The organism is Caulobacter sp. BP25, assembly GCF_002737755.1.
Lineage (GTDB): Bacteria > Pseudomonadota > Alphaproteobacteria > Caulobacterales > Caulobacteraceae > Caulobacter.
The window spans coordinates 56,266-111,222 of sequence record NZ_PEGH01000004.1 but is presented as its reverse complement, the minus strand read 5'-3'; the positions used below and the strand labels follow the sequence as shown (position 1 = coordinate 111,222).

At 66.3% G+C, this 54,957-nt stretch carries 59 protein-coding genes and 5 pseudogenes (2 of these 64 cut by a window edge); 51 read left to right on the top strand and 13 right to left on the bottom strand.

The features are described 5' to 3' along the window. Positions 1–1,965, bottom strand: the 5' portion of a protein-coding gene (locus tag CSW59_RS01760; RefSeq protein ID WP_099442411.1) for a TonB-dependent receptor domain-containing protein. Its footprint begins 915 nt before the window's first position; only the first 1,965 of its 2,880 coding nucleotides appear in the window; the start codon lies at positions 1,963–1,965; its stop codon lies off the left edge, out of view. Positions 1,966–2,370: 405 nt separating this feature from the next. Here CSW59_RS01760 and fdhD point away from each other — a divergent pair, with 405 nt between their 5' ends. The 3 genes and pseudogenes from fdhD to CSW59_RS01745 all read left to right on the top strand — a co-directional run bounded on the left by fdhD (position 2,371) and on the right by CSW59_RS01745 (position 6,412). Beyond that, positions 2,371–3,186, top strand: coding sequence for a formate dehydrogenase accessory sulfurtransferase FdhD (gene fdhD / locus CSW59_RS01755; RefSeq protein WP_099442410.1), 816 nt, complete (start codon positions 2,371–2,373; stop codon positions 3,184–3,186). Beyond that, positions 3,186–5,492: an FdhF/YdeP family oxidoreductase gene (locus CSW59_RS01750; RefSeq protein ID WP_099442409.1), complete on the top strand. Its 2,307-nt coding sequence runs from the start codon at positions 3,186–3,188 to the stop codon at positions 5,490–5,492. The genes fdhD and CSW59_RS01750 overlap by 1 nt, the downstream gene beginning before the upstream one ends. 81 nt (positions 5,493–5,573) lie before the next feature. Beyond that, positions 5,574–6,412, top strand: a pseudogene (locus tag CSW59_RS01745) (GIN domain-containing protein). 90 nt (positions 6,413–6,502) lie between these two features. Here CSW59_RS01745 and CSW59_RS01740 read toward each other — a convergent pair. Further along, on the bottom strand, positions 6,503–7,261 hold the full coding sequence (locus tag CSW59_RS01740) for a hypothetical protein (RefSeq protein ID WP_099442408.1): 759 nt from the start codon (positions 7,259–7,261) through the stop codon (positions 6,503–6,505). A gap of 402 nt (positions 7,262–7,663) precedes the next feature. On the opposite strand from CSW59_RS01740, the gene CSW59_RS01735 reads away from it, so the two are divergent. The 28 genes from CSW59_RS01735 (at position 7,664) to rplQ (ending at position 22,493) form a co-directional block, all read left to right on the top strand. Continuing rightward, complete coding sequence (locus CSW59_RS01735; RefSeq protein ID WP_099442407.1) at positions 7,664–7,864, top strand: hypothetical protein; 201 nt, start codon at positions 7,664–7,666, stop codon at positions 7,862–7,864. A gap of 13 nt (positions 7,865–7,877) precedes the next feature. Next, a complete protein-coding gene (gene rpsJ, locus CSW59_RS01730) occupies positions 7,878–8,186 on the top strand; it encodes a 30S ribosomal protein S10 (RefSeq protein WP_004616952.1) in 309 nt (102 codons plus the stop codon). Positions 8,187–8,199: 13 nt separating this feature from the next. Beyond that, positions 8,200–8,964: a 50S ribosomal protein L3 gene (gene rplC, locus CSW59_RS01725; protein ID WP_013078646.1), complete on the top strand. Its 765-nt coding sequence runs from the start codon at positions 8,200–8,202 to the stop codon at positions 8,962–8,964. Further along, positions 8,964–9,602 (top strand): 50S ribosomal protein L4, encoded by a 639-nt coding sequence (gene rplD / locus CSW59_RS01720; protein ID WP_013078647.1) that lies wholly within the window; start codon positions 8,964–8,966, stop codon positions 9,600–9,602. Before rplC ends, rplD begins: the two co-directional genes overlap by 1 nt. Next, a complete protein-coding gene (locus tag CSW59_RS01715; RefSeq protein ID WP_010919129.1) occupies positions 9,602–9,898 on the top strand; it encodes a 50S ribosomal protein L23 in 297 nt (98 codons plus the stop codon). Before rplD ends, CSW59_RS01715 begins: the two co-directional genes overlap by 1 nt. A 4-nt stretch (positions 9,899–9,902) precedes the next feature. Further along, positions 9,903–10,742 carry a 50S ribosomal protein L2 gene (rplB, locus tag CSW59_RS01710; RefSeq protein WP_099442406.1) on the top strand — a complete coding sequence of 280 codons (840 nt, stop codon included), beginning with the start codon at positions 9,903–9,905 and terminating at the stop codon, positions 10,740–10,742. 3 nt (positions 10,743–10,745) lie between these two features. Continuing rightward, positions 10,746–11,024 (top strand): 30S ribosomal protein S19, encoded by a 279-nt coding sequence (gene rpsS / locus CSW59_RS01705; protein ID WP_099442405.1) that lies wholly within the window; start codon positions 10,746–10,748, stop codon positions 11,022–11,024. A 2-nt stretch (positions 11,025–11,026) separates the two neighbouring features. Continuing rightward, positions 11,027–11,407, top strand: coding sequence for a 50S ribosomal protein L22 (rplV, locus tag CSW59_RS01700; RefSeq protein ID WP_013078649.1), 381 nt, complete (start codon positions 11,027–11,029; stop codon positions 11,405–11,407). Further along, positions 11,407–12,159, top strand: coding sequence for a 30S ribosomal protein S3 (rpsC, locus tag CSW59_RS01695; protein WP_099442404.1), 753 nt, complete (start codon positions 11,407–11,409; stop codon positions 12,157–12,159). Before rplV ends, rpsC begins: the two co-directional genes overlap by 1 nt. 13 nt (positions 12,160–12,172) lie before the next feature. Continuing rightward, the gene (gene rplP / locus CSW59_RS01690) at positions 12,173–12,604 is read left to right on the top strand and encodes a 50S ribosomal protein L16 (protein ID WP_013078651.1); all 432 of its coding nucleotides are present in this window, start codon (positions 12,173–12,175) and stop codon (positions 12,602–12,604) included. A 5-nt stretch (positions 12,605–12,609) separates the two neighbouring features. Further along, complete coding sequence (gene rpmC / locus CSW59_RS01685) at positions 12,610–12,801, top strand: 50S ribosomal protein L29 (protein ID WP_099442403.1); 192 nt, start codon at positions 12,610–12,612, stop codon at positions 12,799–12,801. Positions 12,802–12,811: 10 nt separating this feature from the next. Further along, positions 12,812–13,051: a 30S ribosomal protein S17 gene (rpsQ, locus tag CSW59_RS01680; protein WP_013078652.1), complete on the top strand. Its 240-nt coding sequence runs from the start codon at positions 12,812–12,814 to the stop codon at positions 13,049–13,051. 17 nt (positions 13,052–13,068) lie between these two features. Beyond that, positions 13,069–13,437 (top strand): 50S ribosomal protein L14, encoded by a 369-nt coding sequence (gene rplN, locus CSW59_RS01675; protein ID WP_010919137.1) that lies wholly within the window; start codon positions 13,069–13,071, stop codon positions 13,435–13,437. After that, positions 13,437–13,751, top strand: a complete 315-nt coding sequence (gene rplX, locus CSW59_RS01670; RefSeq protein WP_099442402.1) for a 50S ribosomal protein L24 — start codon at positions 13,437–13,439, stop codon at positions 13,749–13,751. The genes rplN and rplX overlap by 1 nt, the downstream gene beginning before the upstream one ends. Beyond that, on the top strand, positions 13,744–14,301 hold the full coding sequence (gene rplE / locus CSW59_RS01665; RefSeq protein WP_099442401.1) for a 50S ribosomal protein L5: 558 nt from the start codon (positions 13,744–13,746) through the stop codon (positions 14,299–14,301). The genes rplX and rplE overlap by 8 nt, the downstream gene beginning before the upstream one ends. A 24-nt stretch (positions 14,302–14,325) precedes the next feature. Further along, positions 14,326–14,631 (top strand): 30S ribosomal protein S14, encoded by a 306-nt coding sequence (gene rpsN / locus CSW59_RS01660; RefSeq protein WP_099442400.1) that lies wholly within the window; start codon positions 14,326–14,328, stop codon positions 14,629–14,631. A gap of 10 nt (positions 14,632–14,641) precedes the next feature. Further along, positions 14,642–15,040 carry a 30S ribosomal protein S8 gene (rpsH, locus tag CSW59_RS01655; RefSeq protein WP_013078656.1) on the top strand — a complete coding sequence of 133 codons (399 nt, stop codon included), beginning with the start codon at positions 14,642–14,644 and terminating at the stop codon, positions 15,038–15,040. 18 nt (positions 15,041–15,058) lie between these two features. Next, positions 15,059–15,592, top strand: coding sequence for a 50S ribosomal protein L6 (gene rplF, locus CSW59_RS01650; protein WP_099442399.1), 534 nt, complete (start codon positions 15,059–15,061; stop codon positions 15,590–15,592). A 3-nt stretch (positions 15,593–15,595) separates the two neighbouring features. Then, positions 15,596–15,946 (top strand): 50S ribosomal protein L18, encoded by a 351-nt coding sequence (rplR, locus tag CSW59_RS01645; protein ID WP_099442398.1) that lies wholly within the window; start codon positions 15,596–15,598, stop codon positions 15,944–15,946. Between the two features lie 10 nt (positions 15,947–15,956). Next, a complete protein-coding gene (gene rpsE / locus CSW59_RS01640) occupies positions 15,957–16,562 on the top strand; it encodes a 30S ribosomal protein S5 (protein WP_010919144.1) in 606 nt (201 codons plus the stop codon). A gap of 3 nt (positions 16,563–16,565) precedes the next feature. Next, complete coding sequence (gene rpmD / locus CSW59_RS01635; RefSeq protein ID WP_058348448.1) at positions 16,566–16,751, top strand: 50S ribosomal protein L30; 186 nt, start codon at positions 16,566–16,568, stop codon at positions 16,749–16,751. A 163-nt stretch (positions 16,752–16,914) separates the two neighbouring features. Continuing rightward, the gene (rplO, locus tag CSW59_RS01630; protein ID WP_062094838.1) at positions 16,915–17,400 is read left to right on the top strand and encodes a 50S ribosomal protein L15; all 486 of its coding nucleotides are present in this window, start codon (positions 16,915–16,917) and stop codon (positions 17,398–17,400) included. Between the two features lie 266 nt (positions 17,401–17,666). Continuing rightward, a complete protein-coding gene (gene secY, locus CSW59_RS01625; protein ID WP_099442397.1) occupies positions 17,667–19,022 on the top strand; it encodes a preprotein translocase subunit SecY in 1,356 nt (451 codons plus the stop codon). Between the two features lie 134 nt (positions 19,023–19,156). Next, complete coding sequence (locus CSW59_RS01620; RefSeq protein ID WP_099442396.1) at positions 19,157–19,726, top strand: adenylate kinase; 570 nt, start codon at positions 19,157–19,159, stop codon at positions 19,724–19,726. 288 nt (positions 19,727–20,014) lie between these two features. After that, entirely contained in the window at positions 20,015–20,383 is a 369-nt protein-coding gene (gene rpsM / locus CSW59_RS01615; protein ID WP_047413133.1) for a 30S ribosomal protein S13, read from the top strand. A 13-nt stretch (positions 20,384–20,396) separates the two neighbouring features. Beyond that, positions 20,397–20,786 carry a 30S ribosomal protein S11 gene (rpsK, locus tag CSW59_RS01610; RefSeq protein ID WP_004616890.1) on the top strand — a complete coding sequence of 130 codons (390 nt, stop codon included), beginning with the start codon at positions 20,397–20,399 and terminating at the stop codon, positions 20,784–20,786. Between the two features lie 76 nt (positions 20,787–20,862). After that, a complete protein-coding gene (locus CSW59_RS01605) occupies positions 20,863–21,879 on the top strand; it encodes a DNA-directed RNA polymerase subunit alpha (protein ID WP_099442395.1) in 1,017 nt (338 codons plus the stop codon). Positions 21,880–22,079: 200 nt separating this feature from the next. Beyond that, entirely contained in the window at positions 22,080–22,493 is a 414-nt protein-coding gene (gene rplQ, locus CSW59_RS01600) for a 50S ribosomal protein L17 (RefSeq protein ID WP_066684384.1), read from the top strand. Between the two features lie 114 nt (positions 22,494–22,607). On the opposite strand, the pseudogene CSW59_RS21710 reads toward rplQ, so the two are convergent. From CSW59_RS21710 to CSW59_RS01590, 4 genes and pseudogenes are all read right to left on the bottom strand, one after another. Next, positions 22,608–22,735: pseudogene (locus tag CSW59_RS21710) on the bottom strand (hypothetical protein); the annotation flags it as partial. Between the two features lie 72 nt (positions 22,736–22,807). Beyond that, positions 22,808–22,923 (bottom strand): annotated as a pseudogene (locus CSW59_RS21090) (hypothetical protein); the annotation flags it as partial. Positions 22,924–23,014: 91 nt separating this feature from the next. Further along, positions 23,015–23,842: an ABC transporter permease gene (locus CSW59_RS01595; protein WP_099442394.1), complete on the bottom strand. Its 828-nt coding sequence runs from the start codon at positions 23,840–23,842 to the stop codon at positions 23,015–23,017. Beyond that, positions 23,842–24,759 carry an ABC transporter ATP-binding protein gene (locus CSW59_RS01590; RefSeq protein ID WP_099442393.1) on the bottom strand — a complete coding sequence of 306 codons (918 nt, stop codon included), beginning with the start codon at positions 24,757–24,759 and terminating at the stop codon, positions 23,842–23,844. Before CSW59_RS01590 ends, CSW59_RS01595 begins: the two co-directional genes overlap by 1 nt. Positions 24,760–24,933: 174 nt before the next feature. Here CSW59_RS01590 and CSW59_RS01585 point away from each other — a divergent pair, with 174 nt between their 5' ends. The 9 genes from CSW59_RS01585 to CSW59_RS01545 all read left to right on the top strand — a co-directional run bounded on the left by CSW59_RS01585 (position 24,934) and on the right by CSW59_RS01545 (position 33,002). Next, positions 24,934–26,160 (top strand): ectonucleotide pyrophosphatase/phosphodiesterase, encoded by a 1,227-nt coding sequence (locus CSW59_RS01585; RefSeq protein WP_099442392.1) that lies wholly within the window; start codon positions 24,934–24,936, stop codon positions 26,158–26,160. A gap of 92 nt (positions 26,161–26,252) precedes the next feature. Further along, positions 26,253–26,708 carry a VOC family protein gene (locus CSW59_RS01580; RefSeq protein ID WP_099442391.1) on the top strand — a complete coding sequence of 152 codons (456 nt, stop codon included), beginning with the start codon at positions 26,253–26,255 and terminating at the stop codon, positions 26,706–26,708. Between the two features lie 40 nt (positions 26,709–26,748). Then, a complete protein-coding gene (locus CSW59_RS01575; protein ID WP_099442390.1) occupies positions 26,749–27,078 on the top strand; it encodes a helix-turn-helix transcriptional regulator in 330 nt (109 codons plus the stop codon). Further along, the gene (locus CSW59_RS01570) at positions 27,075–27,569 is read left to right on the top strand and encodes an SRPBCC domain-containing protein (protein ID WP_099442389.1); all 495 of its coding nucleotides are present in this window, start codon (positions 27,075–27,077) and stop codon (positions 27,567–27,569) included. Before CSW59_RS01575 ends, CSW59_RS01570 begins: the two co-directional genes overlap by 4 nt. Beyond that, positions 27,566–28,816 (top strand): TCR/Tet family MFS transporter, encoded by a 1,251-nt coding sequence (locus CSW59_RS01565; protein ID WP_099442388.1) that lies wholly within the window; start codon positions 27,566–27,568, stop codon positions 28,814–28,816. Before CSW59_RS01570 ends, CSW59_RS01565 begins: the two co-directional genes overlap by 4 nt. Before the next feature lie 93 nt (positions 28,817–28,909). Then, the gene (locus tag CSW59_RS01560; protein WP_099442387.1) at positions 28,910–30,328 is read left to right on the top strand and encodes a Do family serine endopeptidase; all 1,419 of its coding nucleotides are present in this window, start codon (positions 28,910–28,912) and stop codon (positions 30,326–30,328) included. A 38-nt stretch (positions 30,329–30,366) separates the two neighbouring features. Then, positions 30,367–31,668 (top strand): replication-associated recombination protein A, encoded by a 1,302-nt coding sequence (locus CSW59_RS01555; RefSeq protein WP_099442386.1) that lies wholly within the window; start codon positions 30,367–30,369, stop codon positions 31,666–31,668. Continuing rightward, entirely contained in the window at positions 31,665–32,480 is an 816-nt protein-coding gene (locus tag CSW59_RS01550; RefSeq protein ID WP_099442385.1) for an RluA family pseudouridine synthase, read from the top strand. The genes CSW59_RS01555 and CSW59_RS01550 overlap by 4 nt, the downstream gene beginning before the upstream one ends. A 12-nt stretch (positions 32,481–32,492) precedes the next feature. Next, positions 32,493–33,002 carry a hypothetical protein gene (locus CSW59_RS01545; RefSeq protein WP_099442384.1) on the top strand — a complete coding sequence of 170 codons (510 nt, stop codon included), beginning with the start codon at positions 32,493–32,495 and terminating at the stop codon, positions 33,000–33,002. Between the two features lie 4 nt (positions 33,003–33,006). On the opposite strand, the gene CSW59_RS01540 is transcribed toward CSW59_RS01545, so the two are convergent. Beyond that, positions 33,007–34,236, bottom strand: coding sequence for a hypothetical protein (locus tag CSW59_RS01540; protein WP_099442383.1), 1,230 nt, complete (start codon positions 34,234–34,236; stop codon positions 33,007–33,009). A gap of 164 nt (positions 34,237–34,400) precedes the next feature. Here CSW59_RS01540 and crcB point away from each other — a divergent pair, with 164 nt between their 5' ends. Both crcB and CSW59_RS01530 read left to right on the top strand, forming a co-directional pair. Then, a complete protein-coding gene (crcB, locus tag CSW59_RS01535) occupies positions 34,401–34,784 on the top strand; it encodes a fluoride efflux transporter CrcB (RefSeq protein ID WP_099442382.1) in 384 nt (127 codons plus the stop codon). After that, positions 34,781–35,779, top strand: coding sequence for an RluA family pseudouridine synthase (locus tag CSW59_RS01530; RefSeq protein WP_099442381.1), 999 nt, complete (start codon positions 34,781–34,783; stop codon positions 35,777–35,779). The genes crcB and CSW59_RS01530 overlap by 4 nt, the downstream gene beginning before the upstream one ends. Before the next feature lie 75 nt (positions 35,780–35,854). On the opposite strand, the gene CSW59_RS01525 is transcribed toward CSW59_RS01530, so the two are convergent. Beyond that, positions 35,855–37,078, bottom strand: a complete 1,224-nt coding sequence (locus CSW59_RS01525; protein ID WP_099442380.1) for a DUF1501 domain-containing protein — start codon at positions 37,076–37,078, stop codon at positions 35,855–35,857. After that, on the bottom strand, positions 37,075–38,511 hold the full coding sequence (locus CSW59_RS01520; protein WP_099442379.1) for a DUF1800 family protein: 1,437 nt from the start codon (positions 38,509–38,511) through the stop codon (positions 37,075–37,077). The genes CSW59_RS01525 and CSW59_RS01520 overlap by 4 nt, the downstream gene beginning before the upstream one ends. Positions 38,512–38,564: 53 nt before the next feature. On the opposite strand from CSW59_RS01520, the gene CSW59_RS01515 reads away from it, so the two are divergent. The 6 genes and pseudogenes from CSW59_RS01515 to CSW59_RS01495 all read left to right on the top strand — a co-directional run bounded on the left by CSW59_RS01515 (position 38,565) and on the right by CSW59_RS01495 (position 46,366). Continuing rightward, positions 38,565–39,290, top strand: coding sequence for an ATP12 family chaperone protein (locus tag CSW59_RS01515; RefSeq protein ID WP_099442378.1), 726 nt, complete (start codon positions 38,565–38,567; stop codon positions 39,288–39,290). A gap of 160 nt (positions 39,291–39,450) precedes the next feature. Beyond that, positions 39,451–40,983 carry an acyl-CoA carboxylase subunit beta gene (locus tag CSW59_RS01510; RefSeq protein ID WP_099442377.1) on the top strand — a complete coding sequence of 511 codons (1,533 nt, stop codon included), beginning with the start codon at positions 39,451–39,453 and terminating at the stop codon, positions 40,981–40,983. A 217-nt stretch (positions 40,984–41,200) separates the two neighbouring features. Next, entirely contained in the window at positions 41,201–42,478 is a 1,278-nt protein-coding gene (locus CSW59_RS01505; protein ID WP_099442376.1) for a DUF4010 domain-containing protein, read from the top strand. A 692-nt stretch (positions 42,479–43,170) separates the two neighbouring features. Then, positions 43,171–43,305: pseudogene (locus CSW59_RS21085) on the top strand (hypothetical protein); the annotation flags it as partial. Positions 43,306–43,437: 132 nt separating this feature from the next. Further along, on the top strand, positions 43,438–45,147 hold the full coding sequence (gene metG / locus CSW59_RS01500; RefSeq protein ID WP_099442375.1) for a methionine--tRNA ligase: 1,710 nt from the start codon (positions 43,438–43,440) through the stop codon (positions 45,145–45,147). 4 nt (positions 45,148–45,151) lie between these two features. Further along, the gene (locus tag CSW59_RS01495) at positions 45,152–46,366 is read left to right on the top strand and encodes an MFS transporter (protein WP_099442673.1); all 1,215 of its coding nucleotides are present in this window, start codon (positions 45,152–45,154) and stop codon (positions 46,364–46,366) included. A gap of 30 nt (positions 46,367–46,396) precedes the next feature. On the opposite strand, the gene cysN is transcribed toward CSW59_RS01495, so the two are convergent. Both cysN and cysD read right to left on the bottom strand, forming a co-directional pair. Beyond that, complete coding sequence (cysN, locus tag CSW59_RS01490; RefSeq protein ID WP_099442374.1) at positions 46,397–48,304, bottom strand: sulfate adenylyltransferase subunit CysN; 1,908 nt, start codon at positions 48,302–48,304, stop codon at positions 46,397–46,399. Beyond that, positions 48,305–49,228, bottom strand: a complete 924-nt coding sequence (gene cysD / locus CSW59_RS01485; protein WP_099442373.1) for a sulfate adenylyltransferase subunit CysD — start codon at positions 49,226–49,228, stop codon at positions 48,305–48,307. Between the two features lie 264 nt (positions 49,229–49,492). On the opposite strand from cysD, the pseudogene CSW59_RS21705 reads away from it, so the two are divergent. From CSW59_RS21705 to CSW59_RS01470, 3 genes and pseudogenes are all read left to right on the top strand, one after another. Continuing rightward, positions 49,493–49,580 (top strand): annotated as a pseudogene (locus tag CSW59_RS21705) (hypothetical protein); the annotation flags it as partial. A gap of 289 nt (positions 49,581–49,869) precedes the next feature. Next, entirely contained in the window at positions 49,870–52,536 is a 2,667-nt protein-coding gene (locus tag CSW59_RS01475) for a polar localization protein TipN (protein ID WP_099442371.1), read from the top strand. 15 nt (positions 52,537–52,551) lie between these two features. Beyond that, positions 52,552–53,112: a sugar transferase gene (locus tag CSW59_RS01470; RefSeq protein WP_099442370.1), complete on the top strand. Its 561-nt coding sequence runs from the start codon at positions 52,552–52,554 to the stop codon at positions 53,110–53,112. Here CSW59_RS01470 and CSW59_RS01465 read toward each other — a convergent pair. Then, positions 53,109–54,557, bottom strand: coding sequence for a mannitol dehydrogenase family protein (locus CSW59_RS01465; protein ID WP_099442369.1), 1,449 nt, complete (start codon positions 54,555–54,557; stop codon positions 53,109–53,111). The genes CSW59_RS01470 and CSW59_RS01465 overlap by 4 nt on opposite strands. Before the next feature lie 83 nt (positions 54,558–54,640). After that, positions 54,641–54,957 carry the 3' end of a UxaA family hydrolase gene (locus CSW59_RS01460; protein ID WP_099442368.1) on the bottom strand. The gene runs 1,192 nt beyond the window's last position, so the window shows 317 of its 1,509 coding nt (coding positions 1,193–1,509); its start codon lies off the right edge, out of view; the stop codon is at positions 54,641–54,643.

Sequence of the window (54,957 nt, the reverse complement as noted above, 5' to 3'; positions counted from 1 at the left end):
GGCGCGGTAGGTGCTGTTGTAGGCGCAGGGGTCCTCGCTGATCGACGGATAGCCCTGGTTCTGCGGCGAGTAGAGTTCGCCGATCGACGGGGCCCGCACGGCGCGCTGATAGCCGCCGCGAAGGCGGAAGCCCTCGACCACTTCCCAGTCGCCGTTCAGCTTGTAGGCGTCGACCTTGCCCACGGTGTCGTAGTCCGACAGGCGATAGCCGGCGGTCAGGTCAAGGGCCTTGATGAACGGCAGGTCCTTCAGGACCGGGACCAGCAGCTCGCCGTACAGTTCCTTGACGTTGGTCGCGGCGTCGATGGCGTCCTGGGCGTTGAAGCCGACGACGTCGCCGGTCGACAGCAGGCTGTCGGGCTCGAACAGGTAGGTGTCGCGCTTGTAGCTGGCGCCGATGGCGGCGCGGACCTCGCCGGCGGGCAGTTCGAACAGTCCGCCTTGCAGGTTGGCCTCGACCACCTGTTGTTCGGCGACCGTGCGGTTCTTGGTCTGGCGCGAGATGTACGAGCGGCAGGCGTTCGACAGGGTGTTCAGGCCGAACGGATCATAGCCGCCTTCGCAGAGGCTGGCGCCGCCGTCGGCGGCGTTCAGCAGGGTCTGGACCGCCGAGTGGCTGATGTTGCCCGACTGGGTCTCGTTCTGTTCGGACCGGCCGTACGAGGCGAAGACGTCGTACGTCCAGTCCTTGAAGCCGATGTCGCCGCGCACGCCGCCGGCGATCTGGAACACGTTGAAGGTGGTTTCCGAGACACGGGGCCCGACGTCGGTGAAGCGCTTGCGCAGCAGGAAGCTGGCGGTCGGATCGGCGCGGCTGGCCAGCAGCGTGGCCAGGTCAGACGAGATGAACGGATTGGTGACCGGGACGGTGAAGCCGGTGGAGCTCGCCGCCGGCGCCGGCGCCAGGATCGTCTGCGAGTCATAGTGCGTGAAGTTGAACGAGCCGTAGAACTGAGCGTGCTCGTTGATCCGGTAGTCGGTCGCCGCATAGGCGGTGTAGCGCTGCAGCGGCAGTTGCAGCAGGTTCAGCGGGCCGGTGTTGTAGGTGCCGTTGACCGGGATCGTCGAATAGTCGATCGCCGTCGAGCCCTTGTAGTTCACGCCATTGTAGAACAGCGTGCCGTCGTCGTTGAAGCCGAGGTTGGCGCTGGCCTTCACCGTGCCGGCGGCGACGCCGTACTTGGCGAAAACGGCGTCGACGGCGGCTTGGGTCGGCAGGTTCGTGCCGGTGGCGTCGTAGCGGCCATAGGGCGTGGTCGAGGACGCGCCCGACACCGCGGAGAAGTCGCGCGAGGCGTTATAGACCGCGCCGCGCTCGGAATAGCCAAGCGAGAAGACGGCGTGACCGCGGCCTTCGGCGTACTTGCCGCCGGCGGTCAGGGCCAGGGACTTCTCGCGGCCATCGCCTTCCTCGGTGACGCCGTATTGAGCGTCCACCTGCAGACCGGTGAAGTTATTGTTGAGCTTGAAGTTGACGACGCCGGCCAGGGCGTCCGAGCCGTAGGTCGCCGAGGCGCCGCCGGAGATCACCTCGATGTTCTGGATCAACGCGGCCGGGATGATGTTGACGTCGACCGTGCCGTCGGCGTTCGACGGCACCACGCGGTGGCCGTCCAGCAGGATCATCGTGCGCGCGGTGCCCAGGCCCCGCAGGTCGATGTTGGCCTGGCCGCCGTTCGACGGGTTGTTCGACGTGCTGCTGACCGACGGCACGAACTGCGGCATCTGGTTAAGGATGGTGTCGACGGTGACCGAGCCCAGCTTTTCGATGTCGGCCTTGCCCACCGTGACGATCGGGCTTTCGGAAGCGTAGTCGCGGCGCGCGATCCGCGAGCCCGTCACGACGATTTCCTCGACCGCTGTATTGCTGGCCTCCGTCTCGGTCTGAGCGTGGGCGATCGCAGGCGCGGCGTTCAATAGAAGCACGAGGGCGGATGCGCCCCCAAGATACTGGATCTTGAGCATAGGACTGTCCCCTAACGCGCCGCCTTCGGAGAAGACGGCCAAAAATCAGCGAAAAGGTGTTCGCGATGCGCAGAGGGCTAGGAGGCGTCTGTGTCCCGATTGTGGGGGTTTGTTAGCGGCTGGCTGGCTGTTCCTTGGCGCGCGGAAGTGGGGCGATAGCAAAGGTAACAAATGCTGGGTTTTGCTTCGGTTGCGATAGGGGTTGGTATTCAGTCGGAATAAAGTGGGGTTTCTTTTCGGCCAGATTGCAATTGTATCGGCCCAATTTGTGCTTTTGAGGTCACGGCGTCATTCAAATGTCATCGCGCTTCGGCGCCCGAGCGTACGGATTGGCGACGGCCGCCCGCCGTCAGGTTGTGACGTCATCGGCTATACCGTCAGACGCTCGCGGAGTAGGCTTTTGACATGTCGGTTTCTTCCATCGCTCCTCGCGCCGCCGTTCAGTGGCGCGCCGGAAACGCCGCTCAGGCGATTGAGCGGATCACGCCGCGCGAAGTGGCGGTTGGCCTGTCGTTCGATGGGCGTCCGCACACGGTGCTGATGGCGACGCCGGAGGACCTTCAGGACCTGGCTCTGGGCTTCGTCGTCACCGAAGGTGTCGCCCCGGCCAGCGAGGTGATGGCCATCACCCTCAAAGAAGAGGCGCAGGGCGTCCTCGTCGATTTGGCCTTCGCGCCTGGCGCCTTGGCCCGCAAGGCCCGACCGCGCAATCTTGAGGGCCGGTCCAGCTGCGGGCTGTGTGGCGTCCAGCGCCTGGCCGACGCGGTTCGGCCGCTGCCGACCGTGGGGGCGGGCGCTCGCGTCCGACATGAAGCGATTCCGCTGGCGCTTGCGTCGCTGGAGGAGCAGCAGGCCCTCGGGCGGCTGACCCGGGCGACCCATGCGGCGGCCTTCTTCACGCCAGAGGCCGAGCTTGTCCTGGTTCGCGAGGACGTGGGCCGCCACAATGCGCTGGACAAGTTGGCGGGGGCCATGGCGCGCCAAGGGATCGACGCGGGCAGCGGCTTTGTCGTCGTCACAAGCCGCTGCTCGTTCGAGATGGTGGAGAAGACCGCGCGGATGGGCTGCCCGATCCTGATCGCGGTCTCGGCGCCGACCGATCTGGCGATCGCCAAGGCGCAGGAGGCGGGCATTACGCTGGTGGCTCTGGCCCGCACCGATGGCCACGCGGTGTTCGCCGGCGGCGAGCGCTTGATTGAAACTCAGCCGGAGCCGGCCTGATGGCGAGCGAAAAGGTCCCGGGCGTTCGCCCTTACGACAAGCCGGCCGGCGGCTGGGGCGCGCTGAAGGCCGTGGCCGGCGCCTTGGCCGACCAGGAGACGGTGGTCGAGGGCGGCAAGACCTTGCTGCGCGCCAACCAGCCCGAAGGCTTCGACTGTCCCGGCTGCGCCTGGCCCGACCCCAAGCACACCTCGTCGTTCGAGTTCTGCGAGAACGGGGCCAAGGCTGTCGCCTGGGAAGCGACCAGCAAGCGCGCGACGCCCGAGGTCTTCGCTCGCCACACGGTCAGTGAACTCCTGACCTGGAGCGACCACGCGATCGAGGACCTGGGCCGGCTGACCGAGCCCATGGCCTATGACCCGAGCGACGACCGCTACAAGGCCATCACTTGGGACGAGGCTTTCGCCCGGACCGGCGCGGCGCTGAAGGCGCTGGAGCATCCAAACCAGGCGCAGTTCTACGCCTCGGGCCGAGCGTCGAACGAGGCGGCGTTCCTGTACCAGCTCCTGGGGCGTCGGTTCGGGACCAACAATTTCCCCGACTGCTCGAACATGTGCCACGAGCCGACCAGCGTCGGCCTGCCGGACTCGATCGGCCTTGGGAAAGGCTCGGTCACGCTGGAGGACTTTGACCACGCCGACTTGATCCTGTGCTTCGGGCACAATCCCGGCACCAACCATCCGCGCATGATGGCGACCCTGCGCGAGGCCAGCCGGCGCGGGGCCACGATCCTGGCCTTTAATCCGCTGCGCGAGCGGGCGCTGGAGAAGTTCGCCTCGCCGCAGGACCCGGTCGAGATGGCGACCCTGTCTTCGACCCCGATCGCCTCGGCCTATTACCAGCTGACCATCGGCGGCGACGCCCTGTTGGTGCAGGGGATGATGAAGGCGATCCTGGCGCTGGAAGCGTGTGAGGGCGGGGTGCTGGATCGTGACTTCATCGCCTCGCACACGACCGGGTTCGACGCCCTGGCCGCGCATCTCGAGGCGCTGGACTGGGCGGCTATCGAGGCTGGCTGCGGCCTGCCGCGCGCCAGGATCGAGGAGGCGGCGGCGACCTACGCCAAGGCCAAGGCGACGATCCTTTGCTACGGCATGGGCCTGACCCAGCACCGTGACAGCTCCCAGACGGTGCAGCAGCTGGTCAACCTGCTGCTGCTCAAGGGCAATATCGGACGATCGGGCGCGGGCGTCTGCCCGCTGCGCGGCCACTCGAACGTCCAGGGGGCGCGGACGGTCGGAGTCTGGGAAAAGCCGACCACGGCGCTGCTGGATTCGCTCCGCGACGTCTTCGGCTTCGAGCCGCCGCGCGCACACGGCCACACGGTGATCGAAGCGATCGCGGCGATGGAGCAGGGCACGGCCAAGGTGTTCGTTGGCCTGGGGGGCAACTTCGCCGTCGCCGCGCCGGATCCGGTGCGGACCTTCGCGGCGATGCGAAAGCTGGACTTGGCCGTGCACGTCGCCACCAAGCCAAACCGTACGCACCTTCTGGTCGGTAGGGCGGCGCTGCTGCTGCCTTGCCTGGGCCGGACGGAGCTGGACGTGCGGGCAGGCGTGCGTCAGTCGGTGACGGTCGAGGACTCCATGTCGATGGTCCACGCCTCGCGCGGCCTCAATCCGCCAGCGTCCGAGCACTTGTTGTCCGAGCCCGCCATTGTCGCCGGGATCGGCAGGGTGACGTTCGGCGAGGATCCATTGATCGACTGGCCGGGCCTGGCTGACGACTATGACGCCATTCGCGACCTGATCGCCCGCGTCTTTCCGGCCGCCTTCGAGGGATACAATGAGAAGGTCCGTGTCCCGGGCGGCTTCCGCCTGCCGGTCGGGCCATCTGACCGGGTGTGGAAGACTGCGAGCGGCAAGGCCAACTTCCTGGTCTTCGACCCCAAGGCTGGCGACCCGCGACGGGGCGATCCGGACGTGCTGATCCTGACCACCCTGCGCAGCCACGACCAGTACAATACGACGATCTATGGGAATAACGACCGATACCGCGGGGTGTTTGGTCGACGCGACGTGGTTTTCGCCAATCCCGAGGACATGGCGCGCATGGGCCTCGCCGAAGGCGACCTGATCGACATTGGCGCGGCTTTCGATGAGAGCGGAGAGCGCGTGGCGCGGGCGTTCACCGTGGTGGCGCGCGACATTCCGCCTGGCTGCCTGGCGGCCTACTATCCCGAGACCAATGTGGTGATCGCGCTGGACGACCATGACCAACGCTCCGGTACGCCGGCCTATAAGTCAGCACCGGTGCGCTTGCGAAGACACCAGGCCGACTGGCTTTCCATGACACCCAGGTCATGACCGCGAATTAAGTCGTGGTCTGGAGGAAGCATCGCTAGCTTGCCCCCATCGAGATACTCGCATCCGATGGGGAGCTTACCGATGCGCGCTATGACCACTCTGGCCGTTCTGGCCGCCGCCGTTTCCGCTGCTGGCGTCGTGCAGGCCGCGCCGTCCGTGAAGATCAAGGACGCCGTCGCCCGCGTCGTGATCATTCCGGAGAACCGGTCCGACATTAAGGTCGAGTTCCTGACCACCAACGCCAGCCTGCCTCTGACCCTGAGGACCGATGGCGCTGACGTGGTTGTCGACGGCGGTCTGCGGATGAACCGGATCAACGGCTGCAACAACAGCAAGGGCAAGGCTTCGGTCAGGGTGCGCGGCGTGGGCGAGGTGGCCTATGACAACATTCCGCAAGTCGCCATCCGTACGCCGCTGAACGTCAAGGTCGGCGCCGCCGGCGCCGTGTTCGGCGACATAGGCCGCTCCGACAGCGTCGAGCTGGGCAACGCCGGCTGCGGCAATTGGACGGTCGCCAACACCAAGGGAAAGCTGGAGGTCAGCCAGGCCGGCTCCGGTGACACCCGGACGGGATCGGCGGGTTCAGCCGAAATCAGCATCGCGGGATCAGGCAGCGTGAACACCCAGGCGATCGCTGGCGATCTGGAGGCTAGCATCGCGGGTTCGGGCGACATCCGAGCCGCGAGCATTTCGGGCAAGCTTGAGGGCAACATTGCCGGCTCCGGCGACATCTCCGTGGCGGGGGGCGCAGCCGGGCCATCGACGTCAGCGTGATGGGCTCGGGCGACGTGACTTTCAATGGCGAGGCCGACGCGGTCGATGTCAGCGTGATGGGCTCGGGCGACGTCAAGATCGCCAAGGTCAATGGCCCGGTGAAGAAGCACGTGGCCGGCTCCGGCGACGTGATCATCGGCCAATAGGGCGCGTCACGCACACATATATATAAGAGTGAAGGCCCCGGGATCGCTCCCGGGGCCTTCTTCATGTCCGGACCTTGGTCCAGCGGCCGCTTAGCGGACGCCGAAGCCGAACAGGTCGCCGGCCGAGATCAGGTCGGCGCCAGCGCGGTCGCGGTCCTTCAGGCTGCCGCCGAAGGTGTAGCGCAGGCCCACCTTGATGGCGTCGGCGTTCAGGTCGGCCAGGTCGTCGGATTCGCTGTGGGTGTACTTGGCGAAGGTCGACCAGCCGGTGTTGGCGAACTTGTACTCACCACCGACGTTCACGTCCCACAGGTCCGCGTTGGTGTTGGTGTCGATGCGCGACCAGGCCGCGCCGGCGTCCAGGCGGAAGTTGTCCGTCACGAAGTAACGGGCGTCGCCGCGCACGGTATACAGATCGGCGTCCAGGTCGTTCGACTGGCCGTAGGCCGCGACGCCCGACAGGGTCACGTTCGACAGGTACTTGTGAGCTTCGCCGCCGACAGCCCAAACCGTGTCGTTGGCCGGGCGGGAGAGGGCGGTGAAGCCGCCGACGCGCCAGCTGTCACCGATCTTGGTGGTCAGGTGGGCGGCGCCCGAGGCGATGGTGTCGTCCGACAGGTCGTTGTCCGAGATCGAGACGTCGCCATTGGCGGTCACGGTCCAGGCGCCTTGCAGCGGGATCGCGACCGAGCCGTCGATCACGGCCGACGAGCCGTGGCCGCCGCCGAGCTTGGTGTTGATGTCGGTGTAGTTCACGGCCGCGCCGACCGAACCCACGTTCTGGGCGAAGGCCGGGGCCGAGACGGCGGCGGCGATCAGGGCGGCGGTGGCGAAGAGCTTGGTATGCATTGGGTCTATCCCCTTGGGTACTGTGGCTCCTCCGGCTGGCGGGGCGGTCGTTGTTAGGGGGAGGGGCCGCCCAGTCCGCCGGGGAGGAGCGGCATCTATGGAGGTTTGGGTGCTCGCTCAAGGTCCGCGGCGACGCTTCAAGCATGAATAATGCAATTTTGTGACACTTGCGGAGATGGGAATTTCCACTACGCGCAAGCGTGCGCACGTTCATTCTTCGCTTTGACCTAAATGTGTTAAAAGCCGACCGGCGTTATGTTTGTCAGCCTCTTGCGCGAGAGGTGCCGGGCGCCTATTCAGAACCCGCCCGACGACTCGAGTCCTTGCGGACGAGACGAACCGGACAGAGCGCTTGACGAAACCGATTCTGGAACGTACAAGCGCGCCTCTGTTGGACCGGCTGTGAGCTCTAGGGCTCAAACGCGGTTCGCGAGACGCCCGGACATAGCGCCGCAATCCTCTTTCGAGAGGGGCGCAATATCTGGACAACCACCCCGGCGGGACACCGCAGGGGTATTTTGTTTTGCGGACGCTGCGTACGAGCTCTCTCGGGAGTTCGAGTTGGTCTTTGAAATGGTTCGAGACGCGGGCGCAGCCCACTAGGAAACCGAGCGATATGGATCGTCAGAACATCCGCATCCGGCTCAAGGCCTTCGATCACCGCGTGTTGGATCATTCCACGCGCGAGATCGTCAATACGGCCAAGCGCACGGGCGCGACGGTGCGGGGCCCCATCCCCCTGCCCACGCTTATCGAGAAATTCACCGTCAACCGTTCGCCGCACGTCGACAAGAAGTCGCGCGAGCAGTTCGAGATCCGTACGCACAAGCGCGTTCTCGACATCGTTGACCCGACTCCGCAGACCGTGGACGCGCTGATGAAGCTCGACCTGTCGGCCGGCGTTGACGTCGAAATCAAGCTGTAAGGAGGGCCCGCTTATGACTCTCCCCACCCAACGCACCGGCGTTCTCGCCAAGAAGCTCGGCATGACCCGCTTCTTCGACGAGGCAGGTCAGCACGTGCCGGTCACCGTCCTGTCGCTCGATGGTTGCCAGGTCACGGGCGTGCGCACCGTTGAGAAGGACGGCTACACCGCCCTGCAACTCGGCGCTGGCGCCAAGAAGGCCAAGAACACCTCCAAGGCCCTGCGCGGCCACTTCGCGAAGGCGGCCGTTGAGCCGAAGCGCGTCGTCGCCGAATTCCGCGTCGAAGAGAACGCCCTGATCGAAGTCGGCGCCGAACTGACGGCCGACCACTTCGTTGCCGGCCAGAAGGTCGACATTCAAGGCGTGACTGTCGGTAAGGGTTTCGCCGGCGCCATGAAGCGCTGGAACTTCGGCGGTCTGCGCGCCACCCACGGTGTTTCGGTCTCGCACCGTTCGCACGGTTCGACCGGTAACCGCCAGGATCCGGGCCGTACGTTCCCGGGCAAGAAGATGGCTGGTCACCTGGGTCAAGAAACCGTCACCACTCTCAACGTCACCGTCTGGAAGGTTGACGTCGAGCGCGGCCTGATCCTGGTCAAGGGCGCTGTCCCGGGCCACGAAGGCAGCTACGTGAAGGTTCGTGACGCCGTGAAGAAGGCTCTGCCGGCTGACGCTCCGCGTCCGGGCGCCTTCCGCAAGGCTGGCGAGGCTCCGGCTGCTGCTGAAACCCCCGCTGAAGAGGCCCCCGCGGCTGCGACCGAAGAGGGCGAAGGCTAATGAAACTCGACGTCATCAAACTGGACGGCGGCAAGGCCGGTTCCGTTGATCTCGACGACGCCATCTTCGGCATCGACGACATCCGCGGCGACATCCTGCAGCGCGTCGTGACCTGGCAGCTGGCCAAGCGCCGCTCGGGTAACCACAAGATTCAGGTTCGTAACGAGGTCTCTCGTACGAGCAAGAAGATGTACAAGCAGAAGGGCACCGGCGGCGCCCGTCACGGCTCGCGCCGTGCGGCCCAGTTCGTCGGCGGCGCCAAGGCCCACGGTCCCGTGGTCCGCAGCCACGCCTTCGACCTGCCCAAGAAGATCCGCGCCCTGGCCCTGAAGCACGCTCTGTCGTCTAAGGCCAAGTCGGGCTCGCTGGTCGTCCTGGACAGCGCCGTTCTGACGGATCCGAAGACGGCCGCTCTGCGCGCCAACTTCGACAAGATCGGTCTGAAGAACGCCCTGGTCATCGCCGGCCCGGAAGTGGACGCGAACTTCAAGCTCGCCGCCCGCAACATCCCGAACGTGGATGTCCTGCCGAACGCCGGCCTGAACGTCTACGACGTGCTGCGTCGCCAAACCCTCGTCCTGACCAAGGACGCGGTCGAAGCGATCTCGGCGCGTTTCGCTGAGAAGGAAGCCGCCTAATGGCCGCCACCGCTCGCCACTACGACACGATCCTGTCGCCGGTGATCACCGAAAAGACGACCCTGCTCAGCGAGCAGAACAAGGTTGTCTTCAAGGTGGCCAACGACGCGACCAAGGACGAAATCGCCGCCGCCGTCGAAGAGCTGTTCAAGGTCAAGGTGACCAAGGTCAACACCATCGTGACCAAGGGCAAGACCAAGCGCTTCCGCGGCATCGTGGGTCGTCGCAACGACGTCAAAAAAGCGATCGTGACGCTGGCCGAAGGCCAGTCGATCGACATCACGACGGGGCTCTAATCAGATGGCCTTGAAGCAATTTAACCCGACCAGCCCCGGCCAGCGCGGCCTGGTGCTGATCGACCGCAGCGAACTTCACAAGGGCAAGCCCGAGAAGAAGCTCGTCGAAGGCCTGACCAAGTCGGGCGGTCGCGGCGGCAATGGCCGTATCGCGGTCCGTTTCCGCGGCGGCGGCGCCAAGCGCCTGTACCGTCTGGTCGACTTCAAGCGTCGCAAGCAAGGCGTGGCCACGGTCGTTCGTCTTGAGTACGATCCGAACCGCACCGCCTTCATCGCTCTGATCAAGTATCAGAGCGACGGCGAGCTGGCCTACATCCTGGCCCCGCAACGCCTCAAGGCCGGCGACGAAGTCGTCACGGCTGAAAAGGTCGACGTGAAGCCGGGCAACGCCTCGCCGCTGCGCACGCTGCCGATCGGTACGATCATCCACAACATCGAGCTGAAGCCCGCCAAGGGTGGTCAGATCGCTCGCTCGGCTGGCGCCTACGCCCAGCTGGTCGGTCGTGACGCCGGCTACGCCCAGATCCGCCTGAACTCGGGCGAGCTGCGCATGGTGCTCGATACGTGCATGGCCACCGTCGGCGCCGTTTCGAACCCCGACCATATGAACCAGAACCTCGGCAAGGCCGGTCGTTCGCGTCATATGGGCCGTCGCCCGCACGTCCGCGGTGTCGCCATGAACCCGGTCGACCACCCCCACGGTGGTGGTGAAGGCCGGACTTCGGGCGGTCGTCACCCGGTGACCCCGGCTGGTAAGCCGACCAAGGGCGCCAAGACCCGCGTCAACAAGGCCACGGACAAGTTCATCATCCGTTCGCGCCACAAAGCGAAGAAGGGCCGCTAAGCCATGACCCGCTCCGTCTGGAAAGGCCCGTTTGTCGACGGGTACCTCCTGAAGAAGGCCGACGCCGCTCTGTCGTCGGGCCGCAAGGACGTCATCAAGACCTGGTCGCGTCGCTCGACGATCATGCCGCAATTTGTCGGCCTGACCTTCGGCGTCCACAACGGCCACAAGCACGTCCCGGTCTCCGTGTCGGAAGACATGGTCGGCATGAAGTTCGGCGAGTTCGCTCCTACGCGTAACTTCCCGGGCCACGCCGCCGACAAGAAGGCCAAGAGGAAGTAATCATGGCCAAGCAAAAGCAAGCTCGCCGCCTCGACGGCGCCGAAGCGATGGCCAAGGTTCGCACCCTGCGCACCAGCGCCCGCAAGCTGAACCTGGTCGCTCAGTCCATCCGTGGCCTGAACGTCCAGCGCGCTCTCAACGAGCTCGAGTTCAGCCACAAGCGTATCGCTCAGGACGTCCGCAAGGCGCTGTACTCGGCGATCTCCAACGCCGAGAACAACCACAACCTCGACATCGACTCCCTGGTCGTCGCCGAGGCCTATGTGGGCAAGAACCTGATCATGAAGCGTTTCTCGCCCCGCGCTCGCGGTCGCGCGACGCGCGTTGAGAAGCCGTTCTCCGAGATCACGATCGTGGTCCGCGAACTGGGTGAGGCCGCCTAATGGGTCAGAAAGTCAATCCGGTCGGGCTGCGGCTCGGCGTGAACCGCACCTGGGACAGCCGTTGGTTCGCCGACGGCGCCCAGTACGGCAAGATGCTGCATCAGGACCTCGCGGTCCGCGCCGCCCTGAAGAAGCGCCTGTACCAAGCTGGTGTCTCGCGCATCATCATCGAGCGTCCGCACAAGAAGTGCCGCATCACGATCTATGCCGCCCGTCCGGGCGTCATCATCGGCAAGAAGGGCGCTGACATCGACAAGCTCCGTAAGGACCTGTCGATTCAGACTGAGGGCGAAGTCCACCTGAACATCGTCGAGATCCGCAAGCCGGAAACCGACGCTCAACTGGTGGCCGAGTCGATCGCTCAACAACTTGAGCGTCGTATCGCCTTCCGTCGCGCCATGAAGCGTTCGATCCAGTCGGCCGTGCGCCTCGGCGCCAAGGGCATCCGGATCAACGTCTCGGGTCGCCTCGGCGGCGCTGAAATCGCTCGGATGGAGTGGTACCGCGAAGGTCGCGTGCCGCTGCACACCCTGCGCGCCGACATCGACTTCGGTTTCGCCGAAGCCAAGACCACCTACGGCATCATCGGCGTGAAGACCTGGATCTTCAAAGGCGAGGTGCTGGAGCATGATCCGATGGCGCTCGACAAGCGCCTGGCCACCGAGTCCGGCCCCGCCGGCGAAGGTGGCGGCCGTGAGCGCGGCGATCGTCCCGACCGGGGCGACCGTCGTGACCGTCGCGATCGCGCCTAAGGATTAGATCGCCATGCTGTCTCCGAAGAAGACCAAATTCCGCAAGCAGTTCAAGGGCCGCATCCACGGCGCTTCGAAGGGCGGCACCCTGCTGAACTTCGGTTCGTACGGCCTGAAGGCCGTCGAGCCGGAGCGCATCACGGCTCGCCAGATCGAAGCCGCTCGTCGCGCCATCACCCGCCAGATGAAGCGTCAAGGCCGCGTCTGGATCCGTATCTTCCCGGACGTGCCGGTCACCGGCAAGCCCGCTGAAGTCCGGATGGGTAAGGGTAAGGGCGCGGTGGATTACTGGGCCGCTCGCGTGGCTCCGGGCCGCATCATGTTCGAAATCGACGGCGTGCCGGACGATATCGCGCGTGAAGCTCTCCGCCTGGGCGCCGCCAAGCTGCCGATCCGCACCCGTGTTGTCACCCGCATCGATGCGGGCGTGGCTCAGGAGGCCTGAGGCTCATGAAGATCGCTGACATCCGGGGTATGACCCCCGACCAGCTGGCCGACACGCTGATCAGCCTGAAGAAGGAGCAGTTCAACCTGCGCTTCCAGGCCGCCACGGGTCAGGTCGAAAAGACCCACCGCGTCGACGAAATCCGCAAGGATATCGCGCGGATCAAGACCGTGCTGCGCGCCAAGGCCGCGGCTTAAGGAGAACGATATGCCCAAGCGTATCCTCGAAGGGGTCGTCGTCTCCGATAAGGGCGACAAGACCGTGGTGGTGAAGGTCGAACGGACCATCGTCCACCCCGTTCTGAAGAAGATCGTGCGTCAGTCCAAAAAGTACCACGCGCACGACGAAGCCAACGCGTACAAGGCCGGTGAAGCTATCCGCATCATCGAGTGCGCTCCGAAGTCCAAGCTGAAGACCTGGGAAGCACTTCCCAAGGCTTCGGCTTAATCTGGAAGGTTTAGACCATGATCCAGATGCAAACTAACCTGGAAGTCGCTGACAATTCTGGCGCTCGCCGGGTCATGTGCATCAAGGTGTTGGGCGGTGCAGGCCGTCGCTACGCCAGCGTGGGCGACGTCATCGTCGTCTCCGTCAAGGAAGCCATTCCGCGCGGTCGCGTGAAGAAGGGTGACGTGCTTCGCGCCGTCGTCGTTCGGGTGAATCAAAATCTGAAGCGCAAGGATGGCTCGGTCATCCGCTTCGATAAGAACGCCGCAGTGATCGTGAACAAGCAGAGCGAGCCGGTCGGCACGCGGATCTTCGGCCCGGTTCCTCGTGAACTGCGCGCCAAGAACCACATGAAGATCATCTCCCTCGCTCCGGAGGTGCTGTAATGGCCGCTAAGATCAAGAAGGGCGACCGCGTCGTCGTTCTGGCTGGCAAGGATAAGGGCAAGCAAGGCTCGGTCCTGCAAGTCCTGCCCAAGGACAGCCGCGTTGTCGTGGAAGGCGTGAACATGGTTTCGCGTCACACCAAGGCGACTCAAGCCGACCCGCAAGGCGGCATCAAGCACAAGGAAGCCGCGCTGCACGTCTCGAACGTCGCTGTCGTGGACTCCAACGGCAAGCCCACCCGCGTCGGCTTCAAGATCGAAGGCGACAAGAAGGTGCGCGTCGCCAAGACGACCGGCGAGGTGATCAATGGCTGATCAAGCTTACGAGCCCCGGCTGAAGACCGTTTATCGCGAGCGCATCCGCGCTGCGATGAAGGAGCAGTTCGGCTACACTAACGAGATGCAGATCCCCAAGCTGGACAAGATCGTCCTGAACATGGGTATCGGCGAGGCCGTGGCCGACTCCAAGAAGGCCCAGACCGCTCTGAAGGACCTGCAGGCGATCGCCGGCCAAAAGCCCGTCGCCACCAAGGCCCGCAAGTCCATCGCCGGCTTCAAGCTGCGCGAAGGCATGGTGGTCGGCGCCAAGGTCACGCTCCGCAAGGACCGGATGTACGAGTTCCTTGACCGCCTGGTCACGATCGCGCTGCCGCGCGTGAAGGACTTCCGCGGCCTGAACGGCAAGAGCTTCGACGGCCGTGGCAACTACGCCATGGGCCTGAAGGAGCACCTGGTGTTCCCGGAAATCAACTATGACCAGATCGAACAAATCTGGGGCATGGACATCATCGTGTGCACCACTGCGAACTCCGACCAGGAAGCCAAGGCTCTCCTGAAGGAATTCCAGTTCCCGTTCGTCAACTAAGAGAGCGGGAAGGGAAAACAAACCATGGCCAAGAAAAGCGCCGTCAACCGCAACGAAGCCGTCAAGGCCCTCGTCAAGAAGTTCGCCGAAAAGCGCGCCGCGCTGAAGGCGATCGCCAACAACGAAAGCCTGCCGCTCGAGGAACGCTTCGAAGCTCGCCTCAAGCTCGCCAAGCTGCCGCGTAACAGCGCCGCGATCCGCATCCGCAATCGCTGCGAAGTCACCGGCCGTCCGCGCGCCTATTACCGCAAGCTGAAGATGAGCCGTATTGCTCTCCGCGAACTGGGTTCGCAGGGGCAGATCCCCGGCCTCGTCAAGTCGAGCTGGTAAGGACGATCAGATGTCGATGAACGATCCCCTGAGCGATATGATCGCTCGCATCAAGAACGCCGCCACGCGCAAGCGCTCGAAGGTGTCGACGCCGGCTTCCAAGCTGCGCGCTCGCGTCCTGGACGTGCTGGCCGACGAAGGCTACATCCGCGGCTACTCGCTGGTCGAGAAGCCCGGTGCGTTCCCCGAATTCGAGATCGAGCTCAAGTACTTCGACGGTGAGCCCGTGATCGCCGAGATCAGCCGCGTGTCCAAGCCTGGCCGTCGCGTCTATTCGTCGATCAAGGACCTGAAGCCGATCAAGAACGGCCTGGGCATCTCGATCCTTTCGACGCCGAAGGGCGTCATGTCGGACACCGCCGCACGCGACGCTAACGTCGGTGGCGAAGTCCTCTGCCGCGTCTACTAGGCGCGGGAGGGAAAGAGCATGTCACGTATCGGTAAGAAAGCCGTCGTCATCCCCGCGAACGTCACCCTGACGCTCTCGGGCCAGACGGTCACGGTGAAGGGCCCCAAGGGTCAACTCTCGTGGACGATCGCCGACGAAGTCGAGCTGAAGCAAGAGGGCAATGAGCTCTCGCTGACGCCGCGCGTCGACACGAAGCGCGCCAAGGGCATGTGGGGTCTGTCCCGCACGCTGGTGGCCAACATGGTGCACGGTGTGACCACCGGCTTCGAGGAAAGCCTCGAACTGGTCGGCGTCGGTTACCGCGCGGCCATGAAGGGCACTGCCCTCAGCCTCCAACTCGGTTTCAGCCACGATGTGGACGTTGCGGCCCCGGCCGGCATCACGTTCGCCACTCCGAAGCAAACCGAAATCAAGATCGCCGGCATTGATAAGCAGGCGGTTGGTGAGATTGCCGCGAAGATCCGCCGCATTCGTCCGCCGGAGCCCTACAAGGGCAAGGGCGTGCGTTATGCTGGCGAGACCGTTCGCCGCAAGGAAGGCAAGAAGAAGTAAGCCATGGCGCTCTCTCCTCGTGAAACGGCGGCCAAGCGCGCTCAGCGCGTTCGCACCCGCCTCAAGAGCCTCGCCAACGGTCGTCCGCGTTTGTCGGTCTTCCGTTCGTCGAAGAACATCTACGCCCAGGTCATCGATGATGAACGCGGCGTGACCCTGGCGTCGGCTTCCACTCTGGAAGCCGAAGGCAAGGGCGCGGACAAGGATGCCGCTGCCGCTGTGGGCAAGCTCGTCGCCGAGCGCGCCATCGAAAAGGGCGTCAAGGACGTCGTTTTCGACCGTGGTGGTTACATCTTCCACGGCCGGGTGAAAGCCCTGGCTGACGCCGCGCGCGAAGCCGGCCTGAACTTCTAAGGGAACGAAAATGGCTCGTGGTGAACAACAGCGCGGTGAAGGCGGTCAACGCCGGGACCGTCGCGACCGCAACGCCCCCGAAGAGCGGGTCGACAGCGACATCGTCGAAAAGCTCGTCCACATCAACCGCGTCGCCGCCACCGTGAAGGGTGGTCGTCGCTTCAGCTTCGCTGCTCTGATGGTCGTTGGTGACCAAAAGGGCCGCGTCGGCTTCGGTCATGGTAAGGCGCGTGAAGTGCCGGAAGCCATCCGCAAGGCGACCGAAGAAGCCAAGAAGACGATGATCCGCGTTCCGCTGCGCGAATCCCGCACCCTGCACCACGACGGCGCTGGCCGTTGGGGCGCTGGCAAGGTGATGATGCGCGCGGCGCCTCCCGGCACCGGCGTCATCGCCGGCGGTCCGATGCGCGCGGTTCTCGAAACCCTGGGCGTCCAGGACGTCGTGGCCAAGTCGACGGGTTCCTCGAACCCGTACAACATGGTGCGCGCTACGTTCGAAGCCCTGAAGGTGCAGTCGTCGCCCCGCCAGATCGCCGCCAAGCGCGGCAAGAAGGTTGGCGACATCCTCGGCCGTCGCGCCGACGGCGCTTCGGCGCCGGAAGCCATCGAGGGCTAAGTCATGGCTGAAGCTAAGCAAGTCACGGTGCGCCAAACCGGCAGCCCGATCCGTCGTGAAAAGGACCAGCGCGCCACGCTCGCCGGTCTGGGTCTGAACAAGCTGGGCCGCGTGTCCACGCTGGAAGACACCCCGTCGGTCCGCGGCATGATCCGCAAGGTCGCGCACCTGCTGGAAATCGTCGAGTAGTCCGCTACAAGACGCGAAATACGCCACCCCGGTGAAAGCCGGGGTGGTTTTCGTTTGAAATCCCTATTTGATTTTTCGGTCGATTTAGGGTTTTAAGCGCGCTCTGTTTTCAAAAGCCGAGTCCAGCCGCTGGCTGGGCGCAGATCTCCAAGGAGAGGCACATATGACCAAGCTGAACGAACTGGCTCCCCGCGAAGGCTCGACCAAGGGCCGCATGCGCGTTGGCCGTGGCCCAGGTTCGGGCAAGGGCAAGACCGCCGGTCGCGGTGTGAAGGGCCAGAAGGCGCGCTCGGGCGTCGCCATCAACGGCTTCGAAGGCGGTCAAATGCCGCTGCACATGCGTATGCCGAAGCGCGGCTTCAACAACCCCTTCCGCCTGGAGTTCGCTGAAGTGAACCTGTGGCGCCTGGAGCAGGCCGTCGCCGCTGGCAAGATCAAGAAGGGCGCTGAGCTGGGCGCTGCTGAGCTGGTCGCCGCTGGCGTCATCCGTCGTGAACTGGACGGCGTGAAGCTGCTGGGCAAGGGCGAGATCAAGACCGCCCTGAAGCTGACCGTCTATTCGGCCACCGAAGCCGCCATCAAGGCCGTCGAGGCCGCCGGCGGTTCGGTCACCGTGACCAAGAAGGCCAAGGCGCAAGCCGAAGCCTAACCGATAAAACTGTCATCCCGGGCGAAGCGCAGCGAAGACCCGGGACCACGACAGGCGCCAGCGCTTCCGGCGGTCCCGGATGATCGCTTCGCGCTCTCCGGGATGACAGTTGTTTTTGAGGCTCGCCGTGACATCACGGCGGGCCTCACCTATTTGTGGCGCTCTCCTCGGATCAGCCTGGTCCGGGAAACCTAATTTCAGAGCGCGGTCGCCGCCGAAGCGGTATCTGCTTTCGGTTATCGCGCTCCTGAGTCGTGGGGATCTGTATGGCCTCGGCCGCCGAACAACTCGCAGCCAACATGAATTTCGCGTCGTTCCAGAAGGCGAGCGAACTTCACAAGCGTATCTGGTTCACGATCATCGCCCTGATCGTCTATCGCCTGGGCTCTTACGTTCCGATCCCCGGCATCGACGTCAACGCCTTCGCTCAGTTGTTCAATAACAACTCCGAAGGCATCCTGGGCATGTTCAACATGTTCTCGGGCGGCGCCGTCGAGCGGATGGCGATCTTCTCGCTGAACGTGATGCCCTACATCAGCGCCTCGATCATCGTGCAGCTGATGGGCACGGTCTATCCGCCGTGGGAGAAGCTGAAGAAGGAAGGCGGGGAGGCGGGCCGTAAGACCCTCAACCAGTACACCCGCTATCTGGCCGTGATCCTGGCCGTCGTCCAATCGGCGTCGATCGCCATGGGCCTGGCGGCCCAGCCGGGCGTGGTCGTCGAGGGCATTGGACAGGTCTTCTTTGTCATTTCGACCATCGTGGCCCTGACCGGCGGCACCATGTTCCTGATGTGGCTGGGCGAGCAGATCACCAGCCGGGGCGTCGGCAACGGCGTCAGCCTGATCATCTTTGCCGGTATCGTCGCCCGTCTGCCGATCGTGCTGGGCCAGATGCTGGTCCAGGGTCAGACCTCGGGCAACTATACGCCGCTGTTCCTGATCGTGGTCGGCTGCGTGGCCGCCATCCTGGCCATCGTCTTCATGGAGCGTTCGCAGCGCCGCCTGCTGGTCCACTATCCCAAGCGCCAGCAGGGCAACCGCATGATCGGCGGCGAAAGCTCGTTCATGCCGCTGAAGATCAACACTGCGGGCGTCATCCCGCCGATCTTCGCCTCCAGCCTGTTGCTGCTGCCGACCACGGCCATGCAGTTCGTGCAGACCACCAACCTGCCGGAATGGGCCTCGTGGCTGCCGAGCGTGGTGGCTGCGTTGCAGCACGGTCACCCGGCGTTCCTGATCTTCTACGCTCTGCTGATTATCTTCTTCTCGTTCTTCTACACGTCTGTGGTGTTCAATCCCGACGAGACGGCCGAGAACCTGCGCAAGTACGGCGGCTTCCTGCCGGGCATCCGGCCGGGCAAGCGCACCGCCGAGTACCTGGACTATGTGCTGACCCGCCTGACGGTGATCGGCGCGGCCTATATCACGGCGGTCTGCGTGGCGCCTGAGCTGGCGATGATGGCGATCCAGTCGAACCAGTTCGCCCTGGGCGGCACTTCGATCCTGATCGTCGTGACGGTGACCATGGACACCGTGGCGCAGATCCAGTCGCACCTTCTGGCCCACCAGTACGAGGGCCTCATCAAGAAGTCGAAGCTGCGCGGCGGCCGCGGCCGCTAGATACGGCTTCACTTTAAATACAAGCGTCGGAAGCCGGTTTGTCACAAAACCGGCTTCCGTTTTTATTGCCGGGGCTCTAGGTCTGCTCCGGGAGATAGCCGGGCGCAGACTCGGTGACGCGCGAAGGGGCTTTCATGAACTTGATCCTGTTCGGTCCGCCAGCGGCGGGGAAGGGCACCCAGGCCAAGCGCCTGGTCAGCGAGCGCGGCATGGTCCAGCTCTCGACCGGCGACATGCTGCGGGCCGCCATCGCCTCGGGCTCTGAGCTGGGCCAGCGCGTCAAGGGCGTGCTGGATCGCGGCGAGCTGGTCACCGACGAGATCGTCATCGCGCTGATCGAAGAGCGTCTGCCCGAGGCCGAGGCGGCCGGCGGCGCGATCTTCGACGGTTTCCCGCGTACGGTCGCCCAGGCCGAGGCTCTGGATAAAATCCTGGCCAGCCGCGGTCAGAAGATCGACGTGGTTCTCCGACTCAAGGTAGACGAGCCAGCCCTGATCGAACGGATCAAGAAACGGTTCGAAGAACAGGGACGGCCTGACGACAATCCGGAAGTCTTCGTGACTCGCCTGGCCGCCTACAACGCCCAGACCGCGCCGCTTCTGCCGTACTACCAAGGGCAGGGGAAGCTGAAGGAACTGGACGGGATGGGTTCGGTCGAAGCCGTGGCCTCCTCCATCGACGCCGCTCTCTCGGGAGAGGCTTAGAGCCTGTCTGATTTAGATGAATCCATCTAAATCAGATGAACAGGCTCTAACTGATACATTTAGAGCGCGTTCGGGCGGTTTAACCGCTCACACTTAAACCTAACGCGCTCTAAGAAAGCCCGAATTCACTGGACGTCCGGTGGATTCAGTTGTTGACGGAAGCGAAACGATCCCTATAACGGGGCGCTTCCGCGAAAGGGCGCGATCCGTGCGCGCCGGTCTTGGTCTTCTGGATCGAGCCGGGCGCGCCGTTCGCGTCTTTAGTGCGTGACTAGGAGAACATTAGACGTGGCCCGTATCGCAGGCGTCAACATCCCGACGAACAAGCGCGTGTTGATCGCGCTTCAGTACATTCACGGCATCGGCCAACGGTCTGCGCGTGAGATCATCACGAAGGTGGGCATCGAGGATGCGCGTCGCGTCAATCAATTGACCGACGCCGAGGTCCTGGCGATCCGCGAAACGATCGACCGCGACTACACCGTCGAGGGCGACCTGCGTCGTGAGAACTCGATGAACATCAAGCGCCTGATGGACCTGGCCTGCTATCGCGGCCTGCGTCACCGCAAGGGCCTGCCGGTCCGCGGTCAGCGCACCCACACGAACGCTCGTACCCGCAAGGGTCCGGCCAAGCCGATCGCCGGCAAGAAGAAATAAGGTAGCCTGACCGATGGCCAAGGAACCGGGTCGCGTTAAAAAGCGCGAACGCAAGAACATCACCTCGGGCGTGGCGCACGTGAACGCCTCGTTCAACAACACCATGATCACCATCACCGATGCTCAGGGCAACACGATCTCGTGGTCCTCGGCTGGCATGATGGGGTTCAAGGGCTCGCGCAAGTCGACCCCGTACGCCGCTCAGATGGCCGCCGAAGACGCGGGCAAGAAGGCTGCGGAGCACGGCGTGAAGACTCTGGAAGTCAACGTTTCGGGCCCGGGTTCCGGCCGTGAATCGGCCCTGCGCGCTCTCCAAGCCGCGGGCATGACCATCACGACCATCCGCGACGTCACGCCGATCCCGCACAACGGCTGCCGTCCGCCTAAGCGTCGTCGCGTCTAGTACTTTTTAGACCACAATCTTCCTTCGCCGGCTGCGCAAAACGCGGCCGGCGAGCCGCGTTCAAGGGACCGACCACGTGATCGAAAGAAACTGGAACGAGCTGATCCGTCCTGAGAAGCCGCAGATCGAAACCGGGGCCGACGCCAGCCGCAAGGCTCGCATCGTCGCTGAACCGCTGGAGCGCGGTTTCGGTGTGACGCTCGGCAACGCCCTGCGTCGCGTTCTTCTCTCGTCGCTGCAAGGCGCAGCCGTCACCGCCATCCAGATTGATGGCGTGGTGCACGAATTCTCCTCGCTCGAAGGCGTCCGTGAAGACGTCGTCGACATCGTTCTGAATATCAAGCAACTGGCCGTGCGCATGCACGCCGAAGGCCCCAAGCGCATGACCCTGCGCGCCACGGGCCCCGGACCGGTCACCGCCGGCCAGATCGAAACCCCGGCCGACATCGAGATCCTGAACCCCGACCACGTGCTCTGCACGCTGGACGACGGCGCCTCGGTGCGGATGGAGTTCACGGTCAACAACGGCAAGGGCTATGTCCCGGCCGACCGTAACCGTCCGGAAGACGCGCCCATCGGCCTGATCGCCGTCGACGCCCTGTACTCGCCGGTCAAGCGCGTCGCCTATCGCGTCGAGCCGACCCGTCAAGGCCAGTCGCTGGACTACGACAAGCTGGTTCTGGAAGTGGAAACCAACGGCGCCGTCACTCCGGTGGACGCCGTGGCCTACGCCGCCCGGATCCTGCAGGACCAACTGCAGATCTTCATCACCTTCGAGGAACCGAAGGCCAAGTCGGCCGACGAATCCAAGCCGGAACTGCCGTTCAACCCGGCCCTGCTGAAGAAGGTCGACGAGCTGGAACTGTCGGTCCGTTCGGCCAACTGCCTGAAGAACGACAACATCGTCTACATCGGCGACCTGATCCAGAAGACCGAAGCCGAGATGCTCCGCACCCCGAACTTCGGCCGCAAGTCGCTGAACGAGATCAAGGAAGTGCTCGCCGGCATGGGTCTGCACCTCGGCATGGACGTGCCGAACTGGCCGCCGGAGAACATCGAAGACCTGGCCAAGAAGTTCGAAGACCAAATCTAAGAACCTCAAAGCCATTCGCGCTTAATCCGAGCCGCTTCTCCTCTCTTCGGAAAGGGAAGGCGGCTTGGGCCTTTTGAAGCCGCATTGCGGTGGAGGGCCCCGGCGCTTCGCTCTGACCCGGTCGGGAAAGACCAGGATTGGTGACAATCAGGCGCTCACTGGTTTTGCGCCGTTCGGGCTGATCGCCCAGGAGATACAAAATGCGTCACGGTAAGGCTCACCGTAAACTCGGCCGCACCTCGGCTCACCGCACCGCCATGTTCGCCAACATGTCGGCCAGCTTGATCAAGCACGAGCAGATCGTCACCACCCTGCCCAAGGCCAAGGAACTGCGTCCGATCGTCGAAAAGCTGGTCACCCTGGCCAAGCGCGGCGACCTGCACGCCCGTCGTCAGGCCATCAGCTCGGTTCGCGACGTCGAACAAGTCGGCAAGCTCTTCGCGGTCCTCGGCCCGCGTTACAAGGACCGTCAGGGCGGCTACATCCGCGTCCTGAAGGCCGGCTTCCGCTACGGCGACAACGCCCCGCTGGCCGTCATCGAGTTCGTCGACCGCGACGTCTCGGAAAAGGGCAAGGACTCGGGTCCGGTCTACACGAACGAAGCCGAAGACTAAGATTTTCAGCTTAGGCTGAACAAGAAGGCCCCGGAGCGATCCGGGGCCTTTTTCGTTTGGGGTGCTGAATGAAGCTAGGTCGGCTAACGACCCGTCGCGCCCTTCCAAATAAACCGACCTCCCCGGCGAATGCCGGGGCCCAGATTCATCCGGAGCGGCTGGGGGGACGCGACATCGCTCTGGGCTAAACGATCTAGCGTCAGTGGGTTCGATCTGGATCCCGGCATTCGCCGGGAAGGTCGGGTTTTTGGAGATGGGCGTTAGACTGGGATCGACCCTAGTTGGACGTTGGAGCGCCCCCTCCGTCACGTCGCCTATCGGTGCCGCGCCACCTCCCCCGTTTCACGGGTGAGGAGGAGGCCACACCCTCCTGCCCCGCTTGCGGGGGAGGTGGATCGCTGCGGATACGCAGCGAGACGGAGGGGGCGCTTCTGAGCCAACTTCCGCTACCCACCCACAACTGACCCTTTGCAAGTCCGCTTCAGGTCGAGTCGTTTCGCCCAGCAAGGAAAGAGCCCTTCCTACTCCTTCGTCAGATCCTGCCGCCGGAACAGCCACACCGCCGCCGCGGTCAGCGCTGCGGTCCACACCAGCAGAACCACCAGCGCCACGCCCGCCGAACTGCCGGCGTCACCCAGCTGATCGGGCGCCAGCAGCGCCGCGCGCAGGAGGTCGGCGTCAAACACCGGCATGGAGAGCAGCTTCCAGCTCGGTGGACCCTGTTCCATCGCCCGCAGCGCGCCAGCCAGGATCGTCTGGACGAAGCGCACGCCCAGGCAGGCGATCACCACCCCCATGGTCGAGCGCGACAGCACCCCCACGCAGGCGGCCAGGGCGGCCAGGACCATGGCCTCCAGCCAGGTGATGGTCAGCACGCCGACGATGTCGAACGGGTTGCGGTCCAGCAGCGAGAGCGCCACCGTCTTGCCGTTGATGGCCGAGCCGACCAGCGCGGCGAGGGCCGACAGTACGGCCGACAGCAGCAGGCTCCAGAACACCGCCTCACCGACCACGACCAGCTTGGCTAGCAAGAGGTTCTGCCGCGTGTTGCGCGGGGTCAGCAGTCGCCAGGTCTCCCAGCGATAGTCGCCGGCTAGCACCGCTGCGGCGCCGATCATTAGGAACAGCGCGCCAAAGGTCGAGGCGCCGTTCGACAGGGCCTTGATCACCTGGTCGACCAGGCCGACGGCCAGGCCCGGCATCGGCTTCTTGATCACGAAACGCAGGAAGAGGTCGCCGCTCACGCTGAGCAGGAAGCCGACCAGCGGGGCGAAGCAAAAGCCCCAGAACATGGTCGAACGGTCGCGCAGCAGGCGGAAGCGTTCGGCGGCGATGGCGTCGACCAGCATCAGGCGGCTCCTTCCACGGTCGTGGCCGTGGGCGTCTGCCCCAGCGTTTTCAGATAGACGCCCTCAAGGTCGACCTCGCGCCAGCGGGCCTCGACGATCTCGGCGCCCGCCTCGACAAGGGCGCGGATGACGGCAGGGGCCTCGGCGCGCGGGATATCGGCCAGAACGGCGTCGGCGCCGTCGGCCTCGCCGCGATCGCCCAGCACCGCCAGCGCCGAGGCGAGGGGAGAGGCCAGGGTCAGGCGCAGGCGAGCTTCGCCGGCGGTCAGTTCGGCCACGCCGCCCTCGGCCACGACCTTGCCGCGCGAGAGGATGGCGACGCGATCACAGACGCGCTTGACCTCGTCCAGCTGGTGGCTGGCCAGGATGACGGTGACGCCCTCGCGCTTGGCCAGATCCACGATCAGGGCGCGGATCTCCTGGATGCCGGCCGGGTCCATGCCGCTGGTCGGCTCGTCCAGGATGACGAGCTCGGGCTTGGTCAGGAAGGCGGCGGCCAGGCCCAGGCGCTGCTTCATGCCGACGGAGAAGCCGCTGGTGGCGCGGTCGGCGGCGTGGGTCAGGCTGACCCGCTCCAGCCAGCCGCCGACGTCGGCGGTCTTGGCGCCGCTTTCCAGCGCTAGCATCGTCAGGGTGTCGCGGGCGGTCAGATAGGGCGGATAGCGCGGGGTTTCGATCATCGCCCCGACCTTGCGCAGGGCGGTGATATCGCCGGGGGCGGCGCCGAACAGCCTGGCCGAGCCGCTGGTGGGGCGCACGAGGCCCAGCGCGATGCGGAACAGCGTGCTCTTGCCCGCGCCGTTGGGGCCAAGGACCCCGAACACGCCGCCGGCGGGAATGGCGATGGAGAACTCGTCGAGGGCGCGCACCGCCCCATAGGTCTTGGTGAGGCGGTCGGCCTCAAGGGCGATCGACATGCGGCGCGGTCCTGGACGCCGAACGAGTCGGCTAGACGGGGCGACTATGGCCAGCCGGCGGGAGATCGCCAAGTTAAGTCGCGGTCACGCTTGCGCGGAACGTCGATCGTCATACGGCTGCAACACCCATGTCCGAACAGGCTGGAAACGGCCGTTTCCAGTCGAGCTCTCTCTATGATCCTTCGTCGCCTGTTGTCGCTGCTCTTCGTCGCGGGCTTGGTGCTGGCGGGGCCGGTTCAGGCGCGGGAGAAGGCCCCGCATCTGACCCTCCTGGTTTCGATCGACGGCTTCCGGGCGGATTATCTGGATCGCGGCGATACCCCGGTAATGAAAGCCCTCGCCGAGGACGGGGCGCGGGCGGCGATGCGGCCCTCGTTTCCGTCGGTGACCTTTCCCAACCACTACGCGCTGATCACGGGCCAGCGCCCCGATCGTAACGGCATCGTGGCCAACACCATGCTGGACCCAAGCGTCTCGGCCGAAAAGTTCACCATGCGCAGTCTTGAGCCTGGTTGGTGGAGCCAGGCCAAGCCGCTCTGGGTCTCGGTCGAACAGCAGGGCAAGCGCGCCGCAGCGATGTTCTGGCCTGGCTCGGAAGTCGAAATCGACGGCGTGCGTCCCTCCCGCTGGGTGAAGTTCGACGCGGCCATGTCCGGCGAGGCGCGCGTCGACCAGATGCTGGCGTGGCTGGATAGCGCCGATGGCCCGCCGATCGCCTTCTCGACCCTCTATTTCGATATCGTGGACACCGAAGGTCATCACTATGGCCCGGAGTCGCCGGAAGTCCGCGCCGCCGCCGCCTCGGTCGACGCCGCCTTGGGCCGACTGGTCGAGGGGCTGAAGGCGCGGGGGCGCTTCGAGAGCACCGACATCGTGATTGTCGCCGACCACGGCATGGCGCCGCTGCCCGCCGCCAACCGCGTGGTGCTGGACGACCTTGTCGACGTCTCGAAGATTGAGCTGGTCACCACGGGGGCGGTGACCTCGTTCACGCCCAAGCCGGGCGAACGAAAGACGGTCGAGCGGGCGTTCCTGTCCAAGCCGCTCCCGCACATGACCTGCTGGAAGAAGAGCAAGATCCCGGCCCGTTTCCACTATGGCCGCAACACGCGGGTGCCCGCCATCGTCTGCCTATCGGAGACCGGCTGGTACGCCACGACCCTCGCGGCCAAGGCCAAGCCGGGAAAGTGGGACGACAAAGATGGCGGTGCGCACGGCTTTGATCCTTACGACCCGACAATGCAGGCGGTCTTCGTCGCGCATGGGCCGTCGTTCAAGCGCGGCGTGACGCTGCCCGTCTTCGACAATGTCGACGTCTATCCGCTGCTGGCGAGGATCACGGGCATTGAGCCCGCGAAGGGGGATGGCTCGCTGAAGGTGGTGGGGCGGGCGCTGCGCTGACGTTGCGCGGCGTCGCGGACGAGCAAACACGCGCCTTGATCTATTAGTTGCGATATGCGTTAAATATTTCAAATTTGGAAAAGGAATGGCGCATGTCCAATCCCGCTGGCCTGATTTCGGCTGTCACCTATCGCGATCCGAAAGCCGCACTGGCCTGGCTGGAAGCAGCCTTTGGTTTCGAACTGGTCTTCCTGATCGAGGGTGAGGACGTCAGCGTGGCCCACGCGGAGATGAGCCATGGCGCCTCCCGAGTGATGATCGGCGGCGAGTGGAGCCCTGCCCACGCTAGCCCCGCTTCGATGGGCGGCAAGACCACCCAGACGATCCACGTCTATATCGAGGGCGACGTCGACGCCCATTGCCAGACGGCCGCCGCCGCCGGGGCTGAGATCGTCGAGCCGCCGACGACCCAGTTCTACGGCGCGCGCACCTATCGCTGCCGCGACCTGGAAGGTCATCTCTGGACCGTTTCGGCGGATGTGGAGACGGTCTCCGTCGAGGAAATGGAAAAGCGTAGCGGCCTCAAGATCACGGTCGCCAAGACGTGATCTCGCCGGACGTTCGCATTTCCGCGCCCAAGGTCTCGGCGTGAGCGAGGCCCTGGACCGCACCCTGGCGGCTCTGGCCGACCCGTATCGTCGACGCGCGGTCGATCTGCTGCGCGAGAGGCCGCGCCGGGCCGGCGAGCTGGCCGAGAGCCTGGGTCTGACCGCGCCCGCCATGAGCCGCCACCTTCGCGCTCTGCGCCAGTCGGGCCTGGTCGAAGAGAGCCATCCGGAGTTCGACGCGCGGGTGCGGGTGTATCGTCTGCGGCCGGGGCCGATGGCCGAGCTTAAGGCCTGGCTGGACGCCGCCGAGGATCACTGGGTCGACCAGCTTTCCGCGCTAAAGGCGCATGTGGAGGCCAAGCGCTCGTGAGTTCGCGGATCGTCGTGGCCTTGCGGATCGCCGCGCCGCCCGAGGTGGTGTTCGACGCCTTCGTCGACGACATCGCCCTTTGGTGGCGGCCTAACGCGCTGTTCTCGTTTACGCCGCGCTCGCCAGGTGTCATGGCCTTCGAGGATGGACGACTCGTTGAGCGACTGCCCAGCGGCAAGGTGTTCGAGGTGGGCGTCGTCAGCGTCTGGGAACGCGGCGCGCGGCTGGTGTTCGGCTGGCGCCAGGCGACCTTTACCCCGGACATGAACACGGAGGTCGAGGTCCGCTTCGAGGCCATGGGTCAGGAGACGCGAGTGACCGTCGAGCATCGCGGCTGGGACAGCGTGCCCGCGCCGCACGTGGCGCGGCACCGCTCTCCAAACACCGTCTTTCTGGCCCGCCACGGGGAGTGGTGGCGCAATCTTCTGGCCGGGCTTGCGGCGCGCGCCAGTAGCGTCCACCTAGGGGCGGGCGAAGAAGGGCTGTCATGAACACCACCATCAAGGGCGGACGGCGTCAGGCCGCCTTGGGCTTCATCTTCGTCACCGCGATCCTGGACGTCGTGTCTCTGGGCGTGATGATCCCGGTGCTGCCAAATCTGGTGAAGGCGTTCGGTGGCGGCGACACGGCCGCGGCGGCCGACTGGAACGTGCTGTTCGCCACCACCTGGGGCGTGATGCAGTTTCTCTGTTCGCCGATCCTGGGCCTGTTGTCCGATCGGTTCGGCCGGCGCCCGGTCATCCTGACCTCGATCTTCGGCCTTGGCGTCGATTTCCTGTTTATGGCCTTCGCGCCCAGCCTGTGGTGGCTGTTCGTCGGGCGGATCTTCAACGGCATGACGGCGGCCAGCTTTTCGACCGCCAGCGCCTACGTCGCCGACGTCACCACGCCGGAGAACCGCGCCAAGGGTTTTGGCCTGATGGGCGCGGCGTTCGGCATCGGCTTCACCGTGGGGCCGGCGCTGGGCGGCTGGCTGTGGACGTTTGATCATCGCGCGCCGTTCCTGGTCTGCGCGGCCCTGGCGCTGACCAACTGGCTGTACGGTTTCTTCGTCCTGCCGGAATCCCTGCCGCGTGAGCGCCGCCAGACGCGCTTCGACTGGAAGAAGGCCAATCCGGTGGGTTCGCTGCGCCTGCTGAACAGCCGCCCGGGCCTGCTGGGTCTGGCCGGAGTTGGGTTCCTGTTCCAGCTGGCGCACAACGTGCTGCCCAGCGTCTTCGTGCTCTATATGGGCTTCCGCTATGGCTGGAGCCCGCAGGTGATCGGCCTGACCATGATGGCCAGCGGCGTCGCCAGCATCATCGTCCAGGCCCTGGTCGTCGGGCGGGTGGTCAAGGCCGTGGGTGAGCGCGGCGCGCTGCTGATCGGCCTGTTCGCGGGTTTCGTCGGCTTCATGGTCTACGCTCTGGCGCCGACGGGCATGCTCTATCTGTGTGGGTTGCCGCTGTTCGCGCTGTCGGGGCTGATCATGCCCGGGCTGCAAGGCCTGATGACCCGCCGCGTGGCCCCGAACGAGCAAGGGCAGCTGCAAGGCGCGAACTCGGCCCTGATGGGGGTCTCGTCGATCATCGGACCATCGCTGTTCCTGCTGCCGTTCGCCTTCGCCGTGCGTCATGACGCGACGTTGCACCTGCCGGGCCTGCCGATCTTGATCGCGGCGGCTTTGATGCTGGCGGCGACCCTGCTGGCCTGGGCCAAGGCCCGACCCGCGCCTATATTGGAACCCAAGGCCGTTTAGGCTCTTAAGCTCACGCCGAAACCTTGACCTTTCGCCGCCTTAGACTCGCCCGAAAGCTCCGGTGAGTTCGCGAGGAACTGTTAGGAGTCGTCCTTGAAGACCATGCGCAACCTTCGCGCCCTGCTGCCGGTCGTTGTTCTGCTGACCGCCTGCTCGAACCCGAACGGCCAGTCGAACGCCCAGTCGATCCCCGACATGCCCCAGCCGACGCGGCGCGTTCCCGCCGACGTGGCGTCGATGAAGCAGTCCTTCTCGCCGGTTGTGAAGAAGGCCGCCCCGGCCGTCGTCAATGTCGCTAGCCGCCGGGTGGTGCAGCGGCGGGTCGATCCGTTCTGGGACTTCTTCATGGGCGGCGGCCAAGGCGGCTCGCAAGTGCAGGGGTCGCTGGGCTCTGGCGCGATCGTCCGCGCCGACGGGGTCATCATCACCAACCACCACAACATCAACGGGATGAGCGACATCACCGTGCAGTTGGCCGACCGCCGCGAGTTCCCGGCAGTCGTGCTGCTGGACGATCCGAGCGCCGACCTCGCGGTGCTCAAGATCGACACCAAGGGCGAGAAGCTGCCGGTCATGGCCATCGACGACCAGGAGCAACTGGAAGTCGGCGACTTGGTGCTGGCCATGGGCAATCCGTTCGGCGTCGGCCAGACCGTGACCAACGGCATTGTCTCGGCCCTGGCTCGCACGGACGTCGGCGCGGCCGACTTCGGCAGCTACATCCAGACCGACGCCGCTATCAATCCGGGCAATTCTGGCGGTCCGCTGGTCGATCTGGACGGCGATCTTGTCGGCATCAACACCTTCATCATCTCGCGCTCGGGCTCTTCCTCGGGCGTGGGCTTCGCCATTCCCGCCCGGGTCGTGCGCCAGGTGGTCAACGCCGCCCTGGGCGGTGGCCACAGCATTGTCCGGCCCTGGCTGGGCGTGAAGGGCCAACCGGTCAATGGCGAGATCGCCAAGAGCCTGGGCATGACCGCTCCGCGCGGCGTGCTGGTGGCCCAGATCTACCCCGGCTCATCGGCTGAGCGCGCGGGCCTGAAGGAAGGCGACGTCATCCTGGCGATCGACGGCCAGGCGGTGAACGACGAGGGCGGCGGCGCCTTCGCCATCGGAACCCACAAGGTCGGCGACCGCGTGCCGATGCAGATCCTGCGCAACGACCGCGAGCAGACGATCACCGTGCGCGCCGACGCCGCGCCCGAGACGCCCCCTCGCGACGAGCGCACGCTGTCGGGCAACAACCCGTTCAATGGCGCGACGGTGCTGAACTTGTCGCCGGCGGTGGCCCAGGACCTGGGCGTCGACCCGTTCGCCGGGCGCGGCGCGCTGGTCAGCAAGATTGGCCCCGGCTACGCTGGCAACTGGATGCGCCCGGGCGACTTTGTCCGCAGCATCAACGGCCGCCAGATCAACACCGTCGCCGACCTCGCCTCGGCCATCGCCGGGCGCGCGGGCGGCTGGAACATCACCATCGAACGCGGTGGCCAGCTGATCCAGGCGCGGTTCTAGATTTGGGTTCGAGGCCGCCGGCCTGCTAGAACGGACTCATGTCCGATCTCTTCCAGGCCGCCGGCCTGACGCCCCATGCGCCGTCTCCCTTGGCCGATCGCCTTCGGCCCCAGAGCCTCGACGAGGTGGTGGGCCAGCAGCACCTGCTGGGGCCGGAAGGCCCCATCGGCCGGATGGCGGCGGCCCATCGCCTGGCCTCGATGATCCTGTGGGGGCCGCCCGGCACGGGCAAGACCACCATCGCCCGCCTGCTGGCCAAGGCCGGCGGCTATGAGTTCCAGCAGATCTCGGCGGTGTTCTCGGGTGTCGCCGACCTGAAGAAGGCCTTCGAGCAGGCGCGCGCGCGCCGGATGGCGGGGCAGAGCACCCTGCTGTTCGTCGACGAGATCCACCGCTTCAATCGCGCCCAGCAGGACGGCTTTTTGCCGTTCGTGGAGGAGGGGATCGTCACCCTGGTCGGCGCCACGACCGAGAACCCGTCGTTCGAGCTGAACGGCGCCTTGCTGTCGCGCTGCCAGGTCTTCGTGCTCAAGCGTCTGACCGAGGAGTCGCTGGAGCAGCTTCTCCAGCGCGCCGAGGCCGCTGAGAGCCGCCCATTGCCGATCGACACAGAGGCGAGGTCGAGCTTGGTGGCCATGGCCGACGGCGACGGCCGCTATCTGCTGACCCTGGCCGAGACGCTGTTCTCGATCGGGACCGACAGCCCGCTGAACCCGACCCAGCTGGGCCAGTTCCTGCAAAAGCGCCGCCCGGCCTACGACAAGGACCGCGAGGAGCACTACAATCTCATCTCGGCTCTGCACAAGTCGGTGCGCGGCAGTGATCCGGACGCGGCGCTGTACTGGCTGGCGCGGATGCTGGAGGGCGGGGAGGATCCGCTGTTCATCGCCCGCCGCCTGGTGCGGATGGCCTCCGAGGACATTGGCGCGGCCGATCCGCTCAGCTTGCTGCTGACCACGGCGGCCAAGGACGCCTACGATTTCCTGGGGAGCCCGGAAGGCGAGCTGGCCCTGGCCCAGGCCGTCGTTCACATGGCCAGCGCGCCCAAGTCGAACGCGGTCTATGTCGCCTACAAGGCCGCCCGCCGCGCCGCCAAGGAGACCGGCAGCCTGATGCCGCCGTCGCACATTCTCAACGCCCCGACCAAGCTGATGAAGTCGCTGGGCTATGGCGACGGCTACGCCTACGACCATGACGTCGAGGGCGGCGTCTCGGGCCAGAACTACTTCCCGGACGGCATGGAGCGTCGGCGCTTTTATGAGCCCAAGCCCGTCGGCGCCGAGGCCAAGGTGCGTGAGCGCTTGGAAGCCTGGGGCAAGGTGCGTAAGGACGGCAAATGAGCACTCCGAAATTCCGCCGTCCGCCCGGCGTCGCCAAGCCCAAGGCCGTCGAGTGTCCGATCACCCTGACGCCGGAAGAGGTCGCGGCGGCCCAATCTTGGGTGCTGTACGAGGACGAGGCGATCATCGCGCTCGATAAGCCGGCGGGCCTGTCCAGCCAGGGCGGGCGGATCAAGGCCCATACGCTGGACGACCTCTTGTGGGCGTTCGCCAAGCCGGGAAAGGCCCGGCCTCGTCTGATCCACCGGCTGGACCGCGACACCTCTGGCGTGATCCTGACGGCCAAGACCAAGCCGGGCGCGGCCTTCCTGGGCGAGGCCATGATGGCCAAGCGGTTCCGAAAGTCATACCTCGCCATCGTCGCGCCGGGCGCGCCCGAGCCCAAGGGCGGCATGATCGACAGCCCGCTGCGTCGCGAGTCCATCGGTCGCGAGGCCTATATGCGCGTTTGCGCCCCCGACCATCCGGAGGCCGAGACCGCCCGCAGCCGCTATCGCACCCTGGCGGCCAACGCTACGGCCGCCTTGGTCGAGCTGTCGCCGGACACCGGCCGCATGCACCAGCTTCGCGTCCACATGGCCTCGATCGGCCGCCCTCTGGCGGGCGACAGCCGCTACGGCGGGGCGCTGATGCTGGGCGGCGTCGCCGTGCCGCGCCTGATGCTGCACGCGGCCAGGCTGACCTTCCCGCATCCGCTGGGCGGCGAACGCAAGATCATGGCCCCGCTTCCGTCCGATTTTGTCGCGATGCTCAAGGCCCTGGATTTGCCGATTCCGGAACAGCCGGCGTCGGACGCCGTTGAACAGGTCTGAAGAGGCAAGCCCATGAAGATCGCCAAGCCGCTCGTCGCCGCCGTCCTGTCGGGATTGATGCTGACCGCCTGCGCCAGCGCGCCCACCGTCTATCGCGCCCAGGCCGGCGCGCCCAATGACGTCGGCTATTCTGAATATCGCCTGGAGGCGGGGCGCTACCGCGTTACGTTCCAGGGCGGGCCTGGCGCGCCAGAGGCTCAGATCGCCGACTACGCCCTGTTGCGCGCGGCCGAGCTGGCGCTGGGCGACGGATACGACTGGTTCCGGGTCGCGTATCGCTCGACGTCCGCGTCCGGCTATGACCGTGGTCCCCGCATGTCGGTCGGCGGCGGCTCGGCCAGCTTCGGCCGCCATACCAGCGTTGGCGTGGGCGTGGGAACGAGCTTCGACCTCGGCCCTGGGCCGTCATTCGCCCAGTCGATCGAGGTGGTGTTCGGCAAGGGGCCGACGCCGCGCGACCGCGACGCCTATGACGCGCGCGAGATCGTCAAGACGATCGGCTACGGACGCGGTCGAATCTAGCGGCTTAGGCCGCGACCTGCTTTCCCAGCGGATAGGTCGCGCGCAGCGAGGCGTGGCTGAGGCCGGCGGTCTCGGCCGCCGCGAAATAGCCCTCGGCCGGAAGACCTTGCAGGATCGTGGTGGCGGCCAGGCCGCGGGAGTCGCGGCCAAAGGCCATGATGTCCATGGCGATCTTGGCGGCCTCGCCGTTGAGATCGGAGGCGTCGAGCGCCAGGCCGGCCAGGCGCGCGTCGCGTAGCACGCGCAGGGCTTCCCGGTCGGGCGGCACGCGGGCGATCACGCCGTGGGTCAGCGCCCGCAGCAGGCCGACGACTTCCAGAAGACGGCCGGCGGGCGTGCCGCGGGTGACGTCGACCAGCTCGATCATGATCCCGCCGCGCAGCAGACCCAGCGACAGGCCTGCGGTGCCCGTCAGCAGATCGCGACCGCGTTGCGTGCCTAGCGTGCGGAAAGAGGCGGGTAGGATCAGTTCGGGCGTGTGCGGCCCCTGGGTCGAGCGGGCGAAGACCGCCGCGTACTTCAGGGTCGACTCGTCGATGAAGGCGACGTCGCGATCCGACAGCTTGGTCAGCGCGCGCGCCGAGGCCTGGCGACCGCTGGCCAGATGCGTGACCATCGGTTCGATGCGCACGGCCGTGGTGATGTTGCGGCGCAGGTTGACCACATGCTCAAGCGTGAAGTCCACGCGCAGCGCAGCGCCGGCTGCTGTGGTGAAGGCCACCGGCGTGCGGCGGGCCTCGTCGGCCGGGTCTACGGTGATGCGGACGGGCGAGCGCTCGGAGTCCCGGCGCGCGCGGGCCGCCAGAATGACGGTCGGGTCGATGCGCTTGCAGACCGCCTGGCCGCTCTCGACGCCGATAACCGCGCGGATGCCCAAGTCCGCCGGGTCAGCCGCGCCCAGCAGGTGGGTCAGCACGTCCTCGAGAATCCGCACGCTGGTCGCCTGCGCGGCCAGGCCGTGCTCGTGGTGCGTGGCGATCAGGAACTCACTTTCCGAGATCCGCGCGCGCAGGTCGTTGCGGTCCAGATGCTCGGCCAGCTTGCGCTCGACATAGGTCCAGACGTCGGTCCGCTTCTGGGCCCACCAGTCGCCAGCCCACATGCGGATGGTCTTGACGCTGATGACGTTGACCGAGCCGCGCGCCACCAGGTCCGTGCCAGCGAGGCGCTGAAGCACCGGCCCGGGGAGGGCCACGCGTTCGGTCGCGTCGAAGGTCGGGAGTGGGCGGGACATGGCTCTGCACTTTAAAAATACCGCGACAAAGTGCCGTCCACGCGCTTAACGAGTGGTAATGAAAAAGGGTTTCCGGAGTTGTTTACCTTGAAAGAAATCGCTGAAAATCAAGGGAACAATCTTGAGAGCTTGGCGTTGCGGGCGGCTCGGAGCATAAGACTTTCATGAACAAACTGCTTCTCGTGGCCGCCGGCGGGGCCGTCGGCTCGGTCGCGCGTTACCTTGTAGGGGTGGGCGCTTTACGGGTGATGGGCCCCGGTTGGCCGTACGGAACCTTCACCGTGAACGTTGTCGGCGGGTTCCTGATGGGTTGCCTGGCCTCCTGGCTGGCGCATCGCGGGGCCGCTTCGAGCGAGCAGTGGCGGGTGCTGCTGGGCGTCGGTGTTCTGGGTGGCTTCACCACCTTCTCGTCCTTCTCCCTGGAGACCGCGCTGATGATTCAGAAGCGCGCCTATCTGCAGGCCTTTTCCTATTCCGCCGCCAGCGTGCTTCTGTCCGTGGCGGCCCTTTTCGCGGGCCTTCTGATCGCCCGCAGGATCTTCGCATGAGCACCACCAAGGAAGTCCGCACCCTTTATGTCGACGCCGGCGAGGACGGGGTGCGCCTGGATCGCTGGTTCAAGCGGCGCTGGCCGCACCTGAACCATATCCAGCTCAACAAGCTGTTCCGCTCGGGCCAGGTGCGGGTCGACGGCTCGCGCGCCAAGGCTGACACCAAGCTGGCGGCCGGCAGCCAGATCCGCGTGCCGCCGCTGCCCGACGCGCCCGATCCGGCCGACAAGAACAAGCTGTCGGCGCGCGACGTCGCCTACGCCAAGTCGCTCGTGCTGTACGAGGACGAGGAGGTCCTGGCGCTGAACAAGCCCGCCGGCCTGGCCGTGCAGGGCGGCACCAAGACCACCAAGCATGTCGACAAGCTGCTCAGCGCTTGGGGCGAGGGCGTCGATCGCCCGCGTCTGGTCCACCGCCTGGACCGCGACACCTCCGGCGTACTGTTGCTGGGCAAGACGCCTAGCGCTGCGGCGCGCCTGTCGGGCGCCTTCGCCAAGCGCAAGGCGCAGAAGACCTACTGGGCCATCGTCGCGGGCAACCCGCACCCGACCGAGGGCGTGATGGAGCTGCACCTGGCCAAGCGTGGGGTCGGCGACCGCGAACTGGTCGTGCCCGCTCAGCCCAAGGACCCGGACGCCCAGCCAGCCGAGACCGAATTCGTCACCATCAGCCGCGCCGGCCCGCGCGTGACCTGGATGGCGCTGCGCCCGCACACCGGCCGCACCCACCAGCTGCGCGCCCACATGAAGGCCATGGGCCACCCGATCCTTGGGGACCCCAAGTACGGCGACGACAAGTCCGCGCCCCTGTCCGAAGGCTTGAAGCTGCAATTGCACGCCCGCTCGATCCTGCTGCCGCACCCCTCGGCCGGGATGCTGCACATCGAAGCGCCGCTGAGCCCGGAGATGAAGGAAGGTTTCCGCAAGTTCGGCTTTTCGGAAGACGAGGCCGAGGCAGAGCCCTTCGCGCGGCGTCAGACCAAGCGGCGCTAACGCAGCGCCGCTTGGTCCCCCACCAGACCGCGCTTTTTGGGGGCGCGCGCGGCCTTCCGCCTTGAGAGGCGGTCTTTACACCAAGCCGATCAACGGCTTGGCGGTCTTGCTGTCTGGAAACACCTTGGTCTCCAGCAGGGCGCGGTCGACGCCCATGTGCTCGGTCAGCACGCCCTTAAAGAGGGCGCGCATGTCCAGTGTCGGGGCAGTGTCGCGGTTCTCGAAGAGGGCGTTTTGAGCAAGGCCCGGCCAGTCGCCGACGATGCCGCCCGGCTTGAGCGCGCCGCCCAGGATCAGGCCGGTGGACGCCGTGCCGTGGTCGGTGCCGCCGGTGCCGTTGACCCGCGCGGTGCGGCCAAACTCGGTGACGGCCATCACCACTGTGTTCTTCCATTCGGCGCCCAGGCCCGTGTGCAGGCCGTCCAGCACCGCGTCCAGATAGGACAGGCGCGTGGCGATCTGGCCGGGCTGGCCGGCGTGGGTGTCGAAGCCGTCCAGCGAGATGGCGGCGATCTGCGGCCCGCCGGGCTGAATCATGAAGCCGCCCAGGGTCGAGCCCAGCTTGCGCGCGGTCTCGTCGCCCCGCCGCTTCTGGCCGTCGGCGGCGCCCATGTTCATCGTCGACGTCGCCGCCATGGCGGTGATGGCCTGCTGGGCCATGGCCTCGGTCTCCAATCCGCTGGCGAAGGCCGGCCCCAGCAGCGGATCGGTCTTGTAAAGGTCCTGCAGCAGGGTCGGCAGGCGGGCGCTTTCATCGACGCCCTTGCCCGGAGACCAACTGGCCGCCTGCACCTTGCCGCGCAGGATCAGGGGGGCGGTGGTTCCGACCGACAGGCCTTCGACAGGGCGGATCGGCGCCAGGACCTCCAGCGTCCGGTTCAGCCAGCCTGTGTCGGCGCCGTAGACGCCCGCCGCGCCGGTCTCCAGCACGTCCTGAGCTTCAAAGTGCGAGCGCGCGCGGTCGGGGCTGGCGATGGCCGGGGCGATACGGGCTTGGCCCTTCATGGCCAGGGCGTGGACGGTCGAAAGCTGCGGATGCAGGCCGAATACGCCGTTAAGCTTCAGCACCTCCTCGGGTTTGAACGCGATGGAGCCGCGCAGACCCGCATAGTCGCGGTCGCCGACCGGAGGCGAGACGGACAGGCCGTCCATGCCACCCCGGCAGATGACGACGACCAGTTTCTTCTTTGCCAGATCGCCTTCGGAGGCGGCGAAGGCCTGGCCGCCCAGGAAGGTGACGCCGATGCCCAGGCCAGCGCCCAGGCCCAGCAGCGCGCGGCGGTTCAGCGGAGCGTTCATCGGCGTTGGAACTCCGGGCTCATCACGAGAAGGGCGAAGGCTTCGCGGCGGGTCTCGGCCCGCGAGACAGCCTTGGCGACGGCGGGCGTCAGGCGTGCGCCCAAAGCCTGAACCGCCAAGGCGTTTGGATCGGAGCGGTCGGCGATGGCGGCGGCGAAGCCTTGCGCCCACTGCATTCGCTTGATCAAGGCGTCCGGCGCGGCCCAGGTCTGGGCGTCGTCGGGCCAGCCCTTGGGGGAGGGGGCCGAGAACGGTTTTTGGCCAAGGCCGGTCAGGATCGGCGCCAGGCGCTCGATCGCCGAGGGCTCGGCTCCGATCAGCCGCCAGGTCGACAGCGTATACTCGTAGGGCGTCTTGAGCTTGGCCGGCGTCGGGGCCCAGGCCTCGGGGCTGTCGATCAGCGCCTTGGCGACCTTGGCGAGGTCTCCACCGGTCTCCATCCAACGCTGCTCTAGCCGCTCGGTCAGGGAAGAGGGCGGCGTGTCCGAGACGAAGTGGCGAGCGATCTTGCCGCAGATGTGGCGGGCCGTATCGGGATGGGCGGCGAGGTCGCTCAGCACGGCCAGCCCTTGCTTCAGGCCCTGCTGTCCATAGTGGCGGCCCATGATCGTGCGCGCGCCCGGCTCATGGGCGTTTTCGCGGAACACATACTGTCCCGCGCGGTCCTCGGGGTCGCGGCCGATCGAGAAGCCGGTCAGTGCGCGCGCGAATTCGGTGACGTCGGCTTGGCGGTAGCCGGCGTCGACGCCGACCGTGTGCAGTTCCAGGATTTCGCGCGCCAGGTTCTCGTTCAAGCCGGCCTTGCCGTTCCCGCGCCGCGCTGCGGCGCCCGAAGCCCGACTGTTGGGGCCGATCGACTGAGCCTGATCCAGATAGGTCAGCATGGCCGGGTGGGTCGAGGACGCCACCAGCAGGTTCTCGAAACTGCCGAACACGTAGGGGCGGATCGCCTCGCGCTCGAACGGTCCGATCAGCACCGAGGTGATCTGCTTGGTCGACGAAACGGTGAAGTGGTTGGCCCAGAACAGCGCCCATCGCTCGCAAAAGGCCGCGTTCGTGCCCGCCGCCAGCCGCGCTCGCGCCAGGAAATCGGCGTCGATCTTGTCGCGCAGCGCACGCTGTGTGTCCTTGAAGGTCTGGGTCTTTGTGGCGGCCTCGCCGTCCTTCTGCTCGCGCTCCGTTTTCCGCTGCTGCTGGAAATCGCGCATCGCCTCGAAGCGCTGGGCCGAGGTTTCTCCGCCATCCTGCGGCAGGTCCGCGCCCTCGCGGCGGATCTGGGCGGTCAGAAAGCCTTTCGGATCGGCCGTGGCGGCCTCGATTTCCCCGGGGCGGGCGCCAAGACCGAAACGGGTGACGGCGATGGCGGCCATCATATCCTTGCTGGGCAAGCTCATAAGCCGCTCTCCCTTGCGCGACGACGTGACATTGCCCATTCAACGCGGGCCCGCCGCCGTTCCGTCGCGGGCGGCCTGAAAACGAGTTTCCCGTGTCCGACAAAGCCGAGCTGCTGCTGAAACCCCGCCGCTTCTACAAGGCCGCCGCCGTCGCGCCGGTTGAGGGCGGCTTCGCCGTCCAGCTGGATGGCCGCACGCCCAAGTCGCCGGCCAGGAACCCGCTGGTGTTGCCGACCCAGGCCCTGGCCGAGCTGATCGCCGCCGAGTGGGACGCACAGGTCGAGTTCATCGACAACAGCTTGATGCCAGCCTCGCGCCTGGCCTTCACGGCCATCGACCGGGTGTCAGAGACCCGGGCCGAGGTCGCCGGCGAGATCGCCGCCTACGCTGCGTCGGACCATCTCTGCTACCGCGCCGAGCACCCGACCGCGCTGGTCGAGCGACAGGCGCGGGAGTGGGGCGCGATGCTCGACTGGGCCCAGGCCGAGCATGGGCTGTCGTTCAATCACGTCGCCGGGATCATCCATCAGCCCCAGCCGCCCGCCACCCTGGCGGCGGTCGAGGCCCTGGCCCTGACCCTGGACGACTTCACCCTGACCGGCCTGGCCTTCGCCGCCGGCCTCTACGGTTCGACCGTGCTGGCGCTCGCGGTTCGCGCCGGCCGTCTGACCGGCCAGAAGGCGCTGGACCTGTCCCGTCTGGACGAGATCTTCCAGGCCGAACAATGGGGCCAGGACGCCGAAGCCAAGGCGCGCGCCGAGGCCCTGGCCGTCGAGGCGGCGATGATCGACCGCTGGTTCGCGGCGCTGCGACGCTAGAACAAGGCATCAGGCGCGCGGTGTGTTCGCTCCGCGAACCCTCCCAAAAGCCATGCTGCGCTGCCGCAAGGTCCGCCTTGCGCCAAGCCTTCACCCTCGCTACCCCTGCTGCACAAGGCGGAACGCCGCCAATGAATAAGTCCGGCAGGGGAGTACGCGCGTGCAGCACATTCTCAACGAACTCGAGCGTCGTCGCCAGCAGGCCAGGGTCGGCGGCGGCGAGACGCGGGTCGCCGCCCAGCACGCCAAGGGCAAGCTGACCGCCCGCGAGCGGATCGACCTGCTGCTGGACGAAGGTTCGTTTGAAGAGTTCGACATGTTCGTCGAGCACCGCTGCGCCGACTTCGGCATGCAGGACCAGAAGGTCCCCGGCGACGGCGTCGTCACCGGCTGGGGCACGATTAACGGCAAGGTCGTCTACGTTTTCTCCAAGGACTTCACGGTGTTCGGCGGCAGCCTGTCGAACGCCCACGCCCAGAAGATCGTCAAGGTCCAGCGCCAGGCCATGAAGGTCGGCGCGCCAATCATCGGCCTGTTCGACGCCGGCGGTGCGCGCATCCAGGAGGGCGTCGACAGCCTGGCCGGCTATGCCGACATCTTCCTCGAGAACGTCATGGCCTCGGGCGTGGTGCCGCAGATCAGCGTGATCATGGGCCCCTGCGCCGGCGGTGACGTTTACAGCCCCGCCATGACCGACTTCATCTTCATGGTGAAGGATACGAGCTACATGTTCGTGACCGGCCCTGACGTCGTGAAGACCGTCACCAACGAGGTGGTCACGGCCGAGGAGCTGGGCGGGGCCCGCGTCCACGCCGCTAAGTCGGGTGTCGCCGAAGGTGCGTTCGACAACGACCTGGAGGCCATGACCCAAGTGCGCCGCCTGGTCGACTTCCTGCCCTCATCCAATCGCGAGCCCGCCCCGGAGCGCGAGAGCTTCGATGAGGCCCTGCGCGAGGAGATGAGCCTCGACACCCTGATCCCGGCCGATCCGACCAAGCCCTACGACATGAAGGAGCTGATCCTGAAGGTCGTCGACGAGGCCGACTTCTTCGAGATCAGCAGTGAGTGGGCCAAGAACATCATCTGCGGTTTCGCTCGGATGGACGGCGAGACGGTCGGCGTCGTCGCCAACCAGCCTCAGGTGCTGGCCGGGGTGCTCGACATCGACAGCTCGCGTAAGGCCGCGCGCTTCGTGCGCTTCTGCGACGCCTTCAACATCCCGATCCTCACCTTCGTCGACGTGCCGGGGTTCATGCCGGGGACGAAGCAGGAGTACGGCGGCTTGATCAAGCACGGCGCCAAGCTCTTGTTCGCCTATGCCGAGGCCACCGTGCCGAAGATCACCGTCATCACCCGCAAGGCCTATGGCGGCGCCTATGATGTGATGAGCTCCAAGCACCTGCGCGGCGACCTGAACTACGCCTGGCCCACCGCCGAGATCGCGGTGATGGGCGCCAAGGGGGCGGTGGAGATCATCTTCCGCCAGGAGGCCAAGGACCCGCAGGCTCTGGCCGCCCGCGAGGCAGAGTACAAGAACGCCTTCGCCAATCCGTTCGTCGCCGCCTCGCGCGGCTATATCGACGACGTGATCATGCCCCACGGCACGCGCCGCCGGATTGTCCGGGGCCTGAAGAGCCTTAAGGGCAAGGAACTCTCCAACCCTTGGAAGAAGCACGATAACATCCCGCTGTAGCGATGGGCGTAAGGCTTTCGAGCCTAACCTCCGCCTCCCTGGGCCTTGTGCCCAGGGCCCAGGGGTCAGCTAGCACGGCGCTTGGCGTAGCCGAACCGTCGGCGGACATCGAGCGCTGTCCGGCGGGCTGTACGATGGATCCTCGCCACAAGGGCGAGGAAGGCGGATGTGTTTCGGCGAACTGCCGCCGATTTCTCCATGAAGCTGGAGCGAGAACATGTCGGAATGGATCCAGGCCCTGTCGCCCTTCGCCGGCGTGGGCCTGGCTTTCGCGCTGGGGCTGCTGATCGGCGTCGAGCGCGGCTGGTCGCATCGGATGGAGCCGGACGGCGCGCGGGTTGCCGGCATCCGCACCTTCGCCCTGCTGGGCCTAGCCGGCGGCGTGGCGGGCGAGGCGACGGCGCGGATCTCGCCGTCGATCGGCGCGGCGATCCTGATTGCGGCGGCCGTGGCCCTGCTGATCGGCTATGCGCGCGCGGCGGCCAAGGATGATCTTAGCGCGACCACCACGGTCGTCGGGATTATCACCTTGGGGCTCGGCGCGTTCGCGGCGGCGGGCCAATGGAGCCTGGCCTGCGTGCTGGCGGCTCTGACCACGCTGATCCTCGCCCAGCGCAAAAGACTGCATGAATGGGTCGAGGAGCTGAGCGAGCTTGAGCTCCAGGCTATCGTCCGCTTCGCCCTGATCTCACTAGCCGTTCTGCCGCTGCTGCCCAACCACGCGTTCGGGCCGATGGACGCCTGGAACCCGCGCGAGATCTGGATGGTGGTGGTGCTGGTCTCGGGCCTGTCGCTGATCGGCTACGCGGCTAGTCGCAAACTGGGCGCCGAGAAGGGGGTTCTGGCCACGGCGGCCGTCGGGGCGGTGGTGTCCTCGACCGCCGTTACCGCCGCCATGGCCGCGCGTATCCGCAAGTCGGACGGCGAGACCACGGTGCTGGTCGCCGGGATCGCCCTGGCCTCGACCGTCATGATCGTGCGGGTGCTGGTCCTTGTCGCGGTGCTGGCGCCGTTCGCCCTGTCGGCCTTCGCGCTGGTGGCGGTTCCGGCGGGTCTGGTGGGCGCGGCCTATGTCGGTTGGGCGCTGCGACTGAAGTCGGCGCCTGCGAGCGATGGTCCCGCGCCTTCGGTTCGCAACCCTTTCGACCTGGGACCGGCCCTGCTGCTGGCGGGCCTGGTCATGGTGATCTCGCTGGCCGGCCGCTGGGCCATGCAGGCCTTCGGCGGCGCGGGCCTGGCCGTCGTGCTTGGGATTTCCGGCATGGTTGATGTCGATGCGGCTATCATCGCCATGAGCCGCCTTCCTGACGGAAGCCTGACCCCGAAGATCGCCGGCCTGATCCTGGCCGCTCCGATCCTGGCCAACACCCTGGTCAAGGCGGGCCTGGCCTTCACGATCGCCAGGGGCTCGGCGGGGGTGAAGGCGGCGACGCCGTTGCTGGTGACCTTCCTGGCCGGCCTGGCGGGCGTCTTGGCGCTGGCGGTGGTGTTCTAGGCCGGCCATCGCCGCGGGCCCCCACCTGACCCCGCTCCGCGTGGTCGTCCGCCCCCGGAGGGGGCAGAAGGGAGCTCCGTCTTCTTCCCCCTCCGGGGGAGGAGCGCCGCAGGCGCGGAGGGGGCAAGTACGGGGATAGAAGCGCCTGTATGCTCGGCGTATCCGTAATCGAAGTCAGCGATTTCAACGACTTATCACTTTTACACGCTGCTGTGTGATCCGCGTTGAAACCGCGCGCACAATCATAGCCATCCCCGTCGCGGGGGAGGGCGTATGGATCCGGCCCAATACGGCGGCGGGGCTAGGCTGAGCGGGGCCGCGTTCGGCGCCTGGGAGGCTTTGTCTGGTCGTGCGGCTTACTCTTTAGGAGCGCGCACGAGGGGCCGGGCCGCTCGGGATCACGTCGAACGCGGAGCGACAGGGCGGTGATCGTATAAGCCGCCTATCGTGGATCGTCGGGCTGGAGACGGAGGAGCCGATCCAGTTGGTCCGCGCCCGTCCGGGGGTAGCGAAGTCCCGAGCAGATAATGCTCACGCCCGTCGCCCTCACGGACAAGAACAGCCTGGCGGAGCGGACGATCGAGCCGAAACGCACAACACACTCACGGTCTCCGGGTTCGCCCGGCCGCTCCGTCGCCTCCCCTTGCGCCTTCAGCGAGCGATCGCGTGAAGCGGCGGTCGCATGTCCAGTAAGCGCCCCCTCCGTCTCGTCGCGTATCCGCGCCGATCCACCTCCCACGCACGCGGGGCAGGATGACGGGTCTCCCTCCTCACCCGAGAAACGGGGGAGGTGGCGCGACGCGCAGCATCGTGACGGAGGGGGCGCTCTCAGTCTCCCTCGACGCCTTCCCTCATCACGGGAGAAGGGCATACCAGCCAAACCTTTCCCTCGCGGCCCGACCCTTCTATATGCGGACGCTTCTTTGCTTCGTCCGACTTGCCCGAAAGGCCGCGCCCGCATGGCTCGCATCCTGATCACCTCGGCTCTGCCGTACATCAACGGCATCAAGCACCTGGGGAATCTGGCGGGGTCGATGCTGCCGGCTGACGTCTATGCGCGGTTCCAGCGGGCGCGGGGCCACGAGACGCTCTACATCTGCGCGACCGACGAGCATGGCACGCCGGCCGAGCTGGCCGCGGCCGCCGCCAACCAGGACGTCGCCACCTACTGCGCCGAGCAGCACGTGCTGCAGCACGACGTGGGCCGCGCCTTTGGCCTGTCGTGGGATCATTTCGGCCGCTCGTCCTCGCCGCAGAACCACCGTCTGACCCAGCACTTCTGCCAGGCCCTGGAGGATCACGGCCTGATCGAGGAGCGGGTCGACCAGATGGTCTATTCGGTCGACGACAAACGCTTTTTGCCCGATCGCTATGTCGAGGGGACCTGTCCGCACTGCAAGTTCGAGAAGGCGCGCGGCGACCAGTGCGACAACTGCGGAAACCTGCTGGACCCCACCGACCTGATCAATCCGTACTCGGTTATCTCGGGCTCGCGGAACATCGAGGTGCGCGACACCAAGCACCTCTATCTTCTTCAGACCAAGATGCAGGACAAGATCCGCGCCTGGGTCGACAGCCACGCCGACTGGCCGCCGCTGGCCCGCTCGATCGCCTACAAGCACCTGGATGAGGGCCTGATCGACCGGGGCATCACCCGGGACCTGGCCTGGGGCATTCCGGTGGCCAAGGACGGCGCGCCGCGCCCGGGCTTTGAGGACAAGGTTTTCTACGTCTGGTTCGACGCCCCGATCGAGTACATCGCCGCGACCCAGGAATGGGCCGAAGGCTCTCCCGGCCGCGACTGGAAGCGCTGGTGGCGCACCGACGAGGGCGCGGCCGACGTCCGCTATGTCCAGTTCATGGGCAAGGACAACGTGGCGTTCCACACGGTCAGCTTCCCGGCGACCATCCTGGGCTCGGAAGAGCCGTGGAAGAGCGTCGACATGCTGAAAGCCTTCAACTGGCTGAACTGGTACGGCGGCAAGTTCTCGACCTCGAACAAGCGCGGCGTCTTCATGGACGCGGCCCTGGATATCCTGCCGCCGGACCTGTGGCGCTGGTACCTGACGGCCAACTCGCCCGAAAGCAGCGACACGGCCTTCACCTGGGAGCAGTTCGCCAGCGCGGTGAACCGCGACCTGGCCGACGTGCTGGGCAACTTCGTCAACCGCATCCTGAAGTTCACCGAGAGCAAGTTCGACGGCGTCGTGCCCGAGGGCGGCTCCCCAGGCCCGCTGGAGCAGAAGCTGTTCGCCGACGTCTCGGCGCGTCTGGCGGATCTCGCCGAACAGATGGACGCCATCGAGATCCGCAAGAGCGCCCAGGCGCTGCGAGCGCTGTGGGTGGTCGGCAACGAATACCTGCAGGAGGCCGCGCCCTGGACCGCGATCAAGACCGATCGCGACCGCGCCGCCGTCATCGTCCGCACGGCCCTGAACCTTGCGGCCCTCTACGCCAAGATCTCGGCCCCGTTCATCCCGTTCGCCGCCGAGAAGATCAGCGAGGCGTTCAACCTGGACTTCCCCGCGCAATGGCCGTCCAACGACGCCGCCGCCGAGCTTTCCAAGCTGACGGTCGGCCAGGCGATCTCGGTCCCCGAAGTCCTGTTCAAGAAGATCGACGACGACCAGATCGCTGAATGGACGGCCCGCTTCGGCGGCGCGGACTAGGGTGATCGCGGGGGCGGACAAGCAGGCGGACGGGAAGGGGCTTCCCACCCTCGCTCGTCTCTGCCTGTTCTACGCCTCGCTGTTCCTCGTTTCGGGCGTCAGCCTGCCTTACGCTGGCACGTTCCTGCGCGATCGCGGCATGAGCGGCGGCGCGATCGGCCTGATCCTGGCCGTGCCGCTGCTGCTCAAGCCCTTCACGGGACCGGCCCTGGCGGTCTGGGCCGACGGTTTCAAGCTGCGGCGCACGCCCATGGTGCTGCTGCTGATCGGGGCGGGCCTAGGCTATGCGGGCCTGCTGGCCGGTCCGAACCTTTTCTGGCTGATCCTGGCCTGGTTCGTGGGCCAGACCCTGATGTCGACCGTCTCGCCGCTGATCGACGTGATCACCCTGCGGCGAGCGCGGACCGAGGGCTTCAACTACGGCCTGCCGCGCGGGGTCGGCTCCACCGCCTTCATCGCCGCCAATCTCGCCATGGGCGCGATCCTGACCCTCGCCGCCCCGACCATCATCGCCCTGTGGATCATCGCCGCCTGCTTCGTCGGCGCGCTGGCGGCCGCTTGGCTGGTGCCGCCAGAACGGGTTCACGCCGAGGGCGCCAAGCCAGGCCGCGCCGAGCGCTGGAAGGGTCTTGGCGACCTGATGCGCAACCGCACCTTCGTGCTGGCCGTCGTGACGGCGGGCCTGATCCAGGGCGCGCATGCCTTCTACTATGGCTTCTCGGCCATCCTCTGGCGCAAGCAGGGCATCGCCGAGCCGATGATCGGCGTGCTGTGGGGCGTCGGCGTCGCGGCCGAGGTCGGCTTCATGTGGTTCCTGGAGCCCCTGCGGCGTCGCTGGGGGCCTGAGCGGTTCCTCGTGCTCGGCGCGATGGCGGCGGTGCTGCGGTGGACCGCCTACGCCTTCGAGCCGCCGCTGTGGGCGCTGTTCCCGCTGCAGTGCCTGCACGCCCTGACCTTCGCCGCCGCGTTCCTGGCGTCGCTGCGGCTGATCGAGAAGCTGGCGCCGCCTGCCGCTGCTTCGCCGGCCCAGGCGATCAACTCGGCGCTGTCGTCGGGCTTCACGCTGGGCATCGCGACCCTGGCCTCGGGGCCGCTGTTCGACGCGTTGGGACCGTTCGGCTATCTCACCATGGCGGGCATGGCGGGCCTTGGCCTGATCGGCGCGATCATGCTGGCGCGCCGATCGCGAAGCCTGTCTCACGACAGGCTCCGCTATTGAGCGCGGAGGATCATGGTCTGCCCACGGGCGTCAGATCGTGTAGTCGACCTCTTGGCCCTCAAGCCACGCCACGATCCGCTCGGCCGCCTCGACCGGGTCGATCGCGGTGGTGTCAATCCGCAGTTCGGGCTTTTCCGGCGCCTCGTAGGGGCTGTCGACGCCGGTGAAGTTCTTCAGCTGGCCCGCGCGAGCCTTCTTGTAGAGGCCCTTGACGTCCCGCGCCTCGGCCACGGCCAAGGGCGTGTCGACGAAGACCTCGATGAACTCGCCCGGCTCCAGGATGTCGCGCGCCAGCTGGCGCTCGGCCCGGAACGGCGAGATGAAGGCGGTCAGCACGATCAGGCCTGCGTCGACCATCAGCTTGGCGACCTCGGCCACGCGGCGGATGTTCTCGACCCGGTCCTCCTCGGTGAAGCCGAGATCCTTGTTCAGGCCATGTCGGACGTTGTCGCCGTCCAGCAGATAGGTGTGACGACCCAGGGCGTGCAGACGCTTTTCGACCAGGTTGGCGATCGTCGACTTGCCCGCGCCAGAGAGGCCCGTCAGCCAGACGACCTGGCCCCGCTGGCCCTTCAGGCTCGCCCGCGAGACCTTGGTCACATCGGTGTGCTGCCAATGGATGTTGTCGGCGCGCCGGAGAGCGAAGTTGATCATCCCCGCGCCGACAGTGCGGTTCGAGAGGCGGTCGATCAGGATGAAGCCGCCCATCTGGCGGTTGTCGGCATAGGGCTCGAAGGGGATCGCCTGGTCGAGCGAAAGGTTGCAGACCCCGATCTCGTTCAGCTCCAGCCGTTTGGCGGCCGTGTGCTCCAGCGTGTTGACGTTCACCCGGTGCTTGATGTCGGTGATGCTGGCCCCGACCGTCCGCGCGCCGATCTTCAGGAGATAGGTGCGCCCCGGGGGCAGGGGCTCGTCGTCCATCCAGACGAGGGTGGCTTCGAACTGGTTGGCGACGGGGGCGGGCGCATCGGCGGTGGCGATAACATCGCCGCGCGAGATGTCGATCTCGTCTTCCAGCGTCAGGGTCACCGACTGGCCGGCGACGGCCTGGGGCAGGTCGTCCGGCAGGGTGACAATGCGGGCCACGCGGCTTTCGCGACCCGAAGGCAGGGCGCGGATGCGGTCGCCGGGCTTGATGGTCCCCGAAGCGATCAGGCCCGAGAAACCCCGGAAGTCCAGGTTGGGCCGGTTGACCCACTGCACCGGCATTCTGAAGGGCTTGGCCTGCAGGTGGTCTTCCACCTCGACGCCTTCCAGCCAGTCCATCAGGATCGGCCCTTCGAACCAGGGCGTGGCGTCGCTGCGGGCCGCCATATTGTCGCCGCCCAGGCCCGAGATCGGGATGGGCGTGAAGACCGACAGGCCGATCTGGTCGGCGAAGGCGCGATAGTCGGCGACGATCTTGTCGAACACCGCCTTGTCCCAGCCGACCAGGTCCATCTTGTTCACGGCCAGCACGACATGGCGGATGCCCAGCAGGCTGACGAGATAGCTGTGGCGACGGGTCTGGGTCAGCACACCCTTGCGCGCGTCGATCAGGATCACGGCCGCGTCGGCGGTCGAGGCGCCGGTGACCATGTTGCGCGTGTACTGCTCGTGGCCGGGCGTGTCGGCGACGATGAACTTGCGCTTCTCGGTCGAGAAGAAGCGATAGGCGACGTCGATCGTGATGCCCTGTTCGCGCTCGGCGGCCAGGCCGTCGACCAGCAGGGCGAAGTCTATGGCGCCGCCTTGCGTGCCCACCTTCTTGGAGTCGGCTTCGAGAGCGGCCAGCTGATCCTCGAAGATCATCTTGCTGTCGTACAGCAGGCGGCCGATCAGGGTGGACTTGCCGTCATCGACGCTGCCGCAGGTGATGAAGCGCAACAGCGACTTGTGCTGATGCTGATGCAGATAGGCTTCGATGTCCTCGGCGATCAGGGCGGATTGGTGGGCCATCTAGAAGTACCCTTCCTGCTTCTTCTTCTCCATCGAGGCGGACTGGTCATGATCAATGACCCGGCCCTGGCGTTCGCTGGTGGTGGTCAGCAGCATTTCCTGGATGACCTGGGGCAGGGTGGCGGCGGTGCTCTCGACCGCGCCCGTCAGCGGGTAGCAGCCCAGGGTGCGGAAGCGCACGCTCTTCATCTGCGGAACTTCGCCGTCACGCAGGCGGAAGCGTTCATCGTCGACCATGATCAGCGCGCCGTCGCGCTCGATCACCGGCCGCTCGGCCGCGAAGTACAGCGGCACGATCGGGATGTTCTCCAGGTGGATGTATTGCCAGACGTCCAGCTCGGTCCAATTGGAGATCGGGAAGACCCGCAGGCTCTCACCCGGATGCTTGCGGGTGTTGTAGAGGTTCCAGAGCTCGGGGCGCTGGTTCTTCGGGTCCCAGCGGTGCTCGGCGGTGCGGAACGAGAAGACGCGCTCCTTGGCGCGGCTCTTTTCTTCGTCGCGCCGCGCGCCACCGAAGGCCGCGTCGAAGCCGTACTTGTTCAGCGCCTGCTTGAGCCCTTCGGTCTTCCAGATATCCGTGTGAAGCGCGCTGCCATGGTCGAAAGGGTTGATGCCGCGCGCTTCGGCGTCGGGATTCTTGTGGACCAGAAGGTCGAAGCCGAGCTCCGAGGAGATCCGGTCGCGCATGGCGTACATGTCCCGGAACTTCCAGGTCGTGTCGACGTGCAGCAGCGGGAAGGGCGGCTTGCTGGGATAGAAGGCCTTGGCGGCCAGGTGCAGCATCACCGCGCTGTCCTTGCCGATCGAGTACAGCATGACTGGCCGCTCGCACTCGGCGGCCACCTCGCGCAGGATGTGGATGCTCTCGGCCTCCAGGCGCTGAAGGTGCGTCAGTCGCGCCGGCGAGATTTGCATCGTCGTCATCGGATCCTGAGGGAGCGGTGCGAGAGCGGATTCTGTAAGGGGCAAGGCGAGGTTCCGCAAAGCGAAAGTGTCCGGGCCCTCCCTGTCGGGCAAGGGCGTCGAATTTATGCTGCGACCTATGCCGTGGCGGCGTGCGCGGCAACCGCCGGAAATCTGGAGGCGCTGTCAGTTGGATTGGCGCCACATACCGAAAGTTATGGCCTTCATGACGAAAGTTTCACTCGCGCCGCGCGAGAGACTCTCGCATAACGGCGCTATCGGTTCGTGGGGCGGGCTATGGCCTTCTTGGCGGAAATGTTGGCGGTGGCGGTCGTCTGGCTGTCCTCATTCGCGCTCTGCCAGTTCGGAGTCGCGACCGAGACGCGCGCCCTCAAGGCCGATCGTTCTCATGCGACGAAGACCGTTGCGCGTTCGCCACGAGCGGACGCCGCCAAGCCCCGTCCGGTCTCGAGTGTCGCGCCCTCGGCCACATCCAAGACCGCCTGAGGGGCGCGGTCAGGCGTCGCACCTGGGCGAACGCAACCAAAGCCGCTTTTCGTCAAGGCTTTTCACCGTTAGGTTCATCCTACACGCGAAGGAGGGGCCGGCGCGCGAAGGCTGTCTCAGCGCCCCCCGCCGACGCCCTGGGACTCCGGCTGTGTATGAAGCCTAAGAAGCGACAACCGTTCGATTTCTCCGCGACGCCGACGGCTCCTTCCGTGGAGGATAGCCAGGCCGCGCCCGAGCTTACCGAATCGGTTTCATTCGCGGATCCCGAGCCCGAGGCGACGCTCTCGGCTGAACCGTTGACACTGAACGACGATTTGGACGTGCCGCCGCCGACCACGGTCCGCTCGCGTCGCCGGCGCGAGCCTGAGCCAGAACAGCCAAAGACGTTCGCCGAACCCGAGTTGAAGGCTGGCATGTCGCTATCGGGCGCTCAGCCTTTGGCGCCGATCATCGAGCCTGAACGCGGCGCTCCCGCCAAGGCGGAGAAGCGCGGCGCCGCCCTTGATCTGCCTCCGCCTCCCTCCACGACGCCGGTGGCTTTGGAAGTCGAGGACGCGCCTCGACGCATGTCGGGTGCGCTGTTCTGGACCCTGGCTTCCGCGATCGCGGCCCTGTGGGCGCTCGCTCCAATCGCTTTCGCCTTCGGCTATGCCCGGGGCGTGCCGGCGTTCCAGGTCGAGGGCTTCGCCTTGACGGTTTTCGCCAGCCTGGCGATCGGTCCCGCGCTTATGACTCTGCTGGGCGCCTATCTGTTGCGGCAGGCGACAAGGGTCTCCGACGAGTTGCGCCGGACGCGGACCATGACCGACCGGATCGTGACGCCCGCTGCCCTGGCCGCCGTCGGCGCGTCCACCGCGGTGGACGCCATGCGTCAGGGAGTCGACGAGGCCGCCGCCGCCGCTGAGCGTGCCCGGGAGCACATCGTATCGCTCCGCGAGGCGCTCGCGGAGGAGACCGCGCGTCTCGCCGAAGCGGCTGCGGAGTCGGCCCGTATGGCCAACCAGCTTGCGCAAGGGCTAGGCCACGAGCGCACCGCGATGGAAACCCTGTCGCAGTCGCTGGACGCCCGTTCCACGGCCGTGGTCGACGCCATTGGCAGTCAGGCCCGCATGGTCGCCGAGGCCTCCGACCTCGCAGAGACGCAGTTGCGTGAAGCCGAGGCCGCTCTCGCCGCCCGCGCTGCGGATCTGGCCGCCGCAGCGGCGGAAGCCTCGGACGCCGCGCGCGTGGGGGCCGAGGACTTGTCGCGTCAGGTCGCGGGTCTCGAGTCCGCCGGCTTGGGTGTCAGTGATCAGGTCTCGGCCGTCGAGAAAACCCTGGCCGCCCAGCGCGCGGCGCTGCTTGAGGTCAGCCAAGCTCTGCGTTCAGAGCAGGAGGACTTCGCGGCCGAGGCCGAGACCCGAACCGCTCAGCTCACCGAGTTTGTCGCCTATACCCGCGTCGGCGCGACCGAGCTGTCCGATCAGGCCGCCATGGGCGCCGAAATCTTGCGTGGCCTGATCAGCTCCGCCGCCGATCAGTTCCGCGAGATGGCCGACGGCGCCAAGGCGCGCCAGGACGTCCTGGCCGAGGAGAGCAAGAAGACGCTGGAAATGATCGGCGATGTCGCCGAGAGCCAGCGGACCCTGCTTGAGGAAGAGCTTAAGGCGGCGATGGAAGCCATGGCCGACGCCGCGCTTAAGGCGGCGCAGGGCGTCGAGGCGCGCGTCGAGGCCGCCCGCAGTCGCGTGGATCAGCTGAACGAGATCGCCTTCGCGGCCGGCCAGAAGGCCGACGCGGTGTTCGAGTCTCGGATGGAGGAGGCGCGCGACATTATCGAGCACTCCGCCCAGATGGTCGAGCAGGCCGGCGCGCGCACTTCGCAGAAGCTTGCTGATTCGGTACAGGCCGCTCGCGCCACCCTGGACGAGCTGGAGGCGATGCTCTCCGAGATCGGCAAGCGAACAGCAGAACTTCCATCTGAGGCCCTGCTCAAGGCCGCCGAGGTCCGTGTCTCGATCGAGCAGGGCGTCGAGCATCTGATGAACGCCGTGCGGCGGACCGCCGACGAGACGGCGGCGATCGACCAGGCCTTTCAGGAGCGCGTGCGCCGCAACTACGAAATGCTCAGCGAGGCGGCTGGCGCCGTCACCGCGGCGGGGGTGTCCACTGTCGCCGCCCGTGCGGCTTCATCTGCGGCGCCAAAGGGGCGCGCTACTGCTGCTGCTGCTCCGCCGCCGCCAGCCGCCAAGACCTCTCAGCCCCAGCCGCTCCCCATGGCTGAGTTCGACGACGAAGGTGACGCGCCGGGTGATCGTCGCCGTCTTCGCCTGACACCGACCGCGACCGACGAGGAGTTTCGTTCGGTCTTCGAACAGGCCAACAGCCGCAAGTCCGCGCCGCCGGCCGCCGAAGGCGAAGGGGCGGGCGGCTGGAGTTGGCGCAATCTGCTCTCCGGCATCGAGAGCAGTTCTCCAGGCGACGCCGCCCTGGGAGAGAAACTGGCCGCCGAGATCACGGCCATGGGCATTGATCCCCATGCCCTGCTGCCGAGGCCGCGCATCGACGAGATCGCCGCAGCCTTGCAGACGGGGGACGCTGGCGGAGGACGCGAGGTGGTCAAGCGCTTGGCCCCGGCCGCCATCCGACGCCTGGTCCGCCGCCTGTTCTCGGACGCGACCCTGAAGGGCAACGCCGAGCGGTTCATCAAGCGCTACGCGGGCATGGTTGAGGAAGCGGCGGGTCAGGATCGTGAGGGCTTCCTGTTGGCCGCGCTGTTGTCCTCTGACGCAGGGCGCGCCTATCTGCTGCTCGACGCCGCCAGCGGCGACCTGGGCTAGTTCCGGAAGCTCGACTTGAAACGCGCCTTTGACTTGCTGGCGGCGGCGGTCGGCCTGATCGTGCTGGCCGCGCCGATGCTTGTGCTGTGGCTGCTGGTGAGGATCACCTCGCCGGGCCCGGGGCTCTACTGGTCACAGCGGGTTGGCCGGAACTCGACGCTCTTCCCGATGCCCAAGTTTCGCACGATGCGTATCGACACGCCGGAAGTGGCGACCCATTTGCTCGACGATCCCGATCGCTGGCTGACGCCTTTGGGACCCCTGATGCGCAAGCTGAGCCTGGACGAGCTGCCGCAGCTTTGGAGCGTGCTGGTGGGGCGCATGAGCTTGGTCGGGCCGCGCCCGGCTCTGTTCAATCAGGACGACTTGATCGCTGCGCGCAAGGAAGCGGGCGTGGACGTCCTGCGTCCAGGCGTGACAGGCTGGGCTCAGATCAACGGTCGCGACGAGCTGGCCATTCCTGACAAGGTGGCTCTAGACGCCGAATACCTGCGCCGCCGCTCATTCCTGTTCGACCTGAAGATTTTGGTCAGCACCGTCGTGCCGGTGCTGACCGCCAGAGGGGTGACCCGCTAGCCCAGGTCGGCGTAGGCCTTCTCCAGCGCGGCGACGAAGATCGAATTGGACGAGAGTGCCTCCGGGAAGACGGTGTCCAGCGCCAGGAAGGCCGCGACGTCGGTCTTGACGTCTCCCGTCGTCGCGACGCCCAGCGCCGTCAGCTTCTCGGCCAGAGGGTCGGTGATGGCTTCGCCGGCCTTGGCGCGCAGGGCGATGAAGCGCATCCAGGCCGCCAGCGGGACCGCCAGGCGGTCGATCGAGCGGCCAGCCTCCAGCGTCTCAGTCAGCGTGCCAAGGACGCGGAACGGCAGCTTTTGCGAGCCGTCCCAGGCGATCTGTGACAGGTAGTGACGGATCTCGGGATTGCGGAAGCGAGCCAGGATGGCCTCGGCGTACTGCGCCAAATCCAGGCCGCGCGGGGCGGTCAGGGTCGGGATAATGTCCATGGCCATCATCTCGCGAGCCAGGGACTCCAGCGCAGGATCGCTGACCGCCTCGAACACCGTCGCATGACCGCGCAGGATGCCAGCATAGGCGAGGGTGGAGTGGACCCCGTTCAGCAGGCGCAGCTTGGCCCGCTCGAAGCCGCGCACGTCGTCGGTCAGGATGACGCCGACGCTGGCGAGGTCCGGCGCGTCCGCTGGCAGGACATCCTCGACCACCCATTGGGTGAAGGCCTCGCGCTGGATCGGCCAGGCGTCCTCCAGGCCGGTCGCTGCCAGAACCCGAGCGCGCAGCGCGTCGTCCGTGGCGGGCGTGATGCTATCGACCATGGTGCGCGGGAAGCTGCCTTCGCGCTCGATCCAGGCGGCGAGGTCGGCGTCGACCTTGGCGGCGAAGGCGACCACGGCCGCCTTCAGGCGCCAGCCATTGTCGGCGAGGTTGTCACAGGCGACCACGGCGTAGGGGGCGAGACCTGCCGCGTGACGACGGCGCAGGCCTTCGAGGATGTAGCCGACGGCGCTCTTAGGCTCGCGAGGATTGGCCAGGTCGTGGACGATGTCGGGGTGGTTCTCGTCGAGGCCGCCCTCGGCCGACAGCGTATAGCCCTTCTCGGTCACCGTCAGGGTGACCATACGGGTCGTCGGAGCGGCGAGGCGGGCGAAGACGGACGGCGGATCTTCTGGCGCCACCAGCACCTCGCGGATCGAACCGATCACGCGGAACGTCGTCTCAGCGTCGAGTTGGGCCAGGGTGTAGAGGCCGTCCTGAGGCTCCAGGGCGTCCCGGACGCCAGGGCTTTTCAGTGACACCGCGCAGATCCCCCAGCGCGGGTCGGTCGCCAGCAGCTGGTCAAAATAGAAGGCCTGGTGGGCGCGGTGGAAGGCGCCGGGACCGAAATGCACGACACCGATCTGGACCTTGTCGCGATCATAGGCGGGCAGGGCGACGCCGGGGATCGCGCCGGGATAGCTGGTCGCGCTCAGACGCAGGGCGGGGGAGGTTTCGGAGGAAGCCGTCAAGGGAAACGCCTAGGGATCGGAGGAACGTTCAGGCCGTCTACATGCTGTAGTCTGGCCTCGCTGACAATTGGCTTGACCAATTTCTAGAGGGTCACGCCGGACTTCCAGATGGCGATCTCGCGCTCGCCGTTAAGCTCGGCCTTGGTCACCTTGCCCGAGGCGGTTTCGACCACCAGGTCCATTAGCGCGTCCGCCGCGTCCTCCATCGAGACGCCCGCCAGCACCTGGCCGGCGTCGAAGTCGATCCAACCGGGCTTGCGTTGGGCTAGGCCTGAGTTCGAGGCGATCTTCAGTGTCGGTGCGGGGAAGCCAAGCGGCGTGCCGCGTCCGGTAGTGAACAGGATCACGGTCGCGCCGGCCGCCGTCAGAGCGGTGGACGACACCGCGTCATTGCCCGGCG

Bases quoted from the DNA above. Each gene is read 5' to 3' on its own strand.
- fdhD (WP_099442410.1), top strand. From the start codon at position 2,371: ATGTCGGTTTCTTCCATCGCTCCTCGCGCCGCCGTTCAGTGGCGCGCC.
- CSW59_RS01750 (WP_099442409.1), top strand. From the start codon at position 3,186: ATGGCGAGCGAAAAGGTCCCGGGCGTTCGCCCTTACGACAAGCCGGCC.
- CSW59_RS01740 (WP_099442408.1), bottom strand. From the start codon at position 7,261: ATGCATACCAAGCTCTTCGCCACCGCCGCCCTGATCGCCGCCGCCGTC.
- rpsJ (WP_004616952.1), top strand. From the start codon at position 7,878: ATGGATCGTCAGAACATCCGCATCCGGCTCAAGGCCTTCGATCACCGC.
- rplC (WP_013078646.1), top strand. From the start codon at position 8,200: ATGACTCTCCCCACCCAACGCACCGGCGTTCTCGCCAAGAAGCTCGGC.
- rplD (WP_013078647.1), top strand. From the start codon at position 8,964: ATGAAACTCGACGTCATCAAACTGGACGGCGGCAAGGCCGGTTCCGTT.
- CSW59_RS01715 (WP_010919129.1), top strand. From the start codon at position 9,602: ATGGCCGCCACCGCTCGCCACTACGACACGATCCTGTCGCCGGTGATC.
- rplB (WP_099442406.1), top strand. From the start codon at position 9,903: ATGGCCTTGAAGCAATTTAACCCGACCAGCCCCGGCCAGCGCGGCCTG.
- rpsS (WP_099442405.1), top strand. From the start codon at position 10,746: ATGACCCGCTCCGTCTGGAAAGGCCCGTTTGTCGACGGGTACCTCCTG.
- rplV (WP_013078649.1), top strand. From the start codon at position 11,027: ATGGCCAAGCAAAAGCAAGCTCGCCGCCTCGACGGCGCCGAAGCGATG.
- rpsC (WP_099442404.1), top strand. From the start codon at position 11,407: ATGGGTCAGAAAGTCAATCCGGTCGGGCTGCGGCTCGGCGTGAACCGC.
- rplP (WP_013078651.1), top strand. From the start codon at position 12,173: ATGCTGTCTCCGAAGAAGACCAAATTCCGCAAGCAGTTCAAGGGCCGC.
- rpmC (WP_099442403.1), top strand. From the start codon at position 12,610: ATGAAGATCGCTGACATCCGGGGTATGACCCCCGACCAGCTGGCCGAC.
- rpsQ (WP_013078652.1), top strand. From the start codon at position 12,812: ATGCCCAAGCGTATCCTCGAAGGGGTCGTCGTCTCCGATAAGGGCGAC.
- rplN (WP_010919137.1), top strand. From the start codon at position 13,069: ATGATCCAGATGCAAACTAACCTGGAAGTCGCTGACAATTCTGGCGCT.
- rplX (WP_099442402.1), top strand. From the start codon at position 13,437: ATGGCCGCTAAGATCAAGAAGGGCGACCGCGTCGTCGTTCTGGCTGGC.
- rplE (WP_099442401.1), top strand. From the start codon at position 13,744: ATGGCTGATCAAGCTTACGAGCCCCGGCTGAAGACCGTTTATCGCGAG.
- rpsN (WP_099442400.1), top strand. From the start codon at position 14,326: ATGGCCAAGAAAAGCGCCGTCAACCGCAACGAAGCCGTCAAGGCCCTC.
- rpsH (WP_013078656.1), top strand. From the start codon at position 14,642: ATGTCGATGAACGATCCCCTGAGCGATATGATCGCTCGCATCAAGAAC.
- rplF (WP_099442399.1), top strand. From the start codon at position 15,059: ATGTCACGTATCGGTAAGAAAGCCGTCGTCATCCCCGCGAACGTCACC.
- rplR (WP_099442398.1), top strand. From the start codon at position 15,596: ATGGCGCTCTCTCCTCGTGAAACGGCGGCCAAGCGCGCTCAGCGCGTT.
- rpsE (WP_010919144.1), top strand. From the start codon at position 15,957: ATGGCTCGTGGTGAACAACAGCGCGGTGAAGGCGGTCAACGCCGGGAC.
- rpmD (WP_058348448.1), top strand. From the start codon at position 16,566: ATGGCTGAAGCTAAGCAAGTCACGGTGCGCCAAACCGGCAGCCCGATC.
- rplO (WP_062094838.1), top strand. From the start codon at position 16,915: ATGACCAAGCTGAACGAACTGGCTCCCCGCGAAGGCTCGACCAAGGGC.
- secY (WP_099442397.1), top strand. From the start codon at position 17,667: ATGGCCTCGGCCGCCGAACAACTCGCAGCCAACATGAATTTCGCGTCG.
- CSW59_RS01620 (WP_099442396.1), top strand. From the start codon at position 19,157: ATGAACTTGATCCTGTTCGGTCCGCCAGCGGCGGGGAAGGGCACCCAG.
- rpsK (WP_004616890.1), top strand. From the start codon at position 20,397: ATGGCCAAGGAACCGGGTCGCGTTAAAAAGCGCGAACGCAAGAACATC.
- rplQ (WP_066684384.1), top strand. From the start codon at position 22,080: ATGCGTCACGGTAAGGCTCACCGTAAACTCGGCCGCACCTCGGCTCAC.
- CSW59_RS01595 (WP_099442394.1), bottom strand. From the start codon at position 23,842: ATGCTGGTCGACGCCATCGCCGCCGAACGCTTCCGCCTGCTGCGCGAC.
- CSW59_RS01590 (WP_099442393.1), bottom strand. From the start codon at position 24,759: ATGTCGATCGCCCTTGAGGCCGACCGCCTCACCAAGACCTATGGGGCG.
- CSW59_RS01585 (WP_099442392.1), top strand. From the start codon at position 24,934: ATGATCCTTCGTCGCCTGTTGTCGCTGCTCTTCGTCGCGGGCTTGGTG.
- CSW59_RS01580 (WP_099442391.1), top strand. From the start codon at position 26,253: ATGTCCAATCCCGCTGGCCTGATTTCGGCTGTCACCTATCGCGATCCG.
- CSW59_RS01565 (WP_099442388.1), top strand. From the start codon at position 27,566: ATGAACACCACCATCAAGGGCGGACGGCGTCAGGCCGCCTTGGGCTTC.
- CSW59_RS01555 (WP_099442386.1), top strand. From the start codon at position 30,367: ATGTCCGATCTCTTCCAGGCCGCCGGCCTGACGCCCCATGCGCCGTCT.
- CSW59_RS01550 (WP_099442385.1), top strand. From the start codon at position 31,665: ATGAGCACTCCGAAATTCCGCCGTCCGCCCGGCGTCGCCAAGCCCAAG.
- CSW59_RS01545 (WP_099442384.1), top strand. From the start codon at position 32,493: ATGAAGATCGCCAAGCCGCTCGTCGCCGCCGTCCTGTCGGGATTGATG.
- CSW59_RS01540 (WP_099442383.1), bottom strand. From the start codon at position 34,236: ATGTCCCGCCCACTCCCGACCTTCGACGCGACCGAACGCGTGGCCCTC.
- crcB (WP_099442382.1), top strand. From the start codon at position 34,401: ATGAACAAACTGCTTCTCGTGGCCGCCGGCGGGGCCGTCGGCTCGGTC.
- CSW59_RS01530 (WP_099442381.1), top strand. From the start codon at position 34,781: ATGAGCACCACCAAGGAAGTCCGCACCCTTTATGTCGACGCCGGCGAG.
- CSW59_RS01525 (WP_099442380.1), bottom strand. From the start codon at position 37,078: ATGAACGCTCCGCTGAACCGCCGCGCGCTGCTGGGCCTGGGCGCTGGC.
- CSW59_RS01520 (WP_099442379.1), bottom strand. From the start codon at position 38,511: ATGGGCAATGTCACGTCGTCGCGCAAGGGAGAGCGGCTTATGAGCTTG.
- CSW59_RS01505 (WP_099442376.1), top strand. From the start codon at position 41,201: ATGTCGGAATGGATCCAGGCCCTGTCGCCCTTCGCCGGCGTGGGCCTG.
- metG (WP_099442375.1), top strand. From the start codon at position 43,438: ATGGCTCGCATCCTGATCACCTCGGCTCTGCCGTACATCAACGGCATC.
- cysN (WP_099442374.1), bottom strand. From the start codon at position 48,304: ATGGCCCACCAATCCGCCCTGATCGCCGAGGACATCGAAGCCTATCTG.
- cysD (WP_099442373.1), bottom strand. From the start codon at position 49,228: ATGACGACGATGCAAATCTCGCCGGCGCGACTGACGCACCTTCAGCGC.
- CSW59_RS01475 (WP_099442371.1), top strand. From the start codon at position 49,870: ATGAAGCCTAAGAAGCGACAACCGTTCGATTTCTCCGCGACGCCGACG.